At 35.3% G+C, this 56,962-nt stretch carries 45 protein-coding genes, 4 pseudogenes and 1 riboswitch (1 of these 50 running past the window's edge); of the genes and pseudogenes, 3 read left to right on the top strand and 46 right to left on the bottom strand.

Annotation, left to right across the window (positions count from 1 at the left end):
• Positions 1-190 precede the first annotated feature (190 nt).
• The 20 genes and pseudogenes from HNR27_RS13935 to HNR27_RS13840 form a co-directional block, all read right to left on the bottom strand.
• Entirely contained in the window at positions 191-1,516 is a 1,326-nt protein-coding gene (locus HNR27_RS13935; RefSeq protein WP_429340197.1) for a glycoside hydrolase family 18 protein, read from the bottom strand.
• 311 nt (positions 1,517-1,827) lie between these two features.
• Positions 1,828-2,604: pseudogene (locus HNR27_RS13930) on the bottom strand (SDR family NAD(P)-dependent oxidoreductase); the annotation flags it as partial.
• A 501-nt stretch (positions 2,605-3,105) separates the two neighbouring features.
• Positions 3,106-4,311: a M1 aminopeptidase family protein gene (locus HNR27_RS13925; RefSeq protein ID WP_429340196.1), complete on the bottom strand. Its 1,206-nt coding sequence runs from the start codon at positions 4,309-4,311 to the stop codon at positions 3,106-3,108.
• Between the two features lie 549 nt (positions 4,312-4,860).
• Positions 4,861-4,989, bottom strand: coding sequence for a hypothetical protein (locus HNR27_RS13920; RefSeq protein WP_429340200.1), 129 nt, complete (start codon positions 4,987-4,989; stop codon positions 4,861-4,863).
• Positions 4,990-5,651: 662 nt separating this feature from the next.
• Complete coding sequence (gene erm / locus HNR27_RS13915; RefSeq protein WP_429340195.1) at positions 5,652-6,485, bottom strand: 23S ribosomal RNA methyltransferase Erm; 834 nt, start codon at positions 6,483-6,485, stop codon at positions 5,652-5,654.
• A 428-nt stretch (positions 6,486-6,913) separates the two neighbouring features.
• A complete protein-coding gene (locus HNR27_RS13910) occupies positions 6,914-7,255 on the bottom strand; it encodes a hypothetical protein (RefSeq protein ID WP_212919783.1) in 342 nt (113 codons plus the stop codon).
• A 234-nt stretch (positions 7,256-7,489) separates the two neighbouring features.
• Entirely contained in the window at positions 7,490-8,950 is a 1,461-nt protein-coding gene (locus HNR27_RS13905; RefSeq protein ID WP_429340194.1) for an Msr family ABC-F type ribosomal protection protein, read from the bottom strand.
• Complete coding sequence (locus HNR27_RS13900; RefSeq protein ID WP_429340193.1) at positions 8,950-9,843, bottom strand: putative RNA methyltransferase; 894 nt, start codon at positions 9,841-9,843, stop codon at positions 8,950-8,952. Before HNR27_RS13900 ends, HNR27_RS13905 begins: the two co-directional genes overlap by 1 nt.
• A 598-nt stretch (positions 9,844-10,441) precedes the next feature.
• A complete protein-coding gene (locus HNR27_RS13895; protein ID WP_429340192.1) occupies positions 10,442-11,815 on the bottom strand; it encodes a serine hydrolase domain-containing protein in 1,374 nt (457 codons plus the stop codon).
• Between the two features lie 595 nt (positions 11,816-12,410).
• Positions 12,411-12,683 carry a DUF2277 domain-containing protein gene (locus tag HNR27_RS13890; RefSeq protein ID WP_429340191.1) on the bottom strand — a complete coding sequence of 91 codons (273 nt, stop codon included), beginning with the start codon at positions 12,681-12,683 and terminating at the stop codon, positions 12,411-12,413.
• A 90-nt stretch (positions 12,684-12,773) separates the two neighbouring features.
• Positions 12,774-13,049 carry a GNAT family N-acetyltransferase gene (locus tag HNR27_RS13885; protein ID WP_429340190.1) on the bottom strand — a complete coding sequence of 92 codons (276 nt, stop codon included), beginning with the start codon at positions 13,047-13,049 and terminating at the stop codon, positions 12,774-12,776.
• On the bottom strand, positions 13,018-13,491 hold the full coding sequence (locus HNR27_RS13880; RefSeq protein WP_429340189.1) for a GNAT family N-acetyltransferase: 474 nt from the start codon (positions 13,489-13,491) through the stop codon (positions 13,018-13,020). The genes HNR27_RS13885 and HNR27_RS13880 overlap by 32 nt, the downstream gene beginning before the upstream one ends.
• A gap of 514 nt (positions 13,492-14,005) precedes the next feature.
• Positions 14,006-14,761: an SDR family oxidoreductase gene (locus HNR27_RS13875; RefSeq protein ID WP_429340188.1), complete on the bottom strand. Its 756-nt coding sequence runs from the start codon at positions 14,759-14,761 to the stop codon at positions 14,006-14,008.
• A 903-nt stretch (positions 14,762-15,664) separates the two neighbouring features.
• A complete protein-coding gene (locus tag HNR27_RS13870; RefSeq protein WP_429340187.1) occupies positions 15,665-17,119 on the bottom strand; it encodes an NADP-dependent glyceraldehyde-3-phosphate dehydrogenase in 1,455 nt (484 codons plus the stop codon).
• Between the two features lie 291 nt (positions 17,120-17,410).
• Positions 17,411-17,878 carry a 6,7-dimethyl-8-ribityllumazine synthase gene (gene ribH, locus HNR27_RS13865; protein ID WP_429340199.1) on the bottom strand — a complete coding sequence of 156 codons (468 nt, stop codon included), beginning with the start codon at positions 17,876-17,878 and terminating at the stop codon, positions 17,411-17,413.
• 101 nt (positions 17,879-17,979) lie between these two features.
• Positions 17,980-18,582 (bottom strand): annotated as a pseudogene (gene ribB, locus HNR27_RS13860) (3,4-dihydroxy-2-butanone-4-phosphate synthase); the annotation flags it as partial.
• A 44-nt stretch (positions 18,583-18,626) separates the two neighbouring features.
• Positions 18,627-19,277 (bottom strand): riboflavin synthase, encoded by a 651-nt coding sequence (ribE, locus tag HNR27_RS13855; RefSeq protein WP_429340186.1) that lies wholly within the window; start codon positions 19,275-19,277, stop codon positions 18,627-18,629.
• Positions 19,250-19,486 (bottom strand): hypothetical protein, encoded by a 237-nt coding sequence (locus HNR27_RS13850; RefSeq protein WP_429340185.1) that lies wholly within the window; start codon positions 19,484-19,486, stop codon positions 19,250-19,252. The genes ribE and HNR27_RS13850 overlap by 28 nt, the downstream gene beginning before the upstream one ends.
• A gap of 664 nt (positions 19,487-20,150) precedes the next feature.
• Positions 20,151-20,299: riboswitch (FMN riboswitch) on the bottom strand.
• 179 nt (positions 20,300-20,478) lie between these two features.
• Complete coding sequence (locus HNR27_RS13845) at positions 20,479-21,414, bottom strand: cation diffusion facilitator family transporter (RefSeq protein ID WP_429340184.1); 936 nt, start codon at positions 21,412-21,414, stop codon at positions 20,479-20,481.
• 108 nt (positions 21,415-21,522) lie between these two features.
• Positions 21,523-21,849 carry an ArsR/SmtB family transcription factor gene (locus HNR27_RS13840; protein WP_429340183.1) on the bottom strand — a complete coding sequence of 109 codons (327 nt, stop codon included), beginning with the start codon at positions 21,847-21,849 and terminating at the stop codon, positions 21,523-21,525.
• A gap of 219 nt (positions 21,850-22,068) precedes the next feature.
• On the opposite strand from HNR27_RS13840, the gene HNR27_RS13835 reads away from it, so the two are divergent.
• Together HNR27_RS13835 and HNR27_RS13830 are read left to right on the top strand one after the other, a co-directional pair.
• Entirely contained in the window at positions 22,069-22,794 is a 726-nt protein-coding gene (locus HNR27_RS13835) for a ZIP family metal transporter (protein WP_429340182.1), read from the top strand.
• Positions 22,795-23,671: 877 nt separating this feature from the next.
• Positions 23,672-24,544: an AraC family transcriptional regulator gene (locus HNR27_RS13830; RefSeq protein WP_429340181.1), complete on the top strand. Its 873-nt coding sequence runs from the start codon at positions 23,672-23,674 to the stop codon at positions 24,542-24,544.
• Between the two features lie 133 nt (positions 24,545-24,677).
• On the opposite strand, the gene HNR27_RS13825 is transcribed toward HNR27_RS13830, so the two are convergent.
• From HNR27_RS13825 to HNR27_RS13770, 12 genes and pseudogenes are all read right to left on the bottom strand, one after another.
• The gene (locus HNR27_RS13825; RefSeq protein WP_429340180.1) at positions 24,678-26,084 is read right to left on the bottom strand and encodes a vWA domain-containing protein; all 1,407 of its coding nucleotides are present in this window, start codon (positions 26,082-26,084) and stop codon (positions 24,678-24,680) included.
• Positions 26,085-26,281: 197 nt separating this feature from the next.
• A complete protein-coding gene (locus HNR27_RS13820) occupies positions 26,282-29,092 on the bottom strand; it encodes a VWA domain-containing protein (RefSeq protein ID WP_429340179.1) in 2,811 nt (936 codons plus the stop codon).
• Complete coding sequence (locus HNR27_RS13815) at positions 29,076-30,881, bottom strand: vWA domain-containing protein (protein WP_429340178.1); 1,806 nt, start codon at positions 30,879-30,881, stop codon at positions 29,076-29,078. Before HNR27_RS13815 ends, HNR27_RS13820 begins: the two co-directional genes overlap by 17 nt.
• Positions 30,882-30,885: 4 nt before the next feature.
• Positions 30,886-31,764: a DUF58 domain-containing protein gene (locus tag HNR27_RS13810; RefSeq protein WP_429340177.1), complete on the bottom strand. Its 879-nt coding sequence runs from the start codon at positions 31,762-31,764 to the stop codon at positions 30,886-30,888.
• 2 nt (positions 31,765-31,766) lie between these two features.
• Positions 31,767-32,765, bottom strand: a complete 999-nt coding sequence (locus HNR27_RS13805; protein ID WP_429340176.1) for an AAA family ATPase — start codon at positions 32,763-32,765, stop codon at positions 31,767-31,769.
• Between the two features lie 3 nt (positions 32,766-32,768).
• The gene (locus tag HNR27_RS13800) at positions 32,769-34,331 is read right to left on the bottom strand and encodes a hypothetical protein (protein ID WP_429340175.1); all 1,563 of its coding nucleotides are present in this window, start codon (positions 34,329-34,331) and stop codon (positions 32,769-32,771) included.
• Between the two features lies 1 nt (position 34,332).
• A complete protein-coding gene (locus HNR27_RS13795) occupies positions 34,333-35,178 on the bottom strand; it encodes an ABC transporter permease (protein ID WP_429340174.1) in 846 nt (281 codons plus the stop codon).
• Positions 35,175-36,113 (bottom strand): ABC transporter ATP-binding protein, encoded by a 939-nt coding sequence (locus HNR27_RS13790; protein WP_429340173.1) that lies wholly within the window; start codon positions 36,111-36,113, stop codon positions 35,175-35,177. Before HNR27_RS13790 ends, HNR27_RS13795 begins: the two co-directional genes overlap by 4 nt.
• Positions 36,106-38,568 (bottom strand): DUF7408 domain-containing protein, encoded by a 2,463-nt coding sequence (locus HNR27_RS13785; RefSeq protein ID WP_429340172.1) that lies wholly within the window; start codon positions 38,566-38,568, stop codon positions 36,106-36,108. Before HNR27_RS13785 ends, HNR27_RS13790 begins: the two co-directional genes overlap by 8 nt.
• A gap of 175 nt (positions 38,569-38,743) precedes the next feature.
• A pseudogene (locus HNR27_RS13780) lies at positions 38,744-39,106 on the bottom strand (CAP domain-containing protein); the annotation flags it as partial.
• 39 nt (positions 39,107-39,145) lie between these two features.
• Positions 39,146-39,364 (bottom strand): LysM peptidoglycan-binding domain-containing protein, encoded by a 219-nt coding sequence (locus HNR27_RS13775; protein ID WP_429340171.1) that lies wholly within the window; start codon positions 39,362-39,364, stop codon positions 39,146-39,148.
• 134 nt (positions 39,365-39,498) lie between these two features.
• Positions 39,499-40,158, bottom strand: a complete 660-nt coding sequence (locus HNR27_RS13770; protein WP_429340170.1) for a CPBP family intramembrane glutamic endopeptidase — start codon at positions 40,156-40,158, stop codon at positions 39,499-39,501.
• A 252-nt stretch (positions 40,159-40,410) separates the two neighbouring features.
• Between HNR27_RS13770 and HNR27_RS13765 the strand changes: the two genes are divergently transcribed.
• The gene (locus HNR27_RS13765) at positions 40,411-40,587 is read left to right on the top strand and encodes a hypothetical protein (protein WP_212919758.1); all 177 of its coding nucleotides are present in this window, start codon (positions 40,411-40,413) and stop codon (positions 40,585-40,587) included.
• A gap of 136 nt (positions 40,588-40,723) precedes the next feature.
• Here the strand turns inward: HNR27_RS13765 and HNR27_RS13760 are convergent, their stop codons facing one another.
• From HNR27_RS13760 to parE, 14 genes and pseudogenes are all read right to left on the bottom strand, one after another.
• Positions 40,724-41,587 carry a 5'-3' exonuclease gene (locus tag HNR27_RS13760; RefSeq protein ID WP_429340169.1) on the bottom strand — a complete coding sequence of 288 codons (864 nt, stop codon included), beginning with the start codon at positions 41,585-41,587 and terminating at the stop codon, positions 40,724-40,726.
• Entirely contained in the window at positions 41,587-45,219 is a 3,633-nt protein-coding gene (locus HNR27_RS13755; protein ID WP_429340168.1) for a dynamin family protein, read from the bottom strand. The genes HNR27_RS13760 and HNR27_RS13755 overlap by 1 nt, the downstream gene beginning before the upstream one ends.
• A 76-nt stretch (positions 45,220-45,295) precedes the next feature.
• Entirely contained in the window at positions 45,296-45,754 is a 459-nt protein-coding gene (locus HNR27_RS13750) for a CBS domain-containing protein (protein WP_429340167.1), read from the bottom strand.
• A 365-nt stretch (positions 45,755-46,119) separates the two neighbouring features.
• Positions 46,120-47,649 carry an acyl-CoA carboxylase subunit beta gene (locus tag HNR27_RS13745; protein WP_429340166.1) on the bottom strand — a complete coding sequence of 510 codons (1,530 nt, stop codon included), beginning with the start codon at positions 47,647-47,649 and terminating at the stop codon, positions 46,120-46,122.
• Between the two features lie 16 nt (positions 47,650-47,665).
• Positions 47,666-48,448 carry an enoyl-CoA hydratase gene (locus HNR27_RS13740; protein ID WP_429340198.1) on the bottom strand — a complete coding sequence of 261 codons (783 nt, stop codon included), beginning with the start codon at positions 48,446-48,448 and terminating at the stop codon, positions 47,666-47,668.
• Positions 48,449-48,613: 165 nt separating this feature from the next.
• Complete coding sequence (locus HNR27_RS13735; RefSeq protein ID WP_429340165.1) at positions 48,614-48,826, bottom strand: acetyl-CoA carboxylase biotin carboxyl carrier protein subunit; 213 nt, start codon at positions 48,824-48,826, stop codon at positions 48,614-48,616.
• Positions 48,827-48,844: 18 nt separating this feature from the next.
• Positions 48,845-50,197, bottom strand: coding sequence for an acetyl-CoA carboxylase biotin carboxylase subunit (locus HNR27_RS13730; RefSeq protein ID WP_429340164.1), 1,353 nt, complete (start codon positions 50,195-50,197; stop codon positions 48,845-48,847).
• 35 nt (positions 50,198-50,232) lie between these two features.
• Positions 50,233-51,375 (bottom strand): acyl-CoA dehydrogenase family protein, encoded by a 1,143-nt coding sequence (locus tag HNR27_RS13725; protein ID WP_429340163.1) that lies wholly within the window; start codon positions 51,373-51,375, stop codon positions 50,233-50,235.
• 101 nt (positions 51,376-51,476) lie between these two features.
• Positions 51,477-51,902, bottom strand: a complete 426-nt coding sequence (locus HNR27_RS13720) for a TetR-type transcription factor C-terminal domain-containing protein (RefSeq protein WP_429340162.1) — start codon at positions 51,900-51,902, stop codon at positions 51,477-51,479.
• A gap of 3 nt (positions 51,903-51,905) precedes the next feature.
• Positions 51,906-52,025: pseudogene (locus tag HNR27_RS13715) on the bottom strand (TetR/AcrR family transcriptional regulator); the annotation flags it as partial.
• Between the two features lie 91 nt (positions 52,026-52,116).
• The gene (locus HNR27_RS13710; protein WP_429340161.1) at positions 52,117-52,893 is read right to left on the bottom strand and encodes a class I SAM-dependent methyltransferase; all 777 of its coding nucleotides are present in this window, start codon (positions 52,891-52,893) and stop codon (positions 52,117-52,119) included.
• A gap of 122 nt (positions 52,894-53,015) precedes the next feature.
• Entirely contained in the window at positions 53,016-53,462 is a 447-nt protein-coding gene (locus HNR27_RS13705; protein WP_212919748.1) for a hypothetical protein, read from the bottom strand.
• A gap of 146 nt (positions 53,463-53,608) precedes the next feature.
• On the bottom strand, positions 53,609-56,059 hold the full coding sequence (gene parC, locus HNR27_RS13700; RefSeq protein WP_429340160.1) for a DNA topoisomerase IV subunit A: 2,451 nt from the start codon (positions 56,057-56,059) through the stop codon (positions 53,609-53,611).
• Between the two features lie 39 nt (positions 56,060-56,098).
• Positions 56,099-56,962, bottom strand: the end of a protein-coding gene (parE, locus tag HNR27_RS13695; RefSeq protein ID WP_429340159.1) for a DNA topoisomerase IV subunit B. 1,089 nt of this gene lie beyond the right edge of the window; 864 of the gene's 1,953 nt are visible here — the last part of the coding sequence; its start codon lies beyond the right edge, outside the window; the stop codon is at positions 56,099-56,101.

Raw genomic sequence — 56,962 nt, 5'->3', positions numbered from 1 at the left:
CCTCTCGTTTTTTAGATTTGGTTTGACGGCCATCTCTATTATACGATTGGAGATTCTTTTGTTACATCCCTAGAAGGTTTATTTTCACACAGGCATAGCCTGTGGTTTTAAAAGCATTAATAAAATAATCCTGTATTTAGTACAGGATTAATCAAGAAGAGGAATCATTCAATCCCTCTACTTTAGAGGCTTATTTAACAATACGAAACTCTTCCAGTAACATTTTTTCCGTTTGTGGCATCGTGAGTCCTAAATGCCAGCATCCCATTCCAGCTAATCCGTATTCCTTTACTAGACGGAATTTAGCGAGAAGACTACGTGGATCTTCAAACCAGACTTCATGTAGTTTACCGTATTTATCTACATATCGAAACCACGGGGCACCCGCATTTTCATCATAATTTATGTTACTTTGATAACCTGTATATAAATCAATTGCATGCTGGGTGGAGTAAGAAGTGCCTGATTTTTCATCCCCTGTGATTGTCCAATCATAAGCATATTGTGGAATACCTAGCATTAGTTTAGATTTCGGAACAACGGATACAGCATAGTTTAATGTTTCTCTTACTTTATCAATCGGAGCAATAGGGCCCGATGGACCACCTGGCCAATGCCAATCATATGTCATTAAAAACATCCTATCCAAATACTTTCCTAACGTCTCATAATCATAAGCGACAGAGTAAGACGGCACCTGGTCTCCTTGTTTTGGGGGAACAGCCATCAGGACTTCCATGCCTGAAGGATGCAGTTTAGCAGCTAGTTCTTTAATAAATAGATTTAGGTTTTCTCGATCTCTCGCTTTAATCTGTTCAAAATCAATGACTACTCCTTTATAATCATGGCTGTCCAGAAGCAAATATATATTATTAATGAATTTTTTTCTTTGACTCGGATTACTTATCAATTTATGTGTTAGTTCGGGATCGAATCCTTTTTCGCTCAGATTGGATAGTGTAGCATATGGGGTCATGTTTTGATTCCAAGCTATTTTATGAGCTTCGTTTTCCGCTATTCCAATAATATTACCTTGATCATCGGAATGATACTCAAATAAGAAAACACTGGTAAGTGTACTTTTATAATTATTAAGCATCCATGCATTTGTATTTTTATCTTTTGGAACAAAGTACGTACCAGTCCAAAGATCCATTTTGGACTGTCTAGGTATTTTTAATTTTTTCCCTGGGATAATGACTCGGCTCTTTAATTTATTGTGGCTCATTAATTTTTCTTCACTAATGGCATGACGGTATGCTATTTCCCAAATACTATCTCCTGGCTGCACTACATAAGTTGAACTAGGAATTAATAGAGACTGGCCAAGTACTAATTGAATATCTTTGGCTATGCCATTTAATTTTGCGAGCTCATCCTTATTAACACGGTATTGCTTAGAAATTTTATATAGACTATCGCCTGGTCTCACTACATGAATCACTTGTGCATGGGAAATCGTTGGAAATAGTAATATAAAACAAAAAATAGTTAGAATTAATATTTTATTATACATCAAGACCCTCCTGCTGATGTTCTTTTGCATAGTATCAACTGAATTCAATCAAAAATCACAGGTTTTAATTTCCATCTATGCATGGAAGGTTACTCTTTCAAAAGTCCTATAATATTTATTCTGTTCCCCCTGTTACTAATTTACTCGCGGTTCCTATATCGAAATCAGTAGGTCTATAGGTCCAATTGTATTAAGGAATTTGATCAAGCTTTAGTCTCGCTTCAACTCCATATTTTTCGATCCTTAACAAAATAAATTTCTCTATGATACTTTAGCATTGGACGATTAGCAGATATACATTTCTTTAGTAATTAAAAAACGCTGCGTACTAATCCCCCATCTATTCGTAATGCGGAGCCATTAATAGCGGATGAAAGAGGACTACTTAAGTATGTTACAAGATAGGCAATTTCTTCTGGCCGAATAAGTCTTTGAATAATGGAGGTTGGTCTATTTTCTTTCATAAATCGCTTTTCAGCCTCTTCCATTGTTAATTTCTCATTTGGATAAAGGCTATTTAACATGGATTCCACTCCTTCTGTTAATGTGGAACCAGGCATAACAGTATTGACAGTCACATTTGTTCCTTTGGTTAACTCCGCTAAACTGCGAGAGAGTGAGAGCTGCATCGTTTTAGTCGCACTATAATGTGCCATTTCTAAAGATGGCATGATTGCTGCCTCGCTAGCGATAAAGATGACTCTGCCTTCTCCTTTTCGAATCATTTGTTTTAGGTACCAGCGAGAAAGACGAACGCCACTCATGATATTGGTCTCAAAAAACTTAAACCAATCTGCGTCTGGAATAGCAAAATATTCAATAGGTTCAAAGATTCCCAAATTGTTTACAAGAATGTCTAATTCAGCGTATTGCTCAATAACCTTTTGGCACCCTTGTTCTGTTCCTAGATCAGCTACTACTGACTGAAGATTAGCATGAGGATATTTTGCTTGGATTTCTATTATTGTTTGATTAATTTTTTCTTCACGACGTCCATTAATAAGTACAGTTGCACCTTCTGCGACTAATGACATAGCGATCGCTTTTCCAATTCCAGATGTTGAGCCGGTAACTAGTGTCGTTTTTCCTTATAAATTCAGATCCATGTATGTTCCTCCCCGATTCTAGCTTTATTCTGTATCCATGAATAAATTACATGAATATTATTAGTAGTATGGATTACTTCTTATACTTTTAACAGAGAAGCTATCTATAGTAAGAACATCTTTTTTGAACATTGTAAAATTCTTATGTCAAAGCATTACTTCCCACTGTTTTTATAAGCCTTCAATGTAATATATTTTGAGTTAATGCAATTTTATATAACTATTTAGTTGTGCAGCTGATATAAAATATGCTCACCTAGTCAACTTATGATTCATTGCTAGTGAGTATATGTCCTAATACTATTCTCCCATTTGATTCATCTTTAAATAGATTTATAATAGTTAAATTAGAGCAACTATCTTCAGCATTACTCTCCTATTTGCCATATAAGAAAACAATAAAAACGTGATACCTTACCTTTTTAAAGGATGGTATCACGTTTTGTTATAATTAATAGAGTTCTTTTTCTAGTTTTTTTTGCTCTATTGCTTATTATTAAAATAATCTACATACCCACTTGACAATTCTTCTAAGGAACCATAGGTTTCTTCCAACGCTTGAATAGCTCGTTCAAACACGATTTTTTCTCGATCTGGATTATCACTATCTACAACTTCGTTTTTCTTCAGGATTTTTGTCATATCTACATATTTTTCAATTCCGTTTGTTTGTATTAAATAATCTGTTATTAAAAAACCCATCCCATAAATATCAACATCATCATCTGTATAATTTAGGTCTTTTAGATTATCTATAGGTTTTATTTCTTCCATATTTTCTAAAATAATTGATTCTCTTTCAGCTATTTTTGATAAATCCAATTGTGGTTTTCCAGAATTATCTTTCGTTACTGCTGTTGAAACAAAAGTCGCAAGACCTTCCTGTAAAAAGGTAGGGGTATTGTCGTTTGCAAGATCTGAAAACATCATGTGCACTATTTCGTGTTTCATCAATGAATACGTTGATTCGGAGTAACTTCCTTGAACCAAAAATTTAAGTGAAATAAATGGAACAGCAACCCCGTATAGATGTGGCCATCCGGTGGAAGCTGAAATTTCTTCAAGCGATGTATAAAGCTTAATATTTAACTCCTCAGGCTCCCACCCAAATGTTTCGGTGTATAAATTAACTAGATCCTTTATATCCGCTAGTATAACTTCTGCGTCATTCTCTATGAAAGGAAGATAGTAGAGATTTATTGGTCCATCTACTATTTTCTTAAAAGCAAGATCATTTACTTTCCACTTTCCATCTATTTTATTAATCGGATATGTAATATGATTACTGATATCTTCATCGTTTAACTTCATATTAATTTTTAACTCTAAGCTTCCGTGATCCAATGATTCCAGGGTTATATTATTAATCCCGACAGAAATCTCCCAGCCTTCATTTTTTCTTTGTATTAATTCCTTCATCCAAACTTCTTGTTCCTTGTAGAATAACTCATTGGATTCATCTTGATAGGACATAAATTTTGTTTTATCATTATTTTCCACCGCTGTTAGCATTTCTTCAAAATAATTGCTAGCATCATTTTGTTCCTTTTCCAATGCTTCTTTGTCTACTTTCTCTACTGCATCTACTTTGTTCCCTGTATCTTTTTCTTTTTCTTTTTCTGTGTTTGGCGAACTGCAGGCTGCTAACAATCCTATGATTACGCAAACTGCTATTGCTCTCTTTAACATATTAATTCCCCCTTTAAGTTCATAATTATACTATTCATACAACTATTTTGTAAATTATAATCAATTCAGGCAGTTGTTAAATATGATGCCAGGATTGTTCTTTTGTTAAGCAAAATTTTTACTAGAGTAGGATCATTATTAATAAAAACACTATTTATAATGAAAAATTTAGCAAAAATAGAATGGAATTTTCATAAATCACCTAGATAAGGAACGTTGTAAAAACGTGTAAAGACATCACATTTGTGTTTTACAAAATGGACACAAATGTGATGTCTTTTAAAATTGCGAATTTCTATTCATGACTGCTCGAATTTCTTTTTATTGTTTTATTTCAACTCATCATTATTCCTTAGTCAAGCAAATGCGGGACCATACAATCCATACTAGTTCGCATTAATAAACTCTATCATTCTGTTACGTAATCATTAAGAATTTCTTTTACAATATTGTGTGATTCACTGCGAGGAATTTGTTAGATTGTTTAGGTTATTAAAGCCTTTCATAAAGCCCAGCATCTTGCTCTATTCCAGGATTCTTCGTCAAATTTCAATACATTCTTATATGACTTTCTGCAACGAGAAACAAAAAAAGTCCAAGCCATTGCAGCACACAAGAAGGATCTCCTACACCCAACATGCCAAAATCAAAAATCGCACACAACTTACCGTTTTTAATTAATATATTTCCGGGTTCTATGTCACCAAGTACCCATAATAGCTTACCCGTCCTATTTTGAAGCTAATGCCAATTCCCATATTTCTTCCATTAATAGTTTATTAAACATAGAATCTATATGATTAATAGCATCCCTAAACTCATCATCGTATACATAAAGCTCCATCTCGATAAAAATTATGTGCGCCAGGTGAGAGACCTACATATACTCTCAATGGATTGTGATTCAACTAAAAATTTCCTAAATCCATTGCAAATTGCTCGGTATCAACTATATTTTGTAAAATTAATGTCTCTCCATCCAACCATTTATTAACAGACCAATGATATGGGTAATCCTCGCTTGGCTCTCCGATGGCTATTGGTTCAGATATTGGTGTAGAAAGATGCTTGGATAAAATGGGTAATCATTTCTGCTCTTTTTTAACTTATGGTGTAAAGGCAAAATTACTTGGTAACCTGATGCTCATACTTTTGCCTAAGTGAAATGTTCTATTATCATTTCAGCTCTGTTTAACCGCTTTGATTTCCAAATTTGCCCATTTTGGAAATTGACTATTAATAAACTTTGAAATTAAATTCACGTCAATTTTTATTATTTATTTTCCCCCTTTCATTTAATAACAAATTTGTAGTTAAAAAAAATTTACAAACTATATCCCTTATTTTCTCGGCCATAAATAAGGTGGCACATATTGGATCATAGTATTGCATATCGTTGACCAATGTTCTTCATTAAGACTATTCACTGTTTGCTCAGGCACAACATTAATTTCGGCCCTAACTTTTTTCGCTTGTGGTGCAGTAAAAATACTTCTTAAGAAATTATTAACTGGCACGGTAGGATATTTCAATCCGTATGCTAATAACGCTTGCAACGTTTTCACATTTTTATAAGAAACTAGTGGCTGCTTCTTTCTCACTATGGAAACCATTGCTGTGTCAACTCTTGGTGGTGGCGAATAATTATCTCTCGAAATTCCTTTTTCGATTCTTATGTCAAACCACATTCTCCAAGCCATCACATACCAATCTTTAACTGATTTGGATGTAAATCGTTTGGCTGCTCCTTTTTCCATAATAATAATCGCACGTTGAAGACTATTTTTCGGATTATTTAGAAGCATCTTCATAATATTTGTTGTAATGGCAAATGGAATATTAGAAACAACTACAAATGGCTCACGAGGTAAACGTACTTTCAATATATCTTTTTGAATCACTTTTGTATTTTGCATCCCCGATGATTCCAATTTATTTATAAATCTTGAATCATACTCAATTGCCCATACTTCTCTCGCTTGCTCATTCAAAACAGCTGTTAATGCTCCTTTACCTGCACCCAGCTCTAATACAAGATCTTTATTGGATATTTTGGCTCTCTTTACAATTTCATTTAATAATTTTTTATTGTGTATGAGATGTTGCCCACTAAAATTAGGTGGCTCTCCATTGCTGATGTTTCTATTTCTATGTTTACTGGTTTTTTTTGTCATTAAATAATCGTTCCCTTCACTTGTTAATAGGCGTTCATTAATTACCAAAAAAAAGACACAGACATAGCGTCTGTGCCTAAAAAGTAAACGGTAGGTACGAAATGATGATACCCACTATATTAACAATAATCAAAGAATGTTGAAACAAACCTTCTATATTATAAAAAGAAGGCAGACTAGGTCTGCCTCACTTCATAAAATATATATACTAATCCGATGAAGGGTATTAAAAATGGGCAGACCACTCCCGTTTACTCTGTATTTGGTAACAGAGCCTTTGAACATATTAAATTACTTGTTCAAAGCACGGAAACGTAGTCTAATTGAAGCTGGCATTTATATAACCCTCCTTATGTAGTAATTTCACTATATCGTAATGCACTAAAAAATGCAATCCTGGATTAATACCTATATAGTTGAAGACTCTATTATTTAGCTAGGCTAATTGATAAGTATCTTGTTGAACAAATCAAGAGTACCCTTATATTATTTTTCTTATAAATAGTTCCAGCGCCTTCACTCCAATCAATCTCCCATCCTTCTTTTTCCAACTCTTTCTGATATCTTTTAGGAATACCATCTTCTTCAGATGCCTTCGACCAACTATATGCTATAAAGTTTTTCTCTTCTTTGATTACTTTGGCACCCTTTGGAATAGGAAAATTACCAAATTCCTCCTCCTGCTCAAAAGAAATATGAGTTAGAATAAAGTAGCCAAATATTAAAGCTATAATGATTCCAAGCAATCTAAGTAATGAGTTCTTATCCAAATTTACACCTCCATTACAAGAAGAAACAACGACTGGTATTATAAAGAGTATATTGATTAGAGTAGGGAGAAAGACTCTAACTTTATGTAAGAAAGGAGACATACATCATGTGTACCACTCCTTCATTTATTAGTAACACCTCCCTTCCCTCATTTCCATGCTAAATATTAGCATGACCAATTTTTTTTGGAGTTCGAAGAAAAGAGTAGACTATACCTGTTCATAGTATTAACATTAGCTTGATAATACTAACTTTTTATCGGATATCACATAAATATAGTCAGCAACTTTATCAAGAAAGCTACGATCATGTGACACTAGGAGAATAGTCCCTTCATACGCTTTAATGAATCGTTCCAGCGCTTCAATACAAAATACATCAAGAAAGTTTGTCGGCTCATCCAAAATAAGAATATTGTATCTTCCTAAAAAAAGCTGACACAATACGAGACGTACTGCTTCTCCACCGCTTAAGTTACGAACATCCTTTTTAAAATCATTTCCTGTAAAACTCATGGAATGCAAGACAGAACGAATCTTACTCTCATCGTAATCACTTTTTTCTTTCATATATTCCAGTACCGTTTCTTCTTTGGTAAACTGATAATCCATTTGTTCATAAATACCAAAAACAGCCTTAGGTGAAATAGTTATCTCCTTCCTTAGTAGGATATAGCGAAGCAACGTAGTTTTACCTGAGCCATTTTTACCTATGATAGCAATGGTCTTGCCTAATGGAAATTGAAAGCTTGATGTATCGAGAAGGGTATTCTCCCCTACCTTTAGCGTTAACCGATCTGCCATGATCGGAAATTTATTGTGTAATTGAAGAGCACTGGACTGCTGAAATCGAATGCGTTTATCTTCTCTAGGTGCCTCTACCACTTCAAGTTGTTCCACTCTTTGTTCGATTGCTTTTGCTGCTCGTTGAACTGCTTTTTGACTTGTATCCTTGGACTTCGTCATGAACATTTTATTTGCCTTTGCTTTTGTTTCTTTTTTGGACATATGACCATTTGCCTGTGTAATTTTTTCTGCCTTCTTCATTTTTTCCTCAGCAGCTTTCGTAAGACGTGATTTCTCTTTAACATACTTTCCATGTAGATCCTGTTGCTGTTTTTTCTGAAGCTCTTTTTGAGCTGCATAATCAGAATAATTACCTGTATATTCGGTTACAATTCCATTCTCTACTTCCCATATCTTCGTCACAAGTTTATCTAATACGTACCTGTCATGACTCACAAGTATGAGAGCACCATAGTAATATGTTAATTCATCGATAAAAAATCGAATACCTTCGTTATCAAGATGGGTTGTTGGTTCATCGATTAAAAATCCTTCATGATAAGTTGAGAATAGTTGGGCTAATTTTAGCCTCGTCTGTTCGCCACCACTAAAATTTCCAATATCCGTTTCTGGGATTGCCAGTTTGCCTTTAAGCTCGTAATCTATTTCAGTTTCTTGAGGCCTTATTAGTTGATCAAAATAGGCAAAGTCTATAAATCGTTTCACTCGCCCTTTATCTGGCTTTAATTGGCCATCCATAAGTTTCAACAAGGTACTTTTACCTGTTCCGTTCTTACCAACAATACCAATTCGGTCAAACTGGTGGACAGAGAGTTGTGGGATAGTTAATACTAATCTACTTAAAAAAGTCACTTCAATATTTTCCATTTCTATACATACATTTTCCATTAGTATCTGTCCCCTTTCGTCTTCTTGTTTATTCCTATTAAAATATCTAGATCCACAGTAACAGCAGAAATACCTTGATTTATGATTCGATTCATATCTCTTTCGCTTATATTCCAAGCTAAGGGAGACATTTGTACTAAATGAATTAGTTCTGTTTGTGTTAACTTCTTGGTATACCTGAGATTAATCACATCTAGTAGATGGAAATGATGGTTAAACAGTGCGACTGTTTTATCATTTTTATAAGACTTTTTGTCTGTATTATCGAATAATGCTTCTCTTAATTCTTTTAGATAATGAGAACGAGGAACAATCTTAAGAACGATACCATCTGAAACTAAAATCCTTTGGAATTCCTTATAATTTGCAGGAGATAGGATATTTAAAATAACATGACACGATTGGTCAGCTAAAGGTGAGTTTGCTAAATCACCAACAAGCCATATGGATTCTTTATAATTACTTGCTGCCATTTTTATACCATCTTTTGAAATATCTAATCCAATTCCTGTAACGGCTAGATTTTCAGCATTATCTATTATTTTTTGTAAATGTGAACCCTCACCACAGCCCGCATCAAAAAGCATGATTTCACTCATTGAGTCTTCTAAATATTCATTAATAATTTCTAGTATTTTCTCGTGAAGGAGAGAAAATAAATCACTTTCCTTAATTACACTTTTTCTTGCTTTAAATAATTCTTTGTCATAATGGCTATTTACAGAACGAGTCAACAAGTTTATATAGCCCTGTTTCGCTAGATCAAACGTATGTTCATTTAAACAAACGAGACTCTTTAAATCCATAACCTCCATTGGCCTGTTACAAATTGAACAACGTAATACATGAACAAATTTACTAACCATTTCAGCACTTTTTACTTTATTGGTCATAGCTAATCTCCTTTTCAAATAAAAAAATCACAAGCATCTGCTTGTGACCTGAGAGTAAAGGGAAAGAACCCCATCCTTATTCTGTTAGAAGGTTTTTAAAAGAAGGCAGCAATATACCTACCTTCGAAAGACCTTAGAATTAATTTAGACAAAAATAAAGAAAGGCAGAAAAGCTGCCTTTCACTACATTACATATTCTCCACATATATACTTAGCTAATCCGGACCCACTTTAAAGGATAATTAAGTATGGTAACAAATTGCCTGAATATGGTGAAGAACTATTTCACATATATGAAATGAAGATTATTAAAAAAGGACAGACTAATCCCGTTTACTCTGCATACCCAAGCAGAGCCTTTGACCGTATTCAATTACTGGTTCAAAGTCGGGAATCGTAGTCTTCCTGCACACATCATTTTTTAATAATCCTCCTTAACATTTATAAATTCATTATTTATTATATATTGTCATTTCGCCATAGTCAAAGGGTAATAGCGTTTTATATGACAGTATAGTGAAATAGAATATAATTTATTATTCCTTATGTATTTAACTTTACTAACTATGAAGTTCGTAAACACTACAAAAGTATGTTACTAAATTTTTTTACCTATTTTTCGATAATAAATTCTCGAGATTATGAGAACTAATCCAATAACGAAAACAATAGCCAATAATATCATAGCAGCTGGCCAAAGTCCAAATGCATCTACTATCGTTGAACTATTATCCTCCAGTGATGGAACAATGAAGAATAACCATCCGATTCCAACAACAGGCACAAGCTGTGGGATTAGACGTAAATAAAACCTCCAAGGAGGATTTTGCTTCCGTTTATCCGACCAAATTTTACTACGCAGTATCCCTCTAATTCCTAATATCAAGTAAATCACTGTGATAACTCCAAGGGATAAATCGATTAGTTTAGATACTGGTGCTTTTAATTCAGGTTCTTGTCCCTCGGTTAATTGGATAATACCCGAACTAATCTCATAAGCATGCTCAAATGTAGGGGTAAAACTATTTAGCATGACTGCAACGGCATAGCCACTACTTGGTATGATGTCTTGTTGCGTTTGATACGTCGTTTCCACTCCGCTATGTGAAATGCGTGCTGGCTTTACATCAGGTGAACTTAGCTCCCAACCTAGCCCGTATTTATTGGTTACTGGCTGCGGCGAATAGGATTCTTTCAATAATTTTGTTGATAGTAATTGCTCTCCTGTTCTAGACTTCCCTTGGTTCGTTTGCATGGATAGCCATTTCCCCATATCTGATGCTGTTGAAATAATACTTCCAGCCCCCATATTCATCGCTTCAAGCTCTGTCCAGGGTACTGCAATTCCATATGCAGTCACATATCCCTTAGGTAGTCCTTGTACAAAGTCTCTAGAATTACCAGTAGTGAGTGAATCATTCATTCCTAATGGTGAGAATACCTTTTGTTCTAAGTATTGAGAGAATTCTATTCCACTTACTTCCTCAACCAAAAGTGCTAAGACCCAATAATTCCCATTACTATAATAATATTTCTCTCCTGGGTTTGCGTGTAACTGCCAATCATTCAAACGTTCCACACCCTCCTTTAAGTTACTTGCTGGTGGAACAATAACTGGGTTTGGAAGTCCTGATGTGTGGCTTAATAGTTGACGTATTGTAACCTTATTCCATCTTGAATCGTCGATTTTTACCTCAGGCAAATAATTAATTACTGGTTCATCCAGTTGGATTTTTCCTTCATCAACAAGTTGTAAAACAGCAAATGCAGTAAATGATTTAGATGCGGAACCGATTCTCATTAACGACTTTTCTGTAATTGGTTTTCCTTCAGAATCGTGACCATATCCTTTCTCATATACTAATTTACCGTCCTTTACAACTACAATGGATGCGCCAGGTAGTCCATTGCGTTCGAGATAATTATTAATAAATACATCAATATTCTTCCGTATTAAGAGGACTAGCAGCATGAGCTGATAGAGGAAGATTCCACATTTGCAAAAAAATAATTGTTATAAGAAGAATAATACTTCGCTGTTTTTTACGCATACCCTATACTCCATTCTTTATTCAATATTTTTAGTTCCACCTATTTACATTCACACATAATTGGTAATTCCCAATTTTTTAGATGACTCGAATTCTTTCCATTAATTTACTTCCTTTAGAGAGAATTCAATGACTAGACAACTTGTTCAAATCGCTGCCTTCTCATTGCCTGACAAAGAAGCTGACTGGAGGGTTTGATAATAAAAGAATGGTCCATATTTCATTTTGAGTATTATTTCAAGTATGAAACACTGTTACAACGCATTAATTAATTATCCATATTATAACAAATGATATTGCTGAATTATTCGGAATATAAAAAAGGCTATCGAGATTTTCTCGACAGCCTAAGAAGCCAGTTATGGCTTAGAGTTACTTTCAATATACCGCATCATTACATTATAACGCAAGTACGCTTGCATCATTCTATTTCAAGTAAATACTCCAAATCCCACTAATGTGTTTAAAAATATCTCGTATTTCAATTTATTTATAATCAATTTTATTTAGCTGTAATTAGTTCGTTCCAAATCTTTTAGCTGCTCTAATACGTGCACGCTCAGCTTCTACCTCTCGATTACGAGGTTCTGCACTAGTCTCTAATGTATTCAATAAATTCCTAGTAACATTAGCTATTTCATTAATTGCCTGATTAAATGCTTCTTCGTTAATTTTTGAGGGTTTGTTAAAACCTGTAATCTTTCTTATATATTGAAGAGATGCCGCATGTACCTCCTCATTGGTAGCTGGTGGATCGAAATTATATAACGTTCTAATATTTCTACACATAAGATACTCCTTTTTAATTAATTTTGTTCTTAAGAACTTATATTTTTATACATCTCGATAACCCATTTTTATAGATTAAGGATACCCCATTTAAGTAGTTGCAAGTTCGCTCTTAACTGCACCTTCCCTCACAGCATCCATAAGTATTTTTCCACAAAGTGCTTTGGCCATTCCCTTACCTCTATGGGTATTTGAAGTAAATTCATCACTCAAAAAACATACCTTTTTATCTAATATTAAATTGCGTCCATATGATACAGGCTGCCCATTTTCCTCACCAACGTAAAAAAATAGGTTTGGATTATCTAATTTATTAAAATAAATATAATAAGATTTAAATAAGTTTTTCCATAATATATTCATCATATGGGAGGTTATTAAGTATCCGCTCTCCAACGATTCTATATCCCTTCCCCTCATACATTTTCGGTAAGTATGGGTGAGTTTGGGTGACGGTTAGCCTTATCTTAGTTTCATCTTTCTTAGATAGCATCGATTCTGTATACTCCATTAATTTCGTAGCAAGCCCTTTCCCTTTATGTGTTGATTTTACAGCTAATCTACTTAATACATAACACTGCCAATCTTTACTATATTTTAGCCTCACAGTTGCTACTATGTTATTTGTAGTGTTTTCTTTTACTTTCAATATAATAGTATTCTGTAGCCAGTCCTGTACTTCATCAATCTTTACCTTAGAAGCGCTCGCAGGAAGCCCTAATTTTTCATTTTCAGAGTATGCATCATGATATATTTCTACTAATGACTCTGCATCAATATTTTCTGCCTTCTCTATAACTATTGTCAAAGACCTCTCCCCTTTATCTACTATTTCGAAAAAATTATCATTTACTTTAACCCTTGTTCTACAATTGTGCCCTTACTTAGATAACTTATTTTAACTTTAACATTAATTCCCACCTGGTTCACGCGAATATACCCTTCCACGAAGTATTATTAATACTAAAAATTTGGGAAGTGAGTAATTAGTTGTCGTAAAGGGTAAGGAGGCAGTAAGTACATTGATGGGATTTATACACAAATATCATAAAACTCTCATCCTTATCTGTTTACACAATGCAGCTGTTAAATCACGGTGCTCCACTAGAAGCCGTTCAGATCACTACAAAGTGAAACTCCAATAATTTATGCACAAGCAAGTGGTAGTCTATGGTCTATGACAAGAGTTTTTTTAAGTTTTTAAAATATTAAGGAGCAGCGCCAATTATACCAGCGTTTCTCTTATAAGGTATTGCGACCTTTAGTGGGACAAATAAGCTGTCTCCATTGACACAGCATCGGTTCATCTTCTATATATCTTTTTACCTCCGCATAAAACCACCTTCGGAATGAATAATTTGCCCAGTTATCCACTCAGCTTCTTCACTTGCCAGAAAAGCAATAATCCGCGCAACGTCATTTGGAGTTCCAATACGCCCCATTGGAAATTTTGGTAGAAGAAACTCTCTTATTTCATCTGTCATCCATGTTGAGTCTGTTGGACCCGGATTTACTGCATTAACTGTTATTCCCAACGGAGCAAGTTCTTGTGATAACGACCTAGTAAAAGCAGAAATAGCCCCTTTAGTAGCTACATAGGCTAACTCTCCAGGCATAGGAGCTAAATCCTGTCCAGAAGTCATATTTATTATTCGACCTGAGCTTAGAGAAGTTTGTTCAAAACGACGTGCAAACTCTACACATAGTAGAAAATTTGACCTCATATTAACTGCATAATGCTCATCAAGTGTTCTTGCATCTAATTTCAAATAACCATCGCTTGTTGAATAGGCAGCATTATTAATCAAAATGGATGGGAAATCAAGTTCATCGGTAATGGTATCAAGTATTGTTAATGCAGCATTAGCATCTGATAAATTAATATTCATTTCCTTACAATTAACCCCTAGTTCTACAATTTCTTGTTGGAAATCCTTTACCCAACCAGCATCAGAATTCCAGTGAGTAAAAAAAATATTAATTGCTTGAGAGGCTAATTTGCGACAAATAGCGGAACCTATATCTCTTTCACTGCTTGCTCCTGTAATTAGTGCTGTTTTATTTTGAAAATGACTCATATTATTTCCCCCATTTTTAGGGACTATATGGTAAATGAGATGTATTTTCTCATATAAACAAAAGCAAATCCCAATAAATGCATCTGCCAAGTCGATAGATATTTAGACTTCATACCACACATCCCATGAGTGTTTACAATTTAAATAAATAGACACACCGTAACTGTAACGGTATATTAAGTTATCTATTTGTTTGTAATAACTGTCTTAAAATCTTCAATTATATTCCGATGTTTCACAGGTACTAGATGCCCCCACTCGTTGTACAGCTGCTCCTTTGAAAGTACCTTCCAAGGATTAAACATCGTTTGTCCATCCTTATTAAAATATTATTCTTCATCAATATGATATGCTGCATGTTGAGTAACACCTCTTTCATCTTTCCAAATTACAATATCCCTGGTTGAGTTTCTTCACCCAAGTACTCTTTATAGTTATACTGAACTAACTTTTCAATAAATGTTTGCTGATGAATCCATTCATAGATAATCCAGTTTTGTTGCCCTTTTGAAATTGCAAACAAAACTGCTGCATTGTACGAATATTTAAATAAATACACAACATCTTAGATTATGATAACATATTAATAACTGATTAAAGTTAATATTTGGTAATACCATTAAACTTCTATTTCAGTTAGAATGTGATTAGGTAAATAAAAGCCCTTGCGATTTAATAAATAAATTCGCAAGGGCTATAAGGTTTCTTTATGAAATCTTTCGTTAGGTCTATACTCGAACAATATTTAATTGATGTATCTATGGAACATGAATGGTGTTTTCTATTTCAAATATCCAGAATTATACAATCGCATGATAGAAGATTGTTCTTCTTTCTATTCAACACACTTGAAAACTTGTCATAGTTTCCAATTAAAAAAATCAGGGAATGATCCCTGATTTTTTATTCTTCTACGATATTTAGCACGGTTACTTTTTCGTGTGTCATTGACTCTAGACTTTTACGAATACCTTGTGCTCCCATACCCGATCCTTTTACACCGATGAATGGGAAATGGTCTGGTCCACGCTCTGTACGACCATTGATTTGAACAGATCCTGCTTCAATACGTTTGGCGATGGCAAATGCTCGATTGATATCTTTAGTAAAGATACTTGCTTGTAAGCCAAATTCTGATTCATTTGCGATGCGGATCGCTTCTTCATCAGAAGTAACTCGTATAATTGGAAGAATTGGGCCAAATGGTTCTTCCCAGGCAACCTGCATTTCACCAGTTACATGATCAAGAAGTGTTGGATAGATTAAGTTACCCTCTCTGCGATTACCTGTTACTACTGTTGCCCCTTTTTCTATAGCATCATCTAGTAAACCTTGGACAAAATCCGCTGATTTATTATTAATTAATGGGACAATAACACTATTTTCTTCAGGTGAGCCCACAGATAACGTTTCAATTTGTTCTTTTAACAAGGAAACAAGCTCATCAGCTACACTTTCATGAACTAATACACGTTTAATTGCTGTGCAACGCTGACCAGAGTAGGAAAAAGCTCCACTAATAATATGCTTTGCAGCTTCCTGCAAATCGGCATCATCCCTTACAATACCGGGGTCTTTTCCGCCAAGTTCAAGAACTAAAGGAACCATAGTAGCTTTTTTCGCAAGATGTACACCGGTTTTGGTACCCCCTGTAAAAGAAATCATGTTTATCCCTTTATGTTCCACTAAATAATCTCCAATTACAGATCCACGTCCAGTAACTAGTCCTAATAAACCTTTTGGTAGTCCAGCTTTATCTAGTGCTTCTATCATCTTGATCCCGCTTATTGCTCCCTGTGTAGCTGGTTTAAAGACAACAGCGTTACCTGCCATTAATGCAGGTGCTAGTTTAGCAGCTGATAAGTTTACAGGATAATTAAACGGAGAAATTGCTAGAACAACACCACGGGGCACACGGTTAATTATCGCAATTTTTGACTTAGAGCCACCTGGAAAACTGTCACCCATCATACTTTCCCCATGCATATGAAGTGCTTCCTCAACTGTGTAACGGATGAAATCAGCTGTACGTACTACCTCTTTCTTTGCGTCGTTCGCACCTTTACCTACTTCTTTCATAATAGTATCTGCAATTTCATCTTGCATATTGATTAGCTCATTTGCCCACTTATATAAGTACTTCGCACGGTCTTGTAGTGAAACCTCTGCCCATTTTTTTTGAGCAGCATGAGCTGAACGAATTACTTCGTCTACCTCGTCTTGCGATATCGATTGAATTTTACCTAAGGTTTCTGTAAGATACGGGGACTCTATATCAATAGTCTGTCCAGAACTACTTTCTCTCCACTCGCCATTTATATAAAATTTATATGTTGTTAGTTTCGTCTTTGATGTCATAATTATCTCCTATCTTTATTTAATGTATCTAAATTGTGCATAAGGAAAAGACAGTTTGAAAGGAATGTCTATTATTATATATAGAGTACCGTGTTTATACTAAATAATATGCTCACATTCAACTATATTATATGAACAAATTTTGAAGTTAAGAAAGGCTGCATAGCTCTACACCATATGCAGCCCCCGATAGATTAATTCTTGTCTACTAGTTTCAGGAATGGTTTTTTAATTGTATGTTGAAGCATCTTCGATCAACACCCCTGGTAGTTCACAGAAAATATAGTAACCTTAGTTGAAGCTTTTATATAGATTACCCATTTCTATTGCTCCAACAGCTGCTTCGTAGCCTTTATTTCCTGCTTTTGTACCTGCACGTTCTATAGCTTGTTCGATTGACTCTGTTGTCAGTACACCAAACATAATGGGGACTCCACTTTGTATAGCTATATTTGCTATCCCTTTCGCTACCTCGCTGTTAACATATTCAAAATGTGGCGTGGCACCTCTTATCACTGTTCCTAACGTTATAATCGCGTCAAAACTACCGTTGTCAGCTAATTTCTTTGCTGCAAGTGGGATTTCAAAGGCACCTGGTACCCATACAATTGTCACATCATCCTCATGAACACCATGTCTCTTTAGTGCATCTTTTGCTCCAACCAATAATTTGCTCGTAATAAACTCATTGAATCGTGAAACCACAATTCCTATTTTTAGACCTGTACCTACTAAGTTTCCTTCAAATACATTTTCCATCATACTATTTCACTCCATTAGAAAATTATTTAACGTCCTAATTGTTCTATTAAACCTAACAACTCTTATCAATCCCCTTATTCGGTAGGAGATTGATATTAGTCCTGCTTGAGTCGATACTCAATCAAGGCTTTGATTGTAATCATTTTTAAATCAAACTTATTTGCAACTTCTTTTAAATCTTCAACTCGTGCCATTGTTCCATCATCATTCATGATCTCACAAATTACACCTACTGGATGTGAATGAGCTAATTTAGCTAAATCAATTGCAGCTTCTGTATGACCAGCACGTTCTAATACTCCACCTGCCTTAGACACAATAGGGAAAATATGTCCAGGCCGTCTAAAATCACTAGGAAGCGTTTTTTCATCAAGTAATTTTTGTACTGTTAAAGCTCTTTCGAATGCACTTATTCCTGTTGTGGAATCAATATGATCAATGCTAACCGTAAAGGCTGTTTCATGACTTTCTGTGTTAACTTCTACCATTGGCTCAAGTTCAAATCTGTCTGCAATCGACTCAGAAATCGGAACACATATGAGTCCTCTCCCCTCTTTTGCCATAAAGTTAATCATCTCTGGTGTCGCAAACTCACCCAGTCCTATAAAATCGCCTTCGTTTTCACGGTCTTCATCATCACAAACAATAATAACCTTTCCTGCCGTTAAATCTTCTAATGCATCCTCTATTTTATGGAACATAAATCTATTACTCCTTCCTAGTTTTAAACAGAAGAATCTCTCATTTACATGAACCCGGTATCTTTGAGAAAATCAACGGAAACACTATTTTTATGATTGCGTGGTTCTTTCTTTTCAAAAAAGGAATGTACATACTTACCGATCATATCGAATTCAATATTAACCTTGTCCCCAACCTTTTTCATACCAAGGATACTTTCCTTAGCGGTATGAGGAATGATGGATACGGTTAACTCATTACTGGATGTCCTAAATATAGTTAAGGAAGTACCATCTAGTGCTATAGAGCCTTTATACAAGGATAGATGGTTGTATTGATTGGGATATCGAATATCAATATATATTGCATTTTCTCTTGGTTTTCTCTTTACAATTTCTCCTACTGTATCAATATGCCCCGTAACAAAGTGACCTCCAAAACGTCCATTGGAGCTAATGGCCCGTTCTAGATTTACTAGTGAACCTAGCTTTAGGATAGATAGAGAAGTGCTTTGAAACGTTTCTGGCATCACATCCAAAAGAAATGAATCTTGGTTAAATTCTGTTACAGTCAAGCAAACACCATTCACGGAGATACTATCTCCAAGCTGTATCCCTTCTAAGACCTTCTTTGCCTTTATATTTATGACGAGTGTGTTTCCTTGGGGGATTATCCTTTGAACGGTTCCTAATTCTTCAATAATTCCGGTAAACATTTTTCGCTTCCCTCCCGTATTAGTACTTTTGCAGTAGTATTGATATCTCGAGCTAGCTGTTTAGTTCTTAATAGGTGTAGTTGTTCTCCTAAATTTACTGGCTTCGGATCAGCTGCTCTGTCAAAGTGAAAAATATCTCTTCCACTAATAACTTTTGGAGCATACGAAACTAGTTGGTGAAAATCATTTTCATTGATGAAATAAACCATCACTCACTGATCCAGCCTCTACAATAAAGGTATAAATTTTCTAATTTTAACTTCCTGGAGTATAGATATAACACTTTCTTGAAAAATAGTTGCACCAATCCTTTCAAATTATTTCCTCCTTTTGAAAAATTATTGTGCTCGTAACGCGATCTTGAGCTACATTTACAGACATTGGAAATTCTTATTTCCGAGTCCAAACTAATTCGAATCGGATTTTTTCCACCTTGGGGTCTTCGGTGGTTAAACGAAGGGGTTCTTGAAAGATAGTGTTATTTCCTACTAGTACTACTAGTAATCCATCTTGTTTATGACCAAGATGATAAAGAGTTTTTTATGTCTAATGAGAGGTACTCCATTTATTATCTTCTAGCTATTGCTATAGTTTTCGATTCATGAAATACTTTCTTTAAATATTAAATGGATTGCTTATTTAGATATAGTGAATAAACAATCTTATTGAATTACAAAGCTTCTCGTATACTCAACCTCAAAATGGCCATAAGCATCTCAATATCGTTGCCTGAAGCAAGAAAATTCCCTCTAAAACCGCTATGAATAACAGCTAAAGAATCTCCAAACAAACAAATCTCCCTTACCTATATTGGTAAGGGAGAAAAAAGAGCATAACTAACAAACGTCAAAAAACAGTATTATTGACAAATTGTTCTTCCTTCTCCCATCCAGACTTTAACTGTCGGCTTTGGAATTTCACCAAATCCACCGTTTTCATATTAACTATGAATCCGGGTCACGGACTTAGAGGCATGCCTCATCACCGCCGGTTGGGAATTGCACCCGACCCCGAAGGAAATCCTATTGAATTAAAGAAATAATAACAAAATCGAATTAGATATACAAGGATTAAGCTGTGTTTCAAATAAAATATAGACATCTCCCTTCCATTATTAGTTGCGTAAAATAATGGAAGGGAGATGTCTTTTTTACTTCTTCGATTTAATTAAATACTTAGTATTATAAATCTATTCACCACTCTAATGCCTATGGTCATGCTCATGATTATGACACATTAATGAATCCTCATGCGGATGGTCATTATTTTCCATTTGAATGGTCACATGGCCTATTCCTTTGTGCTCTAATTCATGCTCTATTTTTCGTAATATTGTTTGTGTTTCATAAACAGATAAATTCTCATCCACTACCGCATGGCATGAAAGTGCATTTTGTCCACTGGTAATACTCCAAACATGTAAGTCATGAATACTTAATACACCTGGTACATTTTCCATCGTCCTAATAATAGAATCCAATTCTATATTTCTTGGGGTACCCTCCATTAAAATGTGAACAGCATCTTTAGTAACGCGCCATCCACTTATTAATACAAGAATTGCTACAAGAACACTCGCTAGCGGATCTGCCCAAGCCCATCCAAAAAATATGATTAACAATGCTGCAACTATTGCTCCAACTGAGCCAAGTAAGTCGCCTAGTACATGAAGAAATGCAGCACGCAAGTTCAAATTCTCTTCTGTATCTCCGTTTCTCATTAGAATCCATGCTACAAATACATTTACTAATAAACCGATAATAGCAATTATTAGCATTCCAGTTGAGGCAACTTCAGGAGGCTCTGTAAAGCGGTGATACGCCTCGTAGAAAATATAGATTGATATTAATACGAGTGTTACACCATTAAATACTGCAGCCAATATTTCAAAACGTTTATATCCATATGTTTTACTATAGTTAGCCACTTTTTCTCCAAGTGTAAAGGCTAATAAACCAACCCCAAGTGCAATAGAGTCACTTAACATATGTCCTGCATCAGATATTAACGCAAGACTATTCGTAATGAATCCGCCTATTGCCTCGATTATCATATATGCAGTAATGATAATAAAACTTAGCAACAGTGCTTTTTTATTTGCTCCATGTGTATGGTTATGTCCATGATCGTGTCCCATTATATAACCTCCAATAGTTAAAATGATAAAATTAATATATGAACATATAACAATATATAAAACAAAGATTATTATTACATGAACCTATTCTATTCATTTTCAGCAAAACTAATTATGACAAGCGTGTTCTATTGTTTGTCTTAGTACATTCATAACATGTTCATCATCGTGTGAATAATATAAAGTTGTGCCCTCTCTACGATATTTCACCAACCGTAAATTTTTCAGAAATCGTAACTGATGAGATACAGTTGATTGTTGTAAGTGTAAAGTTTCTGCAATTGCATTGACAGAATATTCATTATGAAACAGTAGGTTAAGAATTCGAATTCTTGTAGGATCACCTAGTGCTTTAAATGTTTGTGAAACAACAAATAATGTTTCTTCGTCTAAGTCTTTATTATTTACTCCGAAATTCTCTAAGTTCTTTTCCATATATTTTCGCTCCCTTCTTTTCAAATCCAAAATATAAATTGGTCTTTAATAAGAACAATAATAATAAGCATATCGTTTTATTAATATGTATATATTAGTATATGTTCATATTTTATTATGTTTCTTATAATTTGTCAAACAACCTTTTAAATAATCCGTATATTCAGCTGGATTTAATAATATAAAAATTAAAGACAATCTATTTTTAGGAGCGATATTATGGCTACTACATGGTTTATTGGTGCATTCGCTTCTGCTATTGGCATTGGTGCTGGTGGTGGGCTAGCTTGGATGTTAAAAGGTGTCGAACGCGGATTTGGCTTTATTTATTCATTGTGTACTGGACTCATATTAGGGATCTTGTTGCTTGAAATGATTCCAGAAAGCATTGAACTCGGGGGATGGGTTAACCTTGCTATTGGAATTACGATAGGCATAATACTTTTACAATACATTCATCAATTCATGGATAAAATTATTATTATTACGGATAGTCACCAAAAGGATATTTTTGTTCGTTCCGGTGTACTTTTAACTTTAAGCATTGCCTTTCACAATTTTCCTGTAGGTGTAGCGCTTGGTTCAACAATGGGTACAGATTTTGGTAGTCTAATGCTTACAACGCTTATTTTACATAACATACCAGAAGGAATAATTGTTTTTACTCCATTATTTCTTGCAGGATTTGGTATTATTACTTTTGCTTTAGTTATACTTATTATTTCGTTCCCGATTGCTTTAGGTTCATTCCTAGGACAATTTATTGATGGAAGTATATCTACATTACTTGCTTCTATGATAAACTTGGCCATTTCAATCATTTTTATGGTCGCAATAAAGGAGATTTTCAGAGAAGCAATCAGAAATTCAACAATATTATACTCCTCCATTGTGGGTTTTTTGGGATTTGTGATTATTTATGTATACTTGAAATTGTCAATCTAGTCGTACTATGAATGTTTTCAACGCGTACTTCCTCCAAGATATTACAGATATAAAAAGATTTGTAAATAAAAAGTCTCCCCACTTCGTAGTAATACCAATGGATAATATACAATCTCTAAATATTGATTATCGTAAAGCTTCTATCTCTGGTTTCGTAAACATCTATTAACTTTTAATATAGATGAACATGAACAGTTTTAATTATAATTTGCTCTTCTACTTACCTAATGAATCTAATATGAGTTTGTAGCTGGAGTATTCTCTTCCTTTTTCGTCCAAACCGTTTTCTGTTTTTCTAAAGCCTAAACTTTCAAACATTTTTCTCGATGCAACATATAAGAATATATCTTATGTACATTAATTTGCTTCCTGTTTAGTTCTTTTGCTCTTTTTATTAGAAGGTTAATTACAAGTTTACCTACACCTTTCCCTCTAAATTCTTTGTGACCGATTACGACTGGAATCATTTCATTAGATAATGTCGCATACCTATTGGAATCCATTGATCACTTATTCTTATTTCGATTATATAGACTTCACCATTTTTTGTTAGGTAATTATACATTCTTTCAATAGTTGTTATGTCGTAGGGTAAGGTACCTTCTCCTTCAGAATAGTATAGTACTTCTTTGTCCTGGTACCATGGCAGAGCAATGGATAAATCCTCTGTCAACTGTATTGGTCGTAACTGCAACTAAAACGAAATCCGTATGGTATTATTTCAATAAAACTGTTTCTGATTATAACATATTCCATAAAACGACTATATTTAGATATAACATGCTATATTGCTTATGAGCAACCCTACTTAATTGTGCACCAAAAGTCGGATAGATACATTCATTTCCTGCTATTCTTTTGGTAAGGAGGTCATACAATGGATTTGCTTAAAAACATGAATGGCGCATTAGAGTTTATCGAAGAAAATCTTACGAATGAAATTGACTTTAAAGAGATATCAAGGCGAGCTTTCTGCTCCGAATATCATTTTAAAAGGATGTTTTCCTTCCTTGCTGGTATTTCATTATCGGAATACATCCGTCGCAGACGGCTTACGCTTGCAGCATTTGATCTGAAGGATACCAGTGTAAGGGTCATTGACATTGCAATTAAATACGGTTACAGCTCACCTGACTCTTTTGCACGAGCTTTTCAAAACCTGCATGGGATATTGCCATCCGAAGCAAGAGATCATGGTCATTCTCTGAAAGCATACCCACCAATGACTTTCCAATTATCAATTAAAGGAGGAAGTGAAATGAATTATCGAATTGAAGAAAAAGAGGCATTTCGCATTGTCGGTATGAAGAAAAGAGTCCCTATCATTTTCAATGGAGTTAATCCGGAAATTGCTGCTATGTGGAAAGAATTAGATGGAGAAATGATAAATAAGCTAAAGGAGCTATCTAATGTTGAGCCTAAGGGACTTCTTAGTGCATCCACGAATTTTTCAGAAGGCAGAATGGAGGAAAATGGGGAGCTTGATCATTATATAGGTGTAGCAACAACTAAAGCGTGTCCTAATAACCTAGCACTCCTTGAAGTCCCTGCTTCATCATGGGCTGTATTTGAAGCGATCGGTCCATTTCCAGATACGCTTCAAGACGTATGGGGGCGGATTTATTCTGAATGGTTTCCATCCTCAAATTATGAGCAAATAGAAGGTCCAGAAATCCTGTGGAATGAGAATAAAGATATTACCTCCCCAACGTTCAAGAGTGAAATATGGATACCGATTTTAAAAAAGTAATGATAATAGATTCAAAAAACAATTCAATTTCAAAAATTGACCAGAATGTTTATGGATCCATTAAAAAGCCTAGTTTGATTTATTGAGAAACTAGGCTTTTTTACTTTCCATTAGCATATTTTGTTTAGGCAGCTTATTCATTTTTAATGCTTTCCATTTCTTTCGTCCAATTGTCTACTCGCTCTTTGATCTCGTTAACTACTTGATCTATTTCTTCTATTTTTTTAGATTGTAAATCATTATTTATATCCATACTAGCAGAATACCTCTCCAACATCCGATCCTTGATAGTAGAACCTAACTCGGAGGTTACGAAATCCTCCTGATAGAGAATATTAATGGCAGTTTGAATACGGTCGTGTTCCTTTTGGATGAGATTTCTTATTTTCCAATACTCTTCCCCGTATCGATCCCTCTCAGCAATGACTTCCCACGGACCGGGAGCCTTCATATGTGCCCACACAAGATCTGCCATCGTAGGTAACCACTCATATTCAATCGTCTTCTGAATTTCATCAGCATTATTCGCTGAATAATATTTACCATTACCTGCTTCAGATACTGCAACTAACTGTTCTTCTGCTTTTTTGTCGACATTAAATCCAATGATATTAACGGTGCGTTCTTTGTTTTCGTTCGCAAACTTTTCAGCTTCTTTGACGGGATCACCATCACAGGTTTCAATACCATCACTAACAATATAAACTGTAATCGGTCCATCCATTTTACTACTCATTTTAGTTGCTTTATTAATAGCACCTGCTAGAGGTGTCCAACCTTTACTTTCAAATGTTGTTAATGACTTCTCAAATTCTTCAGCATCATAGCTGCCCATAGGATAAACCTCTTCAATTCCTTCACAGGAAAGCTTTTTATCTGTGTTCGATTCAGAACCTTTATGTCCATAAACAACTAATGATACGTCACTTTCTTGTCCAATAACATCAGCAAAACGTTTTACAGCATCTTTTGCGATGTCCATTTTGACCTCACCATTCACACTAAGGAGCATACTTGAGCTTGCATCTAGTAGAATGATTGCTTTTCCTATTTCTCCCTTGCTCTCTCCTTTGGTCACTTTTTTTGGATTTGGAAGATAAGGGTCTTTAAAGGAAGGCTTGAATGCTTCAGCTTTTTCAATTGCTTCCTTATAATTAGGACTACCTAACAATTTTATTACTTCGATAACGATTTCATTTGCATCATCTGTATTACTAGTAATTTTTTTTATTTGTGCCTGTAAATCAGAATCAATACGTGACATGAATTCATTTGTATCTGTTTCTAATTCCTTTTGCAGGGAAAGCTCCCCAACTAAAGTACCGCCTGGTTGATTCTTCAAATCTTCCAAAGTATTAGGTATCGCCTGGAACGAAGATTCTTCTGAATCAGTTCCTTTTTCTTGTTTAAGAGTATCCTTATCGATATCCTCTTTTTGTGTGACTTTAGGTTTTTCATCTTCTTTTTTAGTAGAATCCTTGCTACATGCTACTGTTAGGAATAAGAGACTAATACATAGTACTGTAAATAACTTGCGCAATGAATGACACTCCTTTTTTACCAGTTCTATTTATAGCTTGGCGTGAGGACTTGTATTCGTCAATATATCAAAGATACTATTTGTTTTATCGTATATAGGTCTTATGAACTAAATATTGTTACAATTATAACCACTTAGATGAATGAGAACAAAAAATAATCCCATCTAAGAACAATACCAGTAGATGGGATGTAGAATTAGTCTTTTGTTTTCCGATTTTTAGCCTCTAAGAGTCGTTTCATGCGTTCATGTTTGTCTGAGGAAGCTTTACTTGTCTTTGGAGGGCTATTAGATTGATTTGGTTTATTCTCTTTACTATCTTTCTTTGGAATATTTCTAGTATCTTCAATAGATTTCAGCGTATCTGACTTCTCGCGTTTCTTTACAGTAGCCTTTCGCAAATGCTCGAATGTTCGCCCACTCTTCCCTTGTTTATTTTCAATAGATTTTACTGGTTTAGCTCGAGAGTTGATTAGTCTGCCGAGAAGATGTTGTATTCCGAACCTACGAATAGCAATTTCTATAAAGAATAACAAAAAGGCTATAAGTAACAATGGCATATATATAGGCTGCTTCCCACTAGTTTTACGATCTACGTCGCGAAAGGCGTCCCCTGGGTTGTTTAATACTGTTCCATTGCTCAGTTCAGCTATTTCATGAAGTAGCTGCTGATTTTCGCTTACAAGTGCGAACTCTTTTGAATAAGGGACAACTACGCTCGTTTGATAGGTACTGGTCACTTGACCGTTCTCTAATTTAGATAAATTAATAAAATAAACTCCAGTATCAGCGTTAAAAGTAATCTCATGTTCTCCTGGTGCAGTTGGACGAATTTCCGACTGTAGCTCATTTCCTTTTTCATCAACCACGCTTACATGAAGTGGTAGAAGTTCTATTTCATCAGAGGTTACCTTTAACGTAACTTCCCTACCATTAATTTGTTCCTCAATGGCGTACAATTGTTGTTGATATGAAGGCAAGGTCCACGATAATACTTCATTCCATAGAATCGGCCAGTTTTCCCATGCTGGCCAATTTCCTGCCCATTCTCCTCTGACATCCGTAGTCCATGCTATTGTGTTGCCTAAACCATATTGCCATCGGATAAGGATTGGATCACCCTTTTCACTTTCTAGGATCTTTTCCGCTCTTGGTTTTGGCTCTGTTGCGATATAGGCATTCATTTCTGGAACTCCCTCCTGGAATATAAAATCCCAGTTTGTACCAGCGAAGAAGCTTGGATAAAAAGGATTATCCTCGATGTAGGTTCTAGTAGTTAGTACTGTCTCTCGTGAAAGAATACTAGGAATCGTGGAGGCATCTTGTACATCATAAAATCGCCCAGTGCCTTCCTCTGCAAGCTGTTCTAACAATCCTCGGTCGGCATCACTTCCAATAGCAACCGTTGATAAGGTAACATTGTTCTCTATTCCCTCGTTAATAAGTTCGAAATAATCGTTATTCGTAGCAGATTGCCCATCGGTTAAGAGAATGATATGTTTCCGTTTTAGTTCAAGTGGTTCAAGCTGTTCATAAGCTAGTTGTAAAGCTGGGAAAATCTCCGTACCTCCCCCCTCTATGATTGATCGAATCTTCTCTGACGCTTTTTCTTTTTCACCGATTACATCTGTATCTATAATTTGCCAAGGTTGATCATCAAAGGCGATAAACCCAAATGTGTCTTTTTCTCTTAGTAGTTCAACAGAGCGAGCAGCAGCCTCCTTCGCTAAATCCAGCTTATAGCCTGCCATACTTCCAGAACGATCTAAAACAATCACCATCCCTAAGGAAGGTAACTCTTTTCTGCCTTTTAAATCCATTTCAACAGGAAGTAAATCTTCAATAGGTGTCTTAAAATAGCCACCTAAACCATAGCTCTGGTTTCCACCGGTCATCATGAACCCAATCCCAAAATCCTTTACAGCACTTTCGATAACCTCCATCTGTTCCCTTGTCACATCTGTTGCTGAAACATTACTAAATATAATCGCTTCAAAATCTAGTAACCCAGTAAGTGCTGTGGGAAGCAGGTGTGGTTTAATCGTCTCCACTTGTAAATTAGAGGATAGGAATACTTGTTCAAGATTTTTACCTTCACCCTCTTTGCCCTCAACTAAAAGAACAGTCGGTGTCCCCTTTACATTTGCGATGGCATAACCAACATTATTTTGTAAGATACTATCGTCTTCCGTGATAACATCTACTTGAAAGCTATGTGTTCCTGTGGAATCAATGAAGTAATCAAATGTATAAGCATTTTTCCCTTGTCTGACAGAAACTTGCTCATCAATAATAACTTCATTATTTTTTCTAATTCGTACCCGACTAGTTGCATCATGAGTGCTAGACAGTACTAATGACATCGTGACTTCTTCACCTAAATATAGATTATCCGGTACTTGAAAATCTTCTAATACGATATCTTGTTCTACGGACACAGAGAATGGGATGACATCAACTGATATTCCCTGTGAGCTTAATAGATTTACTTGTCGTTTCACATCTCCCATATTTTCGTTACCGTCACTTAGTAATACTATTCTCCCTTTAGAATTTGAAGGAAGGAGACTTGCAGCAAGTTGAAGCCCTTCTTCTAAATTCGTATAAGAGGTTTTTTCGAGTGCTTTAGGCGCTAGGATTCCTTTATCTCGTGATGATAACGTTTGTAAAACTTGTCCTTCCTCTGCAACTGATACAATCGCAAAACGATCGTCCTCATTCATGTGTTCAATTGCTTCTTCAATTGCCCCAAACATGATATCTTCTTGATTTCGTACGCTTTCAGAATGATCTACTACGAAAACTGTTGTAACACCTTTAACTGAAAACGTTATATTTGGCATACAAAGTGCAAAGATAACGAGAGTAAATACGATAACCCTTACGGTCAATATAGCTCGCTTTTCTAGTTTTGAAGTTAGTTTAACAGTTCTCCAATATAGAATTAATAGACAAATTACTGGAATATACAACAGGAGGGATAAGGGCTTGTCAATTTGAAATCCCACGACGATATACCTCCCATTCAAGTAGTAAAAGTAAGAAAGCAATAAAAACTAGCCACGGCCAAATTTCGTTAGGGTTTTTTTGGTCTTTTGAATTCGTATTATGTTTGGATTGAATGGAAAAACGTTCACTTGGCTTTATATATTTATCTTGTTGGTCAATAGATACTGCAAAGAGCTTTTCCGATATCGATTTCCCATTGTACTCTAGAACTCGATATAAACCTGGAAATCTAGGGGCTTGAAAGAAACTATTATTCATATCTAAGGAAGTAACTTTTTTCCCTTCTTCCGTAACAATCTTACTTTCTGTCCCAACTGCACTGTGAGAAAATTCAACAGGTTCCAGCGGTTTTACGTACCCAAGCGTCTCCTGATTTTCTGTTAAATAGTTCATAACATTATATAGAAAAATAGGAAAGCTTGCATGTAGTGGCCAATCCGTATCTGCAATGTCAAATCCAAGAAAAACAATTGGATTGCCTTGGTAGTTTCCTTTACTGATCAAGGGAATATCTCCACTTGTAAGGATGGTGTCAAACTCCTCATCTTGATAAGACGCACTTGATTGGATATAGACCTCATCCATATTAACAAATTGAAAGATTGGATCCTGTTTGACCACTTGAGGACGGATAGTTAATTCTTTCTTTTCGGCAACCTGAAAAGTTCCTCCAGTCAGTGGTGATAGAATGAATAATGGTCCATTAGGCCATTCCTTTTCTGGTAATTGTTCGACTATAAATATTCCGTTCTTCTCCATTCCTTCTTGATCGGATTTCATTTGTACGATATCATTGCTAAGGTAATTTAATACCTTCGTGATAAATGGATTTATATCCCCAATTAAATAAAACGATGGCTTTGACTCTGTAGCTAAAAATGCAATGGCAGTATTATCAGCTTCATAATTATCTACAGTTGTAATCATTGCTTTATAATACGGTTTAACAGGCAAATCCGGAAGAGAAAGTTGATGCAGCTTTCCTGGTTCGACTATGTCTTGAATTTCTTGGATAATCTTTCCTTCACTTTCTATCGTAATCCGAACAAGCTGTTCTTCTTCATCTTCATTATAAATAGTGAGTAGCCCATGAACGGTACCGTCTTTTTCTGCTACTCCAAAATTGTGTAATGAAATATTTTTTGTAGTTATCCCTACATTGTTGACGATCAAATCTCGAGATAAATTAAGATCGTTCACATCGGCCTTATTTACACGATCTGAAAAAACATGAATTTCCCCGGTAGTATCAGAAAGTAATTGATTTGCTACCTGTATAGCCTTCCGAACATCAGCGTGTTGATAGCTGGAAGTGACTTCACTTATCATTGATTCCATCTTTTGCTTTGACGTTTCATTAGCTAGCAATATTTTAGGTACGTCTTCAGCAAGAATAATGCTTAATCTCTGGTTATCTAAGTGATCAATGAGGTTTAATAATTCATTCTTTGCTAAATCAAGGCGAGTTAAGTCACCTTCCTCTGTTGTCATCGAAGCGGAGCTATCTAATACCACTACAATATGCTCCCCTGACAGTTCAAGATATGACCAAAACGGCCTAGTAATGGAAAGCATTAATAGGAATAATATGAGAAGCTGTAAATATAGCAGAATATGGTTTTGTAGCTTTTTCCACCATTTTGTAGCCTGCCATTCGCGCATTACCTGCTGCCATAAGAGAGTTGATGGAATTATTTGATTTTCATACTGTTTACGGAATAAGTAAAACAAGACAGTAATAACTAAAAATATACTAAGTAGGAAATATATTGGAGCTATAAATTGCATGGAATCACCTCACCTGGATCCACCCTTTTGCAATCAATTGACCACAAATGATGTCTTCTAAGGAATCATCTGTCTTACATTGGATAAAATGGATGCCCCGTTCATAGCATAACTTTTGAATTAACTCTGTGTGACTTGATAAGCGCTGTTGATAGCTGTTTTTTACCGCTGTACTCATGGTTACATGAATCGTTTCACTAGTCTCGCTATCAATTAATTGTAAATCCCCTTGGTAAACTGGTCGTATCTCCTCATGTGAAAGGATTTGAACAACATATAACTCTTGTTTGTAGGCTTGTAATTTCTTTAAGGCATTTTCTATTAAGTCGTACGGTTCCAATAAATCACTGATTAATATTGAAAAACTAGATTTCGGTTGTATCATTTTTTGTAGAGATTTAGAAAAGCTATTACTCGTATTGCTTGATTGTATCTTTTCGGCATATTGAACAAAGCGATTTGCGAATGCTCGTCCCTTTTTATATGTAAAAGGATGATTTGGTGCACCGATAGGGAATATGCCAACTCGATCATCCGCACAAAGTGACATATACCCCAGTGAAGCGGCAATTGCTTTAGCAAAAGCCCACTTATTCGGAAGAACAGCCATCGACTTCGTACAATCAAGATAGATGGACACAACTAACTCCTGTTCATCTAGGAAACGTTTAATGTAGTGCTTATTTGTTCGAGCAAAAACATTCCAATCAATTTGTCGCAGATCATCACCAGGCTGATATGGACGAAAATCAGAAAACTCTAGAGAAGTACCCAGCCTATTAGATCGTCGAGTCCCTTTATGATGTCCCCTTTTCATAGTTTTAGATTGCAAGCGGTACATTGGCAAGCGATACATTAATGTACTAGTTAGTAGCTCTTTCATCGTCAAGATTCTCCAATGGAAGCAAGTATATCTTCCATTATTTGGTCACTCGTGAAGCCATTAGCTTCCCCTTCGAAATTCATAAAAAGGCGATGACGAAGTACCGGTTTTGCTGCTTGCTTAATATCACCAGTTGATACATGATATCGTCCAGCACAAAGTGCACGAACCTTTGCAATCTTAATTAAGGCTTGTAACCCACGTGGCCCAGAGCCATAACGTACATATTTTTTGACTGATTCAGGTGCTTGTTGCTCATCTGGATGTGTTGCCATTATTAATGCTATCGCGTAATCAATCATTTCCTCTGATATGAGTATTTCTTTTCCTAGATTTTGAATTTCGATGATTCTATTTCTGTCGATTACTTTACGCACCTTTGTTACTTCCGTTCCTGTTGTAAGATGGACAATTTGCTTTAATTCTTCTTTTGAAGGATACTCGACGTATAGTTTCATCAGAAAACGGTCCATCTGTGCTTCGGGTAAAGGATAGGTTCCTTCTAAATCTAGTGGATTCTGAGTAGCCAGAACAAAAAAGGGTTCTGGTAGCTGCTTCGTTTCGCCCATTACAGATACGGTTTTTTCCCCCATTGCCTCCAATAGTGCGCTTTGAGTCTTCGGTGTTGCTCGGTTAATTTCATCCGCTAATATAATATTTGAGAATACCGGTCCTTTATGAAAAGTAAACGCTTGTCTTTTACCATCCTCAGTAGGTTCGATAAGCATTGTCCCCGTAATATCGGATGGCATTAAGTCAGGTGTAAATTGAATTCGAGAAAATTTTAAATCGATTACTTCTGATACTGTTCGCACAAGCATTGTTTTACCAAGACCAGGCAATCCTTCTAGCAAAGCATGCCCTCCCGAGAAAATTGCCCAAAGTACTTGATCAATTATAGCTTGTTGCCCGACGATAAATCTTGCAATCTCACGCTTTAGTTCATTGATTTGTTCAGCTACTTCCTGTAATTGCTTCTCTTTTGTTTCGATATTTAGCACAACCTATTCCCCTCTCGGATTTAAATCACTAAAATAATCCTTTACTACATCCTCTAAGTAGGCTGGTAATTGTAGGCGGTCAACACTTTTGCGATAGGAATCAGCATATTGTCCATAAACTCCCTCATAGGATCGAACAGATCCCTTTAATATTAGCCCATCTGGTGTCTTTTGCATTTCGCTGCTCCCTTTTCCCAATTCCCCAAAATCACTCTCAATTGACTTCTCGCTATCTATTCTTTCTGGGATAGTAAGCTTACGTGAGCCTTGACCCAATCCGGCACCAGAACCCACACTATTATTAGCCCCGCCATTTCCACCTTTTCCATTTCCTGAACTAGAGCCTGAGCTACCATTTGAGCTGTTACTTGAACTACTGCTTTCTCCAGTTCCATTTCCTGTATCAGCATTTTGCCCATTGTCTTCATTACTATCATCGTTCTCCCCATTCGTTTGACTCGGGTTACTAGATTTACTCTGTGGACTAAAGGCTAGCTCTGTTGTACTTGTCATTCCATTATCGTTCATATTTTTATGAAGCTTCGTAGCAATATCCTGAATTTGTTGCTGTAGAGATGCAATTTTCCCCAAGGCGTTCACACTATTTATAAGACTTTCCAATTCATTTTCCAGTTTAGCTAGTAATTCTTCCAATTGCTCATCGGTCAGCTCATTCAATTGCTGAATATCCTCATTCAGTAAGTTAGATATTAAATCTTCTAATGCTTTTTGTTGTTCAGGGGTTAGAGTAGACACATTATTTTGCATAATATCTTTTAAGGCACGCTTCATATTTTCTGAATCAGCTTGTTTAAATGCATCTGCTAACTTATTAAGGCTCAATGCTTCTTGTGCCATTTCCTTTAATAATTGCGCTTTTTTCATTGCGTCCTGCTTATCTTTTTCAAGTGTTGTTTCTTCCTGGAGTAATTTCTTTAATAGTTCTTCACTCTCTTTTATTTTGTCCGTCTGTTCTTGTAAATCTTTTACTCTATCTTGTTTCTCAGTTGATGCTAATTCTTTTATAGCTTCTCTCGTCTCTTTAACGATCTCTTGTTCTTTCTCTTTTTCTATTGCCAGATTCATGGATTCAGCCGGAAATATAAACGCAGCTACAATGAATAAACTCAATAAGCCTATGATTAATAGGTGCCCAGAGTTGAATAACTTCTGCTTAGCAGCTTGAAGTGCTGGGATTTGATTTTTCATATGTGAAATAGCGTCTTTTCGCTGTAATTGGCTTAATGGATCATCTCTTTGCAAAAAGTGAAGTGCTGTTTTTACACGATCCTCCTGGACAAACTCATCAAAGTAACGCGCTGCATCACGAAGCGATGGCCGTTTTATAAGAGAGATTGCGGTAACAATAATTAGTGAAATAAAAGCAATGATTCCTAAAATATCGGTTAGATGTGTAACAACCACGAATCTAGCTAATACGACAACTAAGAACATGGAACTGCCTGCAATTAAACACCATCGTTGGATAAAATTTAAAAAATGTTTAAGATAAAGTTTTCGCTTAGCAGTCTTTATAAGTGCTAAAAACTGTTGATAATCATTCATCTTATCCAATCCTCTTTTGAGCCTTCATTTTTGGCCGTAGTTTTTTGATGCTAATGCCTATTGCTAGGACACTAAATAGTACATAAATAATGATAAAACTTGCCATTAAAGGAAAATCTATTCCTGATAATCGTTGAATTTCATCTGTCAAATAGGATTCAAAGTTTGATAATAAAATAAAAAATGGATTAAACATTGCTGTTAAGTATGGAACAATTGACTGGCTATATTGTTGATACATAAATAATTGACCAATAATGGTTGTTAAAAAAGCAGTACCTCCTGCTAGAAAAACAGTAACCCCATACGTGACAATAGTAGAGATAATCGTTTTACGAATTAAGGTAGAAAACATGACACCTAAACTACCAATAGTAATCATCGTTACGAGATAAATGCAGAAAGTTGAGATTAATAAGCTTGGTGACACACCACCGAACAAGAACACAATACTATACAAAGGCAGAGAAGCAATCATCATTAATAATAAATATGAAATGGACGAAACTAATTTGCTAATAATAATCGATACAGATGATTGTGGAGTTGTTAATAATATATTCAATGTTTGTCTTTCTCGCTCACCACTAATTGCTCCTGATGTAAGTCCTGGTGTCATAAATAGAATCAAAACCATTTGAACAAAGGATAGTACTGTGAACATCATACGACTTTCCTCTGGACGAAAAATCGCAGCTTGACCATACATTGTTGAGACAATAATAAAGCCTAAAGCCACTAAGCCAAGGGCAAATAAATAGAAGATTACCCCTAAAAATCCTTTAAACGAGCGAAAACGGAGCTTGATTTCTTTATTTAATACTGGGTTTATCCATAAAGATTTCATGAAAAATCTACTCCCTTCGTAATTTCTAGGAATACATCCTCAAGATCTGTCTCCTCTTGACCAAAGCTAATGATTTGTAGTCCGTTACTAACCGCCTTTTTTAATAATTCTACTTGTTCTGCATCCGTACCAGAATATGAAAAGGTAATTGTATCGTCATGCTTGTCGTTCCTTGAAAGATTTGAAATTTTCGGTTCATCTTCAAAAAACACAATAGCCTTTTCCAAATCAGCAGTTAATTTAACATGAATAATTTTATTTGCTTTCAGTTGGTTTTGTATCGATGTAACAGAGCCTGAGGCGACTAACCTTCCATTGGTAATTACGCCAATTTCATCACACATCTCGGCTAACTCGGGTAATATATGGGATGAAATTAATATGGTCTTCCCCATATTCTTTAATTCCTTTAATATTTCTCTCATTTCAATTCTTGCCCGGGGATCCAGACCTGATGCAGGTTCATCTAAAATTAATACCTCTGGGTCATGTATAAGTGAACGTGCCAAACATAGACGTTGCTTCATCCCTCGTGACAATACATCCACATATTCATTCTCTTTATGAGATAAATTAACTAGCTCTAATAATTGTGGAATGAGGATCTCTCTTTCATGCTTAGGAATCCCATAACTAGCACCATAAAAATCAAGGTACTCTACTGTTTTAAATTGATCATATACACCGAAGAAATCTGGCATGTAACCAATATGATTTCGAACCTTTTTAGGCTCTCTTGTAACATCATAGCCGTTAACATAGGCTGTTCCTGACGTTGGAGCAAGTAAAGTTGATAGAATAGAAAAGGTTGTAGATTTCCCTGCACCATTATGTCCTACAAAGCCATAGACTGTACCCTTTTCAATCTTTAAATTTAAGGTATCTAATGCTGTAAACGAACCATATTTTTTCGTTAAGTTAACTGTTTCAATCATGGTCGTACTCTCCTTTCAATTCGAGAGTAGGAACATAAACCTGTGGATCCGTATCATTGTTTTTCTCAAATGTTATGATAATTGCTCCTTCATCAGTAATAAATTCATTGACATTCTCTTCAAATGTCACACGATTATCATCTAATGTGATATATTCCTTCTCCTTCGCATTATATATTTGAAAACTATTTCCATTTCCTGAAGAAAGTCTGACCATTAAATTACGTAACGAAATATTATCCATATTTATTTGTACCGGTATTTGGTATGTAAGCTGGTATTTACCATTTTCTACATCAACAAAGTTCTCGGCATACAATAATCCATTATAATGAATGAATCCCGTATTCGATACTATACTTAGTTTTGGTGTCATGCTTTCACTTTTTAACACAAATTCCCCACCCTTAAGAGACTTAATTTGCACATCTACTTGTTGTGTAAAAAGGGTTAATGCACTAATATCTGCTTGCTTACTTGTTGAAACAACCTCTGTCATCGATTTAGATGTATACCCTGCTATTAATGGACGATTTAAATCCTTCTGATGAATATCGTAAGTCATTAACATATCAAGCATTTCAAATTTCTTCCATTCCGTCAGAGACTCTTTATCTTTTGGTCCTGGACTTCCCCCATATGGAGAACTATTATGTCCAGGGTAGAGTGACGAAGCAATAGAAGTACGCGGTGCACCAATTAAATTTTGCATTTCATTATTTTTATTGTTAACTTCAATATTAACCTCAACTGTTTCACCGGCTTTTAGTTTACCGAGTTCATATACCCTTGAGCCGCTTAATAGATATACTTCCTCTAAATCGACTTGAAGAGAATTCGTAACAGAACCTAGCATTTTATTATCTACTATTTGTAAGTCAGTGTTTAGCTTACCAGATTCTATTCCTTGTATTGGTCCCATAGCTGAACGTGTAGACCAATATTCCACATTGGTAAAGGTAATCTTCGTTTGTTTTCTACCTTTTTCTATCATAGGATACTCACTAAACGAGCTAGTGTCATCAAAACCATAAATGTTAATTGGTAATGGCTGGTACTCTATTGGTTTAATCGTAATTGGATAGTCTCCTCCACTATTCGTTAAAATAGAAAATGCACTATATCCATTAGCCATACCTTCCTCGTCAATGGATACTAGGCTAATATTATTCATCTGTGTACCCTCTAATCTATCATTAGCGCCAACAATAAAAATAGCAATACTAGATAATATAGAAACTGCTGGGATAATAATCCAGGAAATTTCACGTTTATCTATTTTTTTTAATAGAAAGTACAGCCCTGGAATTACTAAAACTAAATAGAGGACAAATAAGATTACTAATGCCTCTACGGGTATAAAGGATGAAGGATACATTTCAACAACATTTCCTAAGCGGCTGGAAAGCTCTTCTAACATGTAGAGCTGTTGTCCACTCAGGTCCTTATCAACAGCCTTTTGTAAAAATTCAGACCAAAAAGACGGATAACTATCCCATTTAATTAAGGTATCACTTCCAACATCAAAGGAAAATTGGGTTACTTCTCCTAAACCGTAGTTTTTTGTCATCACCATAGGTAAAGAATGATCTGCATATAACACTTGCGTATCTTCTACTAATATTCCTTTATTTATTTCAACTTGACTAAAATTAGGTATTTCTCCCTTTTCACTATCTTTAGTTGAATTTAAGAAGTCCAAATTTTCGAAAGAGGTTTGATCGTTTATTTGTAGTAGAAAAAGCTCTTGTAAACCTTTATGCTGTTGAAGTGAGGGGTCACTTCCTAACATCAAATGTCCACCAGCTCTGACCCACTCTTTTATAGCTATGATTTGTTCATCTGAAAGCTTAGAGGCATTATAATTGTTGATTAGGATTACATCAAATACCTCTAACGCTGTGGATTCATTTGCAATATTATCCTCTGTAATCGTTAAGAATTCTGTTGCTTCACCGTTATAACGAGAAGCTTTTAGTGCATTTAATGAATCAGGGGAGTCTGTTAATGCTCCAATGACTAGCCGATTATCAGGGAAAATAGTTGGCATTAGGTTTATATTCCCTTTTAACTTTATTTCTTTCCCTCTTTCCCAGCCACCTTCAAAAAACTTTATAAATTGCTCCTTATTATTTGTTGGATAGTAGGAATAGTAATCATTGAATCCTGGTGAAGCTATAGTAATAACACTCTCTTCTCCTTTAGATAACTCTATTGGAACAACGTTATTGCCTAGCATATTATAATTTGGACCCGCAAAAAATACTAGATCACCAGTAACTGCATCCCCTTCATTTTTAATTTTTACAGTCATTGGAAAGCCTTTTCCTATTTGTACTTTCCCATTAACCCCATATGTAACCGTTACTTCAATGCTTTCCTCTGCTGAAATGGAAAACGGTATAAGAAATAAAAGGATACTTAAAACCATCACTCTTCTAACAAATGAACCCACAATAATCCTCCCAACTAAACGTACTTTTGCTTCTCTGTAACATTATTGTAAATTAACTATAACATTTTGAAAACTATATTTATATTAATTTACAGATATTTCTGTCCCCATTTATTGAGAATAAAAAAGTCCAATTAGTTTTAACCTAATTGGACTAAAGATTGTCATTTATACCTTATGAGCCTGTAAACTCCTGTACCCAAACACCATTATAATAACCAACTCCAATTGAATCGAAATTTGGATTTAATATATTTGCCCGATGTCCAGATGAATTCATCCAAGCATTCATTACTTCTTGTGGTGATTTTTGCCCCTTGGCAATATTCTCACCAGCAGTTCGATAACTAATTCCAAATGTCTTCATCATATCAAATGGAGAACCATAGTTCGGACTATTGTGTGAAAAGTAATTAGAGTTAACCATATCCATTGCTTTTTTCTCTGCCACATTTTTAAGGTCAGCCCTGTGTAACAAAGATTTAAGCCCTTGTTTAGCTCTTTCCTGATTGACAAGCTGTGCTACCTGCTCTTCAAAGGTAGTTGGGCTTGAAGCAGTTGCTCGTAATCGAATAACTTAACCTATTTGCATATTAGTTGGTACAACAGTTGGATTTAAGCGCATTAATTCACGATAATCCAATCCATACCGTTTTGCAATAAACCAAAATGTATCACCTTTAGACACTTTGTAGAAGTCAAATGGTGGTTCTTTAAATGTTTTGCTTTGTGCACTTATACCTATTGGTAAAACTAGCATGAACACAATAAACAAGGGAAAAAGTCGTTTCAACATTTTTTAGTCACCCCAGGTGTAATTTATTTGTTATCCCCTGCTTCTATTTTTTCTTATGCCCATATACTAATACATTGTTTTTCTTGGAATTTTTTTGAAGAAATCCTTTTCATTTCAATTTATATCGTTAGAACTTAATAAAAAAATGTTAACCCTATTAAAATAATCATTATATCAGCACAAATATGAATCATCCAAGAAGACCAAATGGTTTGGCTTTTTTCATTTACTTTGTGAAAAATCAAACCGATAAGCCATAGCCCGATAAAACATAGTGCAATAATCAGTGGCTTAAACCATAGGAAGATCATGGGAATGTGATAAGAAGCAAATAGTAAGGGACTAAAAATATATCCAATCCTTCTTGGTAAGTTAAAAAAGACAAATCCCCTAAAGAAATACTCCTCAATAAATGAATTTCCGAACGTGACATACAGACCTACTAATATATATGTTGATGCTGTTATTCCTAATCGATCAGTTAAATCACTTTTTATTGAATCGAGTTCAATAATTGGTAGGAAAATTAAATAAGCAGCTAAAACAATAAAGGCAGATGTTAATCCTAGAGTTATAATTTTTTTCCACTCTTTTAATGTTATCTTTTTAATACTAATTACATCACGAAATCGAAAATCCTTAAACATAATTATGTAAGCAAAAATAATAAGGAAAAACATCGATATTTTACAAATCGTTTTTATTCCATAATTAATCTCCATACCATGCTCTATAAATGCTAATAAACAACATACTAGTGTAGTGCTTACGATAATATACAATATTTTTCTCATGTTTATCCCCTTTTGTTCCTAATAATTAGAATTTTACTAGTAAATGAAGTATTGACTAATTATCCCATAAATTCTTATGACATGACAATATAATCCAAGGTTATCAGAAAAATGTTATAAAAGATGAATTAATATAGAGAATCGGGGAAAGATACTCTTGTAAAGTGAAATCACTTACTTAACATCTGCTGAGAAATGTAATCAGATAAAAGTAAGAAAATTTCACTAAAAACAATTACAGGAGGGCTACAAATGGCGAAAAACAACAATCGCAACAACAACAACAACAATAATCGTAACAACAATAACAACGATAATGTTGAATTTGCGAACGAGTTTCTAAACGATGATTTAGACAACAACAATAACAATAACGATCGCAACAACAACCGTGACAACAACAATCGCAAAAATAATCGTAACAACTAATTGAAGTTTTTCGGATTGGAAAGCTATCCATTCACCACATGAGTTGGTGAATCCCTTGGTTACAATGAATAGAACATCGTTTTTTCTAGCTAATGCTAAACAAAAACCTGTATTTCAACATACAGGTTTTTGTTCTCTATATTAATTTAGCTAAATTTGGAAGTTCTAATTCCTCAAAACGCTGTATTACGCTTTCTCGATTGTATTTCCATTTTGCTTCATCTAAATTAAACTCAATAGGCACATCACAGCGAATTTCAGCGAGATTCCTGGAAAGATGTAACATGTCCATGTTTGCCATTAGTTTAGTCTGAACTCCCTTCGGTAACTTGTCCAGATTTTCTAATAATCCTTCAATCGTATCATGTTCCTGCAAAAGCTTAATTGCAGTCTTTTCTCCGATTCCCTTCACTCCTGGATAATTATCAGATGTATCCCCCATTAAACCTTTTAAATCTATAATTTGTTTTGGGCTTAATCCTTTCTTCTCATAAAAGTTATCCATCGTGAATACTTCATAGTTTCCTTGACCTTTACGCATGATTGCTACATTTACGCCTTGTCCAACTAGCTGGAGAATATCTTGATCACCTGTTAAAATAAGCACCTCATTTTCCGTTGACAACTGCTTTGCAAGTGTACCGATACAATCATCTGCTTCATAATTTTCAATACCAATATTCGGCATTTCGAATGCATCCACTACCTCTTTTACTAAGTCGAACTGTGGTATTAATTCCTCTGGTGGTGCAGAACGATTAGCTTTGTACGCTTCATACATCGTAGTTCGAAAGGTCTTACTACCCATATCCCAGCAGCAGATAACATGTGTTGGCTGAAATGTATCTACAGCGTCCAGTAGGTAACGAAGAAATTGATATATACCGTTCGTGGGAACTCCTCTTTCATTTCGCATAAAATTTCCTCGGAAGGATGTTGCAAAAAATCCACGGAATAATAGTGCCATTCCATCGACTAATAGTATTGATTGTTGCATCATTAAACCACCTTATTTTTATTTAAGCTAGCTAAAATTTCGTTTACTTTTAAATGTTTAGCTGTTAATAATTCTGAATCAATTGTGTTATCAACAAATGCTGTATTGCTTGCTATATAATCGTTTATTTCCTTCATGAATTCAGCTTTCATTCTTTCCACTAAACTACTCCATTGTTTACCATAATCATTTACCATATAAACCTGAACATCGCGAACGTATTCTTCAATGAAAGGAGCTAATAATTCATAGAGAGAATCCTTCATTTTTTCCTTTTCATTTTTCTCAAAGAAGGCCTTTGTTCCTTTAAATAATGAAAAAGCAGATTGGAATATCGATAAATCAATTTTTTGTAAGGCCTGGTGGTATTCTGGTGTTACCCAGTCTATTTCCTTAGAAATGGATAAACGAAACTCCTTTTCTATTTGATTAAATTGATACTGATAGCTCTCTCTACATTCCATAAATTGTTCATTTAAATAGGATTCGACACGTAATGATACTGCTCTTGCCTCCTGTAGAAGTTCAAATCCTGTATAGTCTAATAAATCCAACATATTTTTTTCTAGCTGGCGCATAGCTTTTCTACCAGATTCAGTTACGGTTGTTGGATTAAAATAATCTTTGAAAATATCATGAAAACGAATTCCTATTCTCTCGCCTACATAGTGCAATTGCTTCTGAATCTTTTGTCGTATTCGCTCTAGGTATAGGTTACCCGGATCTGTTTCAGCTGCTAGTAGTAAATCCTTTTTCTTTTCTTGTAATGATATCTTATAGGAGGCTTTTTCCATTTCATCTAAATTAGCTTTTTTTATCATATGGGATAGTTGTTGACCTACCCTTTCTAGGTCAAAGATTGCAGCACTTACAGCTATTTGAGATAGTTCATTTTCTAGGAAGGCATAAAAGTCATTCTCAAAAGTAGCAATTTGCCTATTTAAAGGTTGGTTAGTCAATTTCTCTTCTAGTGAAATTTTACTTGATACTGGATATAGTCTCGGGTTTCGGATTCCAAATTTAAGTAGCTGATCTTTAACATAATTTAGGACAAGATTTAGTTCTGGTTCATCTTGAGCTAAGTCCGCAGCATTAACGAGAAAGAACATTTTATCCATCTGGAAAGCATCCTTTACACGACCAAGCTGAGTGACAAAGTCCTTATCCGCCTTTGTAATCGCGTGATTATAATAGGTTACGTAAAGTATAGCATCCGCATTTTTTATATAATCAAACGCTACGTTCGTATGTCTTGCATTGATTGAATCTGCTCCAGGTGTATCAACCAATGTAATTCCTTTTCGAGTAATCGAGCAGTCATAATAAAGATCAATCGACTCTACAAAGCATGCTTTCGATTCATCTGTTACATAGGATGCAAATTCCTGTAATTGAATAGTCTTATTTTTTCCGAGCACTGCTTGATGTTCTGAATACCCTTTTAATAAGGCCTTTAAATAAGATTGATACAAATGATTGAGCTCTGGATGGTGTTGTAATTTATTTTCACTTATCCAATTAACTAATTCAGTTAGATTATTCGTATTAGGAGGGGAAAAATGCTTTACCATTCCAAGTAAATCTTGTAGTAAAGTCTCCTCATTCTTCAAATGAATGCTAACCGTACCATGTGAAAACTCCTCTGATACTGGAGCAATTCGATTTATTACTGCAGTCGTTGGATTAGGAGAGGATGGTAAGATTCCTTCTCCAATCAAAGCATTAGCAAAGGATGATTTTCCTGCACTAAATGCTCCAAATAATGCAATCGTATATTGCCTGTGTTCTAGCTTTTCTTTTTTAGCAGACAGCTCATTTAGGACGGAAGTAAATATATCTGTTCCAGTAAAGGTTTGAATTGTTTTATCAATTGCATGTATTACTTGTTGAACATTTGGGGCATTTGCTACTAAATGACCTTGAATATTGTTCTTTCCATCCTTTGATTTTATTTCTTCTTGTTTTTCAAGAATTTCTACACCCTTTTTAAACGTTCTTGGTGCTAATTTTATTTTTATCAGCTCAACCGTTTCATCTAGTACCGTTGGGTGTTCTAATTGTTCATCCAAATATAGAGCCTTTTCTTTAAATTTCTCTTTAACATTATTGTATTGTTTATGAGCTAGTAATACATTGTTATATTGCTGTAATTCAGCCTCATATCTCTGAAGAGCTAACTCACTATCCTTCTTAAGGAAATCCATGATACTAGATAATAATTCTTTAGATGCCTGACGATATTTGTTTTTTATAAATTGACCTAGTTCATTCGTATAATTTAATACATAGTCCCCATTAACCTTTGCACCCGTTTTTACTAATGACAATAAATCATCTTCAGTTAGTGAAACGGTTAATTGCTGAGTCAAATTGTATAAGGATTGCTCTGGAATAGAATAGGCTTTTAATAGCTCACTGAATTTTTCTCGAAGCTTCCATTCAATATTTGCCCTCATCGTCTCTTCTAAATTCTTCAAGAAAATTCCTGTTCGCCTGTCCTTTTCTTCATCCGTTTTTCTCTTTGCATTCAAAAAGCCAATCTTAAAATCCTTTTGCTGAGACTCTAAAAAGCTTTCTGCATAATCTCTCACAATTGCAGGCATCAGATACGCATTTTTCAAGGTCTGATCCATATCATGTAAAAAAGCATTTGAAAAAGCTTTGGGGCGAATTTTTATTTGATTTACAGAATCTCTAAGCGATTCCATTTGGATGAAAAGATTTTCATCGAAAGTGTTATCTGCTAATAAGTTAGCAATCTCCTCATTCTCTTTCTCTTGTAAATATTCCTTATGGCTCACAATGAGATTCTTAACAGCTGCATCAATTCGAAGTGTTCTTTCATCATGAAATAGACTATAAAGCTCCTTTTTCACATCCTCAAACTGATTATAAGGTGAATCTGTTTGGACAAGTGAGGTAAAATATGTTGCTCGGGGAGACAAATCCCATTGTTCAAACGTTTGTTTTACACTCTCTTCAAAGGATTGAAAGGATAATTCCTTTTCATTATGTTTATCCACTTGATTAATAATTACGTAAAAAGGTATATGCATTGCTTGAATCGTTTGCAAAAATTGTAAATTCACTTCGGATTGGACATGGTTATAGTCCATTACATAAAACAATATATCAATCAAATGTAGAGATGATTCGGTAATTAGTCGATCTGTGTCGTCTGCAGCATCAATACCAGGTGTATCGATAATGGCACATGAGCTGGGGATAATTGAATTAGCTGTGCTAATTTCTATTTTCTTAATAGTATCCTTATCCTTGCAATATTCTTTTATCATGTCTAAATCATATGGTTCTTCATACTCGGTCGGTTCTTCATGATGAAAAAATACACGTGCTACACCTTCTCCAGATGTCAATTTAACGATATTTGCACTTGTTGGTATAGGACTCTTTGGTAAAATCTCACTGCCAACTAACGCATTTATCATAGAAGACTTTCCAGCAGAAAAATGTCCTGCGAAACTAACGACATATTCATTATTTTGCATTTTTTGATATAGATCTACTACTTTTTCAGCATTTATTAGATCCCCATGGTCATTTAATACATGGTATATCCCAGTCAAATTATGAAAAGTTAATACCGTTTTATTCTGTTCCGTTGCCCTCAACATCATAAACCCCTTTGCCAAAACTTATACATTAATTATAACGTATTCCCCAAAACTATGACATAGCTAGTTTTTTCTATTATTGTATAAGATGATTAGTAATATGACGAAGTAAATCTCCCCTACTTATCACACCTACTACACGGTGACTATCATCTATAACAGGTATCTTTTTAAAATGATAACGTGCAAAAATCTGTAGTGCTTCATCTAGTTTATTATTGGGATGAAGTGTTTTTAAGTCTCTCGTTCTCATCATCATTTTAACCGGGTTCTTTAGTGCGTACGTTAGCTTATCTACTAATTCCTCACGATCACTAAATAAAATAACTGAGAACATATCAAATACATTCCGGTTACTAGGCTGAAGATATCGTATTACGTCACCATCACTTATTACACCAACTAACACATTATCATTGTTAACAACTGGGACTCCACCGATTTTGTTGTTGACAAGAATTTGTAGAAGTTCTTTAACTGTCGTATCTTCTTTTACACTGATTACATCAGAAATCATAAAATCTTGTATTTTCATATCCTTATCACCATCTTCAATAATTAAATATTATTTTTTATAACCTTAATTTATCATTTAGGCATTGCTTCGATTTGATGGTTATAAATTGATGTATCTATTCCAAGTTGAGAATTTCATATTGCTTTTTTGAATAGACCATCACCATTAACTTCCCCTTTTTTCTCTTTTTCACTATAATTTCATCTCAACTTAGATATAACACAAAATAGTTTAAATTGTGAATTAGGTTCATTGGTTTACATAATAAAATTATGGTTAATTTAATTCCGTTTTTCTTCTGTTCGTATAAGTATTAATTAAAAAATAATTTAGATAGTAGTTCATTGAAAAGAGCCTTGGAAAATCCAAGACTCTAAAATTTATTATACAGGATAGACACCATGTTTACGTTCAGTAAATATCACGTTCTTCGCATCGTAAATACGATAACGATTAATTAACTCTGCTCTTAAGTTATTAGGCTCGATGATGGCATCTATGACCATTTCACTTGCTAGACGATAAATATCAATATCACTTCGATATTCATCTTGTTTTTCTTGTATGAAGCTAGCCCTTTCTTCCTCTGGTAATTCAGCAATTTTATTTGCATATACTGCATTTACTGCTGCTTCAGGACCCATTACAGCAATCTGTGCAGTAGGTAAAGCAATACAACAATCTGGTTCAAATGCAGGACCAGCCATTGCGTATAAACCAGCTCCATATGCTTTACGTACAACAACTGAAATTTTTGGTACCGTTGCCTCACTCATGGCAGCAAGCATTTTTGCCCCATGGCGAATAATCCCTGCACGTTCAACCTTTGTACCTATCATGAATCCTGGGACATCCATTAAGAATAATAATGGGATATTAAATGCATCACATAATTGAATAAATTTTGCAGCTTTATCTGCCGAATCTGGGAATAGTACTCCGCCCTTCATTCGCGGTTGATTTGCTATAATGCCAACTGACTTCCCATCCATTCGAGCGAGTCCAGTAATTAACTCTGGAGCAAACTTCTTTTTAATTTCGCAGAAGCTATCCTCATCAATGATGCGATTAATAAAATCATACATATTAAATGGTGCATTCTGATTCTCTGGTATAATTTCCTCCATGCTTTTTTCGAATTCTTTTGCATTCTTCGCTTCCCAAGCCCTCGGTTTTTCACGGAAGCTTTTCGGAAAATAGGTTAAATAATTTCGAGCATATTCGATAGCTTCTGGTTCAGTTTTCACTAATACATCGCCAACACCGGAGACTGAGCAGTGCATTTTTGCTCCACCCATTTCCTCAAGTGTTACTTTTTCCCCGATAACCTTTTCCGCCATCCGTGGTGATCCGAGGTACATGGAAGCATTACCATCAACCATCACAACTATATCACAAAAGGCTGGAATATATGCTCCGCCAGCTGCTGATGGTCCAAATAATAAGCAAACCTGTGGCACTCTTCCAGATAGCTTTATTTGATTATGGAATATTCGTCCAGCGCCTCTTCTACCAGGAAACATTTCAATTTGATCGGTAATACGTGCACCTGCAGAGTCTACCAAATAAATAATAGGTAATTCTAATGTTAGCGCAGTTTCTTGAATACGGAGAATCTTTTCCACCGTTCTTTTTCCCCAGGACCCTGCTTTTACAGTAGAATCATTCGCCATCACACAAACATCCTGACCGTTTATCTTACCGATACCTGTCACAACACCATCAGAAGGCAATGAATCATCTATACAGTTTGCGAAAAATGCATCTTCTATATCAATATTTTCATCAAATAAAAGCTCCAGACGTTTTCGGACAAATAATTTACCTTTTTCTTCATTTTTTTGGTGGTATTTTTCATGTCCACCCTTTTCTATTTGGCTTATACGCTTTTGTAGTTCATCTACATATGACATGGATAAACCTCCTATTTTATTCTCCTCGATACACTGGTAAACGCTTTTCCCTAAATGCCTCTAATCCCTCTACTCTATCCTTGGTTGGAATAGTTTGTTTATAGCATTCATGCTCTATTACTAATCCAGAAGGTAAATCCACTTGCATTCCTTGGTTAATAGCTGATTTCGCCATTCGTAATGCTATGGGACCATTTTTAGCAATAGACTTTGCCAAGGAAATTGTAGCCTCTAACAGATCATTCTTTGAAATAATCTCTTCCACTATCCCATAGGTTAATGCTTGTTCTGCTGAAATCGCCTTTGCGGTATAAATTAATTGCTTGGCACGTCCTAAACCTATTAATCGAGGTAAACGTTGTGTTCCACCAGCACCTGGAATAATTGCCAAGGATGTCTCAGTCAACCCTAATTTAATATCGTCTGCTGCTATACGAATATCACAAGCAAGCGCTAACTCCAATCCACCACCAAAGGCTACACCATTTAAAGCTGCTATGACAGGTACTTCCATTGCTTCCAATTTTGAAATGGTTTTTCCGATATAAGAAACAGTCTCGATTACCTGATCATCTGACATTCCTCTTCTTTCCTTTAGGTCTGCACCAGCACAAAATGCCTTCTCACCTGATCCAGTAACAATAACACAATGAATGGTTTTATCCTGATTGACCCTATCTATCATTACATTTAACTCATCTAATAGCGCTTTTGACAAAGCATTCGCAGCGTCACTCCTATTCAATTTTACAAGGGCGATATGATGATCTAGTCTTTTTAATTCTACTAAGGCCATAATGTAAGTACCCCCTAAATGCGTATAAAGACTGAGTCAGTGCTATTTTCTCAACAATTAATACGATGTAATATTATGGAGGAACCAATCCGTTCCAAAATATACTACGCTGAATAAGAAATTCATTTGATGTTGAATGGATTTAATAGCATATTCCAACTTCATATTTTACTCAATCACTGCAATTAAATCGCCTTCATTTACAAAGTCGCCTTCTTGTACCTTTATTTCTTTTACAATACCGCCATCCTCTGTAGCAATTGGAATTTCCATTTTCATCGATTCTAAAATGACAATATCTTGATCAGCTTCGACCGCTTCTCCCTCTGTCACGACTATTTTCCAAACATTACCCGCCATCATTGCTCTTACTTCTTCCATCCTTATTTCCTCCTTCAGTTACTTCCTTTTTAGTGGTCTAAGATAATCTACTATAAAGCTTGTTGTTGTATTACCTGCTTGATATTCATGATGTTGCGCAATCTCAAGTAATAATGGGATGTTCGTCTTAATTCCTTCGACCTTTGTTTTTTCTAATGTGTGTATAAGTAATTGAATTGCTTCTTGTCTTGTATTGCCTTTAACAATAAGCTTACTAATCATTGGGTCATAAAAAGGTGTTACTTGATAATCACTAGTAACTGCAGACTCAAGCCGGATATTCTCTCCTTTAGGTATATCAAATACTGTTATATGTCCAGGAGATGGGAAAAAAGTATTTGGATCCTCTGCGTAAATTCTAGCTTCAATTGCATGACCCTTAATGGTTAAATCTTCTTGCTTAAAAGACAAGCTATTACCATTTGCTATGTTAATTTGTTCCGCTACAATATCAATACCAGTAATTTCTTCCGTTATTGGGTGTTCAACTTGAATTCTAGTATTCATTTCAAGAAAGTAATAATTTTCGTTCGCGTCTACTAAAAATTCAATCGTTCCAGCATTGGTATACCCTAGAGCTTTAGCTGCGTTTACTGCAGCCTTTCCCATTCGTTGACGAGTGGTCTCCGATAGAAAAGGAGAGGGTGCCTCTTCAACAACCTTTTGGTTTCTTCGCTGGATGGAACATTCCCGTTCAAACAAATGCACAGCGTTCCCAAACTTATCTGCTAATATCTGTATCTCTATATGACGAGCATGATCAATCTTTTTCTCTAAAAACATTGCTCCATCACCGAAAAAGCTCTCCGCCCGCTTCGCGTTATTCTCAAATGCCTTAAGTAGCTCTTCATCGGAATGTACCACTTGCATACCAATACCGCCACCACCTGCTGAGGCTTTCAGCATAATAGGATAACCAATACTTTTAGCAACTTCAATTGCTTCCTCTTTCGAATGAACTGCATCCTCCGTCCCTGGCACTATTGGAATATTAGCCGCTTTCATTGCTTTTCTTGCTTCAATCTTACTACCCATCATTTCCATCACTTGACTAGTTGGGCCGATAAATATAATGCCAGATGCTTCACATTTTTCGGCAAAACTACCATTTTCACTCAAAAAACCATAACCCGGGTGAATCGCATCTGCACTACAGCTTTTGGCTATATCTAATATCCTATCAACGTTTAAATAACTCTCATTCACCCTTGCAGGACCTAAAAGATAGCTTTCATCAGCCATTTGTACAAATGGTGCTGCTTTATCTGCCTCAGAATAAACGGCAACGGATGAAATTCCTAATTTTTTACACGTTCTCATAATCCTTACTGCTATTTCGCCTCGATTGGCAATCAGTATTTTCGAGATCATCACTTCACCCCTAACCATATCAAGAAATCTAGTTTCTAACAGCCTAACTGTCTAGCAATTACTAGTCGTTGAACTTCTGATGTTCCCTCACCGATTTCAAGTAATTTAGCGTCCCGTAAATATCGTTCAACCTCATACTCACGCATATATCCATAACCACCATGTATTTGAATGGCCTGATTGGCTGCACGGAAAGCTGTTTCAGTTGCAAATAATTTTGCATAGGCGGATTCTTTCGTAAATGGTTGGTCATTATCCTTCAACCATGCTGCTTTATACACCATATTTCGAGCAAGCTCCACCTCCATTGCAATATCAGCAAGCTTAAATTGAATTGCTTGGAAGCTCGAAATAGACTTCCCAAATTGCTTTCTTTCTTTAGCATATTGTAAGGCTTTTTCTAGGGATGCTTGAGCAATTCCAAGTCCTAAAGCAGCTATAGAAATTCTTCCACCATCCAGCGTGTATAAGAATTGACTAAAGCCTTTATCAGGATCGCCTAAAAGGTTCGTTCTTGGAACACGTACATTGTCTAAAACTATTTCAGCTGTGTCTGAACCACGAACACCCATCTTATCATAATTACTTGTTATTTTGACTCCTTCCACATTCGTCGGAACAATAATAGCGGAAATAATATTTCTACCTTTTTCATTTTTACCAGTAACTGCAGTAACAATTAACGTTTCGGCATAGCTTGCATTCGTAATAAAGCATTTTTCTCCATTTATGACAAAATCATCACCATCGATGATTGCAGTCGTTTTAGTTCCTCCTGCATCTGATCCGGCATTTGGTTCTGTTAATCCAAATGAACCCAAGGCTTTTCCTTCTGCAAGAGGAGTTAAAAATTTCTCCTTCTGCTCTTCTGTTCCAAAATAATATATTGGGCTTGCACCAAGAGATACTGCTGCAGCATAGCTTAAACCAGTACTACCACAAACACGGCCAATTTCCTCTACAGCAATAGCGTAGGATAATGTGTCGCCACCTGAGCCACCATATTTCTCTGGGAATGGAATCCCTAGTAAACCAAGCTCACCCATTTGTTTAAAAATATCCAAAGGAAACTTAGCTTCCTTATCAATCTCAATTGTTCTGGGCTTAATTACTTCTTCAGCAAAATCTCGAACCATTTTACGAATCATGGATTGTTCTTTGGTTAAATTAAAATCCATATGTTTCCCTCCTAAATCAGTAGATAGACCGACTGGTTGGTCTGTAAAAATAGAAAAAAGTGTTACTAAACTAGTATTCTATCAAAATAGAGCGCTTACATTTACTCGTTTACTATTGATCTCATGATTAGGTCGACATATAAGTCACCGATTTCGTCAATTGATTTTTCTCCTGATTTACGGTACCACTTATAAGTCCAGTTTACCATTCCAAGTATTGCCATACTGGTAATTTCATCCGAAAGATCATGACGAAATTCTCCACTTGCCTTACCCTCACGAATGGTTTCAAGGATAATATTCTTGAACTGATCACGTTTTGCTTTAATCAATTCTTCATAATTTGATTTTAAGTAAACATTTTCCTGATAGAATACAGAAATATGTGGCTTATACAAATCAAATACTTGTACAAAGCTCTTTATAATTGCTTGTAACTTTTTAGTTGGAGATTCGTAGGTGTTCTTTGCTATGTAGGCTTTTTCAAGCACATACGTAATAAATGTATCGTGAATGACAAAAAGCAATTCATCCTTTGACGTAAAATGATGATAAAATCCACCTTTTGATGCACCAGTTTTTTCTACAATTTGGTTTACTGTTACACCATGGAAGCCATATTTTTCAAATAAATGTAGCGCATTATGAATGATTTTTTGTCTGAGATCCGTTCGAAGCCCTCCTCTCCTTTTTTCATTTATAGCGTATCACACTTTTCAGAATTTAAAAAGAAGAAGTTACCTATAAAAGTTCTATAGTCCCATAGTGAAATAAGGATGTTTTCCGTCTATGCTGTGTGAACCCAAGCCTTTTAAATCTCGTACTTTTATAGTGGTCCTTCATAAGGATACACTGCGTTGCAACTCGTTTTGCTTCGGTAATAACCTCTGAGCTTATATCAGTACATAATGCTTGCTCGCGTATGGAATTAATACCACTTGAAGATTCGATAGCTTCTTGAAACATTGGATCAAAATATACGACATCATAGGATTTATCAGGAGTTTGTCGTAAATATTCAAGATGATCAATGTTGACGACATTTATTCTTTTCATAGCAGTATCGATTTCCCTATTTCCAGTTGAAAAGTCTTTTAACCCTTCTCTTGCAAGCAAGTACAATAAGTCATTACCTTCAAGTCCCGTTACAGCACCAGAAGTACCAACAGCAAGACTAGCAATAATACTATCAGATGCTAAGCCCAGCGTACAATCGAGAAACTTCATCCCCTCCTTAAGTTTTGCTGTCTGGATAAGGGGATCATTCTCACCTTTTAAAACACGTTTTGCTCTTACCATAGCTAAATTAGGATGAAAGAATAGACGTGTTGAACTATTTAAAGGTGAAATAAATAAACCATTTTTTGCCACGACGATAATATGTTCTTGTAATTGAATTTTCATTGCTTCAATTGATTCACTATTTCTTTCTCTATACAAAAATCCATATTCTATGGCCAGCTTTTTAGCCTTTAGTGATAGAGGACTAGAAGCACGCCCTGCTGTTGTAATTATCATTCTATATTACCTATTCCATAAATTTTTATCTTTTTTTAGCCTTCATATTAATTAAAAAACAGACTACTAAAAAAGTCTAGCAGTCTGTTTGATTTTTTTTATTATACCAAAATATATAATTATTATTCCGCCTTGGTCTCTTGAATCTGTTCAGTTGTTTGGTTCTTACTACCAAGTTGAGCTGGTAGCTGCCATGCAGTAACAACTGCAAGTAGGACGAAAACAATATCCATTCCACCAAACAAAACAGAAATATTATCACCAAAATGCATAATTACCTCACTATTAAATATGCCTGAAATACTGTTCTCATAGTAATAGCCTAATATAAAATATTTACCTAGTAAAATTCCAATTAAACTTCCAACTACAGCAATTACTTGATGTAATGAGGTTACGCTTCCTTTTGCCAAGTAGAAAACGATATAACCAGTTAGTCCACCGATTGCCCAAGCAACAATGCCAATTTCGTATTCCGTTATAATGGCGATTAATGCCCATACAACTCCCCCTACGATAGCTGCTAGTAATGCCCCTAAAATCGGTAACCCATAATTTTTACTTTCCATGAAACTTTTCCTCCTAATGAATTTGTCTAGTATTAATTCTACAAATCGACATAAAAACCCTTTATTTTCCATAAAATATTTTTATTCTTTACAAAAAGTCTATAAAAAAAGACAGACTGCTTCATCAACAGTCTGTCTTCGAAACATTAATCAATAGTTGGGTCAAACGGCTTTTCATAATTTGCTTCTTTCCAAACCTCTACAACTTCTCCTTGTTTGTCAGAATCGATAATAAAGGAGCCATTACTACTTCGATCACTTGTGGCTAATTCAAAAGGAATAATATGGTGTGTCTCTCCTTTAGCAGTTTGGAAGCAAATCGTATCATTTTTATTTGTTGCATAAAATCCAACGATACGGTGAGGTTTGTTTTTTAGCTCACGTAGCATCATTAAACCACGTTTTGCCCGTGTTGTCTTCTCAAATTCCCTTAGTTTCATTCGTTTGGCAGCACCGCGTTGTGTGACTATCACTAAAGAAGGTTCGGATAAATCATCAAAAACCTGTCCACTAATGACAAAATCATCATCTTTCAAGTTAATGGCCTTTACACCAGCAGCTCGTTGTCCAACAATAGGTACCTCTGTTTCATGATACCAAAGTCCGTACCCCTTGTGAGTAGCAATGAATACATCTGAATATCCCTTCGTCTGACAAACGCTAACAACCTCATCACCCTGCTTAAGATTAAGAGCAATTAAGGCCTTCGAATATCGTTGTGCCTCATAAATCTTTAATTCACTTCGTTTTATCATTCCGTTCTTCGTGAAGAAAATAAGGTATTCTTCTTCCTTAAATTCTCGTACCGGTATGCATTCAACAATATATTCGTCCTTATCGATTGGAACAATGTTAGATATATGTTGACCAATATCCTTCCATCTAATTTCTGGTAATTCAAAAACCGGCACATATAGGTATTTACCCTTATTCGTAAATAATAGAATTTTATCAGTTGTATTCGCTTCGATAAGCCCAACTAAGTAATCATCTTCTTTTATTGCAAGGTCTTCACCGTTTGAAGCAGCATAAGAACGTAAACTTGTCCTTTTAATATAACCTTCCTTAGTAACGGAAATTAAAACATCTTCACTCGCTACTGTAACTTCGATATCTATTGTTAATTCTTCAATTTCCTCTTGTATAATGGTTCGACGACGGTCGGCATACTGTTTTTTCAATTGTTTTAAATCCGTTTTGATTGTATCAAACAACTTCTTTTCACTAGCTAAAATAGACTCGTATTCAGCTATCTTTAAACGTAGTTCATCCGCTTCACGTTCAAGAGCTGTCACATCTGTATTGGTTAAACGATAAAGCTGTAACATAACGATTGCTTCTGCTTGTCTTTCGGTAAAGTCATATTTTGCCATAATAGAGCGCTTCGCATCCTGCTTATCTTTTGCAGCTCGAATGGTTGCTATTAGCTCATCTAATATGGAAATAGCCTTGATTAACCCTTCAACAATATGTGCACGATCTTTAGCATGTTTTAAATCATATTGTGTTGCTCTTGTTACAACTTCCTTTTGGTGCAGAATATAAGCATCAAGCATTTCCGGTAAAGATAGAAGCTTTGGTGTACGGTCTTGAATCGCTACCATATTAAAATGGTACGCAATCTGCAATTCCGTATTTTTATAAAGATAGTTTAGAACACCTTCACTATTTACGTCTTTTTTTAATTCAATTACAATACGTAATCCAGTTCGGTCTGTTTCATCACGAACCTCTGCAATTCCTTCTACCTTACGATCAAACCGAAGCTCATCTATTTTCTTTACAAGATTTGCTTTGTTAACATCAAAGGGAATTTCATCAATAACAATTTGTTCTCTATTTCCTCGAAGTGGTTCTACTGTCGCCTTGCCTCGAAGAACAATTTTCCCTCTTCCAGTTTCATAAGCTTTTTTAATTCCATCAATCCCTTGAATTATTCCACCAGTAGGAAAGTCTGGGCCTTTAATTGACTTCATTAATTGATCAACTGTACTATTTGGGTTATCAATACGTTTAATTACCGTATCAATAACTTCACCAAGATTATGTGGTGGGATATCGGTAGCATACCCAGCAGAGATTCCAGTTGACCCATTTACGAGTAAATTAGGAAATTTTGCTGGTAAAACAACAGGCTCTTGATCCGTATCATCAAAATTCGGAACAAAATCAACTGTTTCTTTATTTAGATCGCGAAGCAATTCTGATGAGATGCTAGATAGTCTTGCTTCTGTATAACGCATTGCTGCAGGTGGGTCACCATCTACGCTACCATTATTACCATGCATCTCAATTAAAACATTTCGCATTTTCCAGTCCTGACTTAAACGAACCATAGCATCATAAACGGAAGTATCACCATGTGGATGATAATTACCAATAACATTACCGACAGTTTTTGCCGATTTACGAAAATGCTTATCATGAGTATTCTTTTCTCGAAACATCGCATAAAGTATACGACGTTGTACTGGTTTTAATCCGTCTCGTGCATCTGGTAGTGCACGATCCTGGATAATGTATTTACTATATCTACCGAATCGATCACCAATTACTTCTTCTAGTGGTAAATCGAGATATTTTTCAGACTGTGACAAGTCATTCCCCCCTTATAAATTCCCAAGGTCAGTTTAGTATTATGAATGTATTTTATCGTTTTCTAATATGTTTGGATCATCGTCTAAACCAAACGCTACATTAGACTCTATCCATTTTCTCCTAGGCTCAACCTTATCTCCCATTAGAGTTGTAACACGACGTTCAGCACGTGCAACATCATCTATCGTAACACGAATTAGTGTTCGCGTTTCTGGGTTCATGGTTGTTTCCCATAGTTGATCTGCATTCATCTCACCCAAACCTTTATAGCGCTGAATGACATAACCATTCTTAAAATGGTGAACTGCCTTCCTCATTTCATCCTCATCCCAAGCATAAATAATTTCTTCCTTTTTACCAGTTCCTTTGGATATTTTATATAAAGGTGGAAGTGCGATATATACTTTACCTGCTTCAAGTAATGGACGCATATAGCGATAAAAGAAGGTTAGCAGTAACACCTGAATATGTGCACCATCCGTATCTGCATCTGTCATAATAATTACTTTATCGTAGTTAATATCTTCTAAGTTAAAGTCTGCACCTATTCCAGCACCAATTGTATGAATAATCGTGGAGATTTCTTCGTTTTTAAAAACATCCTGAAGTTTTGCCTTTTCCGTATTGATAACCTTTCCACGCAGTGGTAGTACAGCTTGGAATTTTCGGTCTCTTCCTTGCTTTGCTGACCCACCAGCAGAATCACCCTCAACTAGATATAGCTCATTTTTATCAGGATTTTTAGATTGTGCAGGTGTTAATTTCCCGCTCAAAATTGTATCCTTACGACGTTTTTTCTTACCGCTTCTTGCGTCATCGCGTGCTTTTCGCGCTGCTTCTCGCGCTTCTTTAGCCTTTATTGCCTTTTTAATCAATGTCCCTGAAACGTCTGGATTTTCTTC

The organism is Ornithinibacillus bavariensis, from assembly GCF_050433565.1.
Lineage (GTDB): Bacteria > Bacillota > Bacilli > Bacillales > Amphibacillaceae > Ornithinibacillus > Ornithinibacillus bavariensis.
The sequence above is the reverse complement of the archived record's forward strand: the minus strand, read 5'-3'. Positions and strand labels throughout refer to the sequence as shown.

Coding starts and splice junctions, on each gene's coding strand:
- HNR27_RS13755 (WP_429340168.1), bottom strand. CDS start 45,219: ATGTTGAGGGCAACGGAACAGAATAAAACGGTATTAACTTTTCATAAT.
- HNR27_RS13750 (WP_429340167.1), bottom strand. CDS start 45,754: ATGAAAATACAAGATTTTATGATTTCTGATGTAATCAGTGTAAAAGAA.
- HNR27_RS13730 (WP_429340164.1), bottom strand. CDS start 50,197: ATGATCTCGAAAATACTGATTGCCAATCGAGGCGAAATAGCAGTAAGG.
- HNR27_RS13835 (WP_429340182.1), top strand. CDS start 22,069: ATGGCTACTACATGGTTTATTGGTGCATTCGCTTCTGCTATTGGCATT.
- HNR27_RS13765 (WP_212919758.1), top strand. CDS start 40,411: ATGGCGAAAAACAACAATCGCAACAACAACAACAACAATAATCGTAAC.
- HNR27_RS13875 (WP_429340188.1), bottom strand. CDS start 14,761: ATGAGTCATTTTCAAAATAAAACAGCACTAATTACAGGAGCAAGCAGT.
- HNR27_RS13770 (WP_429340170.1), bottom strand. CDS start 40,158: ATGAGAAAAATATTGTATATTATCGTAAGCACTACACTAGTATGTTGT.
- HNR27_RS13760 (WP_429340169.1), bottom strand. CDS start 41,587: ATGATGCAACAATCAATACTATTAGTCGATGGAATGGCACTATTATTC.
- HNR27_RS13900 (WP_429340193.1), bottom strand. CDS start 9,843: ATGACCAATAAAGTAAAAAGTGCTGAAATGGTTAGTAAATTTGTTCAT.
- HNR27_RS13830 (WP_429340181.1), top strand. CDS start 23,672: ATGGATTTGCTTAAAAACATGAATGGCGCATTAGAGTTTATCGAAGAA.
- HNR27_RS13850 (WP_429340185.1), bottom strand. CDS start 19,486: ATGGTTTATTTCATCAATGAAAATGATTTTCACCAACTAGTTTCGTAT.
- HNR27_RS13745 (WP_429340166.1), bottom strand. CDS start 47,649: ATGTCATATGTAGATGAACTACAAAAGCGTATAAGCCAAATAGAAAAG.
- ribE (WP_429340186.1), bottom strand. CDS start 19,277: ATGTTTACCGGAATTATTGAAGAATTAGGAACCGTTCAAAGGATAATC.
- HNR27_RS13800 (WP_429340175.1), bottom strand. CDS start 34,331: ATGAATGATTATCAACAGTTTTTAGCACTTATAAAGACTGCTAAGCGA.
- HNR27_RS13845 (WP_429340184.1), bottom strand. CDS start 21,414: ATGGGACACGATCATGGACATAACCATACACATGGAGCAAATAAAAAA.
- HNR27_RS13790 (WP_429340173.1), bottom strand. CDS start 36,113: ATGATTGAAACAGTTAACTTAACGAAAAAATATGGTTCGTTTACAGCA.
- HNR27_RS13705 (WP_212919748.1), bottom strand. CDS start 53,462: ATGGAAAGTAAAAATTATGGGTTACCGATTTTAGGGGCATTACTAGCA.
- HNR27_RS13925 (WP_429340196.1), bottom strand. CDS start 4,311: ATGTTAAAGAGAGCAATAGCAGTTTGCGTAATCATAGGATTGTTAGCA.
- HNR27_RS13935 (WP_429340197.1), bottom strand. CDS start 1,516: ATGTATAATAAAATATTAATTCTAACTATTTTTTGTTTTATATTACTA.
- HNR27_RS13905 (WP_429340194.1), bottom strand. CDS start 8,950: ATGGAAAATGTATGTATAGAAATGGAAAATATTGAAGTGACTTTTTTA.
- HNR27_RS13795 (WP_429340174.1), bottom strand. CDS start 35,178: ATGAAATCTTTATGGATAAACCCAGTATTAAATAAAGAAATCAAGCTC.
- HNR27_RS13725 (WP_429340163.1), bottom strand. CDS start 51,375: ATGGATTTTAATTTAACCAAAGAACAATCCATGATTCGTAAAATGGTT.
- HNR27_RS13870 (WP_429340187.1), bottom strand. CDS start 17,119: ATGACATCAAAGACGAAACTAACAACATATAAATTTTATATAAATGGC.
- HNR27_RS13710 (WP_429340161.1), bottom strand. CDS start 52,893: ATGATAATTACAACAGCAGGGCGTGCTTCTAGTCCTCTATCACTAAAG.
- HNR27_RS13810 (WP_429340177.1), bottom strand. CDS start 31,764: ATGAAAGAGCTACTAACTAGTACATTAATGTATCGCTTGCCAATGTAC.
- HNR27_RS13895 (WP_429340192.1), bottom strand. CDS start 11,815: ATGCTGCTAGTCCTCTTAATACGGAAGAATATTGATGTATTTATTAAT.
- ribH (WP_429340199.1), bottom strand. CDS start 17,878: ATGGAAAATGTATTTGAAGGAAACTTAGTAGGTACAGGTCTAAAAATA.
- HNR27_RS13840 (WP_429340183.1), bottom strand. CDS start 21,849: ATGGAAAAGAACTTAGAGAATTTCGGAGTAAATAATAAAGACTTAGAC.
- HNR27_RS13815 (WP_429340178.1), bottom strand. CDS start 30,881: ATGCAATTTATAGCTCCAATATATTTCCTACTTAGTATATTTTTAGTT.
- HNR27_RS13775 (WP_429340171.1), bottom strand. CDS start 39,364: ATGTTGAAACGACTTTTTCCCTTGTTTATTGTGTTCATGCTAGTTTTA.
- HNR27_RS13890 (WP_429340191.1), bottom strand. CDS start 12,683: ATGTGTAGAAATATTAGAACGTTATATAATTTCGATCCACCAGCTACC.
- HNR27_RS13735 (WP_429340165.1), bottom strand. CDS start 48,826: ATGGAAGAAGTAAGAGCAATGATGGCGGGTAATGTTTGGAAAATAGTC.
- HNR27_RS13885 (WP_429340190.1), bottom strand. CDS start 13,049: ATGATGAATATATTATGGAAAAACTTATTTAAATCTTATTATATTTAT.
- erm (WP_429340195.1), bottom strand. CDS start 6,485: ATGACAAAAAAAACCAGTAAACATAGAAATAGAAACATCAGCAATGGA.